General features: G+C 71.0%; 38 protein-coding genes, 1 tRNA gene and 3 pseudogenes (1 of these 42 only partly in view). 16 read left to right on the top strand and 26 right to left on the bottom strand.

The window, feature by feature from the left end:
• Together ABD369_RS13325 and ABD369_RS13320 are read left to right on the top strand one after the other, a co-directional pair.
• On the top strand, positions 1 to 883 hold an 883-nt coding region (locus ABD369_RS13325), incomplete at its 5' end, for a group II intron maturase-specific domain-containing protein (RefSeq protein WP_344636552.1).
• Positions 880 to 1,646 (top strand): annotated as a pseudogene (locus ABD369_RS13320) (IS982 family transposase); the annotation flags it as partial. The gene ABD369_RS13325 and the pseudogene ABD369_RS13320, both read left to right, overlap by 4 nt.
• Here the strand turns inward: ABD369_RS13320 and ABD369_RS13315 are convergent.
• Together ABD369_RS13315 and ABD369_RS13310 are read right to left on the bottom strand one after the other, a co-directional pair.
• Entirely contained in the window at positions 1,644 to 2,600 is a 957-nt protein-coding gene (locus ABD369_RS13315) for a hypothetical protein (RefSeq protein WP_344636551.1), read from the bottom strand. The pseudogene ABD369_RS13320 and the gene ABD369_RS13315 overlap by 3 nt on opposite strands.
• Positions 2,597 to 4,009, bottom strand: coding sequence for a phenylacetate--CoA ligase family protein (locus ABD369_RS13310; protein ID WP_344636550.1), 1,413 nt, complete (start codon positions 4,007 to 4,009; stop codon positions 2,597 to 2,599). The genes ABD369_RS13315 and ABD369_RS13310 overlap by 4 nt, the downstream gene beginning before the upstream one ends.
• Positions 4,010 to 4,859: 850 nt before the next feature.
• Here ABD369_RS13310 and ABD369_RS13305 point away from each other — a divergent pair.
• From ABD369_RS13305 to ABD369_RS13300, 4 genes and pseudogenes are all read left to right on the top strand, one after another.
• Positions 4,860 to 5,654, top strand: coding sequence for a helix-turn-helix domain-containing protein (locus ABD369_RS13305; RefSeq protein ID WP_344636549.1), 795 nt, complete (start codon positions 4,860 to 4,862; stop codon positions 5,652 to 5,654).
• A 267-nt stretch (positions 5,655 to 5,921) separates the two neighbouring features.
• A pseudogene (locus ABD369_RS41125) lies at positions 5,922 to 6,052 on the top strand (SDR family NAD(P)-dependent oxidoreductase); the annotation flags it as partial.
• Positions 6,053 to 6,352: 300 nt separating this feature from the next.
• Positions 6,353 to 7,057: pseudogene (locus ABD369_RS41120) on the top strand (reverse transcriptase domain-containing protein); the annotation flags it as partial.
• A 47-nt stretch (positions 7,058 to 7,104) separates the two neighbouring features.
• Positions 7,105 to 7,695 carry a group II intron maturase-specific domain-containing protein gene (locus tag ABD369_RS13300; protein WP_344636548.1) on the top strand — a complete coding sequence of 197 codons (591 nt, stop codon included), beginning with the start codon at positions 7,105 to 7,107 and terminating at the stop codon, positions 7,693 to 7,695.
• Between the two features lie 100 nt (positions 7,696 to 7,795).
• Here ABD369_RS13300 and ABD369_RS13295 read toward each other — a convergent pair whose 3' ends face one another.
• Positions 7,796 to 8,293: an adenosine-specific kinase gene (locus tag ABD369_RS13295; RefSeq protein WP_344636547.1), complete on the bottom strand. Its 498-nt coding sequence runs from the start codon at positions 8,291 to 8,293 to the stop codon at positions 7,796 to 7,798.
• A gap of 107 nt (positions 8,294 to 8,400) precedes the next feature.
• Complete coding sequence (locus ABD369_RS13290; protein WP_344636546.1) at positions 8,401 to 8,751, bottom strand: hypothetical protein; 351 nt, start codon at positions 8,749 to 8,751, stop codon at positions 8,401 to 8,403.
• A gap of 225 nt (positions 8,752 to 8,976) precedes the next feature.
• Here ABD369_RS13290 and ABD369_RS13285 point away from each other — a divergent pair, with 225 nt between their 5' ends.
• Positions 8,977 to 10,551 (top strand): purple acid phosphatase family protein, encoded by a 1,575-nt coding sequence (locus tag ABD369_RS13285; protein ID WP_344636545.1) that lies wholly within the window; start codon positions 8,977 to 8,979, stop codon positions 10,549 to 10,551.
• Between the two features lie 9 nt (positions 10,552 to 10,560).
• Here ABD369_RS13285 and ABD369_RS13280 read toward each other — a convergent pair whose 3' ends face one another.
• Positions 10,561 to 12,306, bottom strand: coding sequence for a translocation/assembly module TamB domain-containing protein (locus ABD369_RS13280; protein ID WP_344636544.1), 1,746 nt, complete (start codon positions 12,304 to 12,306; stop codon positions 10,561 to 10,563).
• 56 nt (positions 12,307 to 12,362) lie between these two features.
• On the bottom strand, positions 12,363 to 12,878 hold the full coding sequence (locus ABD369_RS13275) for a GNAT family N-acetyltransferase (RefSeq protein WP_344636543.1): 516 nt from the start codon (positions 12,876 to 12,878) through the stop codon (positions 12,363 to 12,365).
• Positions 12,879 to 13,133: 255 nt separating this feature from the next.
• Here ABD369_RS13275 and ABD369_RS13270 point away from each other — a divergent pair, with 255 nt between their 5' ends.
• Positions 13,134 to 13,805, top strand: a complete 672-nt coding sequence (locus ABD369_RS13270; RefSeq protein ID WP_344636542.1) for a hypothetical protein — start codon at positions 13,134 to 13,136, stop codon at positions 13,803 to 13,805.
• 64 nt (positions 13,806 to 13,869) lie between these two features.
• Here the strand turns inward: ABD369_RS13270 and ABD369_RS13265 are convergent, their stop codons facing one another.
• The 4 genes from ABD369_RS13265 to ABD369_RS13250 form a co-directional block, all read right to left on the bottom strand.
• A complete protein-coding gene (locus ABD369_RS13265; RefSeq protein WP_344636541.1) occupies positions 13,870 to 15,696 on the bottom strand; it encodes a bifunctional metallophosphatase/5'-nucleotidase in 1,827 nt (608 codons plus the stop codon).
• A 202-nt stretch (positions 15,697 to 15,898) separates the two neighbouring features.
• The gene (locus tag ABD369_RS13260) at positions 15,899 to 17,179 is read right to left on the bottom strand and encodes a substrate-binding domain-containing protein (RefSeq protein WP_344636540.1); all 1,281 of its coding nucleotides are present in this window, start codon (positions 17,177 to 17,179) and stop codon (positions 15,899 to 15,901) included.
• Positions 17,180 to 17,190: 11 nt separating this feature from the next.
• Positions 17,191 to 17,676, bottom strand: a complete 486-nt coding sequence (locus tag ABD369_RS13255) for a hypothetical protein (RefSeq protein WP_344636539.1) — start codon at positions 17,674 to 17,676, stop codon at positions 17,191 to 17,193.
• Positions 17,643 to 18,272: a hypothetical protein gene (locus tag ABD369_RS13250; protein WP_344636538.1), complete on the bottom strand. Its 630-nt coding sequence runs from the start codon at positions 18,270 to 18,272 to the stop codon at positions 17,643 to 17,645. The genes ABD369_RS13255 and ABD369_RS13250 overlap by 34 nt, the downstream gene beginning before the upstream one ends.
• Before the next feature lie 284 nt (positions 18,273 to 18,556).
• On the opposite strand from ABD369_RS13250, the gene pyk reads away from it, so the two are divergent.
• The gene (pyk, locus tag ABD369_RS13245; protein ID WP_344636537.1) at positions 18,557 to 19,987 is read left to right on the top strand and encodes a pyruvate kinase; all 1,431 of its coding nucleotides are present in this window, start codon (positions 18,557 to 18,559) and stop codon (positions 19,985 to 19,987) included.
• 49 nt (positions 19,988 to 20,036) lie between these two features.
• Here pyk and ABD369_RS13240 read toward each other — a convergent pair whose 3' ends face one another.
• Positions 20,037 to 20,798: a transcriptional regulator gene (locus ABD369_RS13240; RefSeq protein ID WP_344636536.1), complete on the bottom strand. Its 762-nt coding sequence runs from the start codon at positions 20,796 to 20,798 to the stop codon at positions 20,037 to 20,039.
• A 120-nt stretch (positions 20,799 to 20,918) separates the two neighbouring features.
• Positions 20,919 to 20,992 (bottom strand) — tRNA-Leu (locus tag ABD369_RS13235).
• A gap of 99 nt (positions 20,993 to 21,091) precedes the next feature.
• Here ABD369_RS13235 and ABD369_RS13230 point away from each other — a divergent pair.
• The gene (locus ABD369_RS13230) at positions 21,092 to 21,751 is read left to right on the top strand and encodes an ANTAR domain-containing response regulator (protein ID WP_344636535.1); all 660 of its coding nucleotides are present in this window, start codon (positions 21,092 to 21,094) and stop codon (positions 21,749 to 21,751) included.
• A gap of 55 nt (positions 21,752 to 21,806) precedes the next feature.
• Here the strand turns inward: ABD369_RS13230 and ABD369_RS13225 are convergent, their stop codons facing one another.
• The 6 genes from ABD369_RS13225 to ABD369_RS13200 all read right to left on the bottom strand — a co-directional run bounded on the left by ABD369_RS13225 (position 21,807) and on the right by ABD369_RS13200 (position 28,652).
• A complete protein-coding gene (locus ABD369_RS13225; protein WP_344636534.1) occupies positions 21,807 to 22,523 on the bottom strand; it encodes an ABC transporter ATP-binding protein in 717 nt (238 codons plus the stop codon).
• Positions 22,520 to 23,356, bottom strand: a complete 837-nt coding sequence (locus tag ABD369_RS13220; protein WP_344636533.1) for an ABC transporter ATP-binding protein — start codon at positions 23,354 to 23,356, stop codon at positions 22,520 to 22,522. The genes ABD369_RS13225 and ABD369_RS13220 overlap by 4 nt, the downstream gene beginning before the upstream one ends.
• Positions 23,353 to 25,104 (bottom strand): branched-chain amino acid ABC transporter permease, encoded by a 1,752-nt coding sequence (locus ABD369_RS13215; protein WP_344636562.1) that lies wholly within the window; start codon positions 25,102 to 25,104, stop codon positions 23,353 to 23,355. The genes ABD369_RS13220 and ABD369_RS13215 overlap by 4 nt, the downstream gene beginning before the upstream one ends.
• A 53-nt stretch (positions 25,105 to 25,157) precedes the next feature.
• Complete coding sequence (locus tag ABD369_RS13210) at positions 25,158 to 26,087, bottom strand: branched-chain amino acid ABC transporter permease (RefSeq protein WP_344636532.1); 930 nt, start codon at positions 26,085 to 26,087, stop codon at positions 25,158 to 25,160.
• A gap of 100 nt (positions 26,088 to 26,187) precedes the next feature.
• Entirely contained in the window at positions 26,188 to 27,417 is a 1,230-nt protein-coding gene (locus tag ABD369_RS13205) for a branched-chain amino acid ABC transporter substrate-binding protein (protein ID WP_344636531.1), read from the bottom strand.
• Positions 27,418 to 28,199: 782 nt separating this feature from the next.
• A complete protein-coding gene (locus ABD369_RS13200) occupies positions 28,200 to 28,652 on the bottom strand; it encodes a PaaI family thioesterase (RefSeq protein WP_344636530.1) in 453 nt (150 codons plus the stop codon).
• 240 nt (positions 28,653 to 28,892) lie between these two features.
• On the opposite strand from ABD369_RS13200, the gene polA reads away from it, so the two are divergent.
• The 3 genes from polA (at position 28,893) to ABD369_RS13185 (ending at position 33,039) form a co-directional block, all read left to right on the top strand.
• A complete protein-coding gene (polA, locus tag ABD369_RS13195) occupies positions 28,893 to 31,571 on the top strand; it encodes a DNA polymerase I (RefSeq protein WP_344636561.1) in 2,679 nt (892 codons plus the stop codon).
• A 100-nt stretch (positions 31,572 to 31,671) separates the two neighbouring features.
• Positions 31,672 to 32,319: a hypothetical protein gene (locus ABD369_RS13190; RefSeq protein WP_344636529.1), complete on the top strand. Its 648-nt coding sequence runs from the start codon at positions 31,672 to 31,674 to the stop codon at positions 32,317 to 32,319.
• Positions 32,320 to 32,502: 183 nt separating this feature from the next.
• Positions 32,503 to 33,039, top strand: a complete 537-nt coding sequence (locus tag ABD369_RS13185; protein ID WP_344636528.1) for a hypothetical protein — start codon at positions 32,503 to 32,505, stop codon at positions 33,037 to 33,039.
• Positions 33,040 to 33,409: 370 nt separating this feature from the next.
• Here ABD369_RS13185 and ABD369_RS13180 read toward each other — a convergent pair whose 3' ends face one another.
• The 4 genes from ABD369_RS13180 to ABD369_RS13165 all read right to left on the bottom strand — a co-directional run bounded on the left by ABD369_RS13180 (position 33,410) and on the right by ABD369_RS13165 (position 41,405).
• Entirely contained in the window at positions 33,410 to 34,564 is a 1,155-nt protein-coding gene (locus ABD369_RS13180) for a glycosyltransferase family 4 protein (protein WP_344636527.1), read from the bottom strand.
• A gap of 603 nt (positions 34,565 to 35,167) precedes the next feature.
• Positions 35,168 to 37,774: an ATP-dependent helicase HrpB gene (gene hrpB / locus ABD369_RS13175; protein WP_344636526.1), complete on the bottom strand. Its 2,607-nt coding sequence runs from the start codon at positions 37,772 to 37,774 to the stop codon at positions 35,168 to 35,170.
• Positions 37,775 to 38,037: 263 nt separating this feature from the next.
• Positions 38,038 to 40,440, bottom strand: coding sequence for an ArnT family glycosyltransferase (locus tag ABD369_RS13170; protein WP_344636525.1), 2,403 nt, complete (start codon positions 40,438 to 40,440; stop codon positions 38,038 to 38,040).
• 125 nt (positions 40,441 to 40,565) lie between these two features.
• Positions 40,566 to 41,405, bottom strand: a complete 840-nt coding sequence (locus ABD369_RS13165; RefSeq protein ID WP_425557605.1) for a class I SAM-dependent methyltransferase — start codon at positions 41,403 to 41,405, stop codon at positions 40,566 to 40,568.
• A 527-nt stretch (positions 41,406 to 41,932) separates the two neighbouring features.
• Between ABD369_RS13165 and rpsA the strand changes: the two genes are divergently transcribed.
• Together rpsA and ABD369_RS13155 are read left to right on the top strand one after the other, a co-directional pair.
• On the top strand, positions 41,933 to 43,420 hold the full coding sequence (rpsA, locus tag ABD369_RS13160; RefSeq protein ID WP_344636524.1) for a 30S ribosomal protein S1: 1,488 nt from the start codon (positions 41,933 to 41,935) through the stop codon (positions 43,418 to 43,420).
• Between the two features lie 205 nt (positions 43,421 to 43,625).
• Positions 43,626 to 45,887: an MMPL family transporter gene (locus ABD369_RS13155; protein WP_344636523.1), complete on the top strand. Its 2,262-nt coding sequence runs from the start codon at positions 43,626 to 43,628 to the stop codon at positions 45,885 to 45,887.
• Here ABD369_RS13155 and ABD369_RS13150 read toward each other — a convergent pair.
• Both ABD369_RS13150 and ABD369_RS13145 read right to left on the bottom strand, forming a co-directional pair.
• Complete coding sequence (locus tag ABD369_RS13150) at positions 45,877 to 46,029, bottom strand: hypothetical protein (protein WP_344636522.1); 153 nt, start codon at positions 46,027 to 46,029, stop codon at positions 45,877 to 45,879. The genes ABD369_RS13155 and ABD369_RS13150 overlap by 11 nt on opposite strands.
• A gap of 233 nt (positions 46,030 to 46,262) precedes the next feature.
• On the bottom strand, positions 46,263 to 46,697 hold the full coding sequence (locus ABD369_RS13145; RefSeq protein WP_344636521.1) for a MarR family winged helix-turn-helix transcriptional regulator: 435 nt from the start codon (positions 46,695 to 46,697) through the stop codon (positions 46,263 to 46,265).
• A gap of 70 nt (positions 46,698 to 46,767) precedes the next feature.
• Here ABD369_RS13145 and ABD369_RS13140 point away from each other — a divergent pair, with 70 nt between their 5' ends.
• Positions 46,768 to 47,409 carry an MBL fold metallo-hydrolase gene (locus ABD369_RS13140; protein WP_344636520.1) on the top strand — a complete coding sequence of 214 codons (642 nt, stop codon included), beginning with the start codon at positions 46,768 to 46,770 and terminating at the stop codon, positions 47,407 to 47,409.
• A gap of 320 nt (positions 47,410 to 47,729) precedes the next feature.
• Here ABD369_RS13140 and ABD369_RS41115 read toward each other — a convergent pair whose 3' ends face one another.
• Together ABD369_RS41115 and ABD369_RS13130 are read right to left on the bottom strand one after the other, a co-directional pair.
• Positions 47,730 to 47,900, bottom strand: coding sequence for a double zinc ribbon domain-containing protein (locus ABD369_RS41115; protein ID WP_425557604.1), 171 nt, complete (start codon positions 47,898 to 47,900; stop codon positions 47,730 to 47,732).
• A 555-nt stretch (positions 47,901 to 48,455) separates the two neighbouring features.
• Positions 48,456 to 49,514 carry the 3' portion of a transglycosylase domain-containing protein gene (locus ABD369_RS13130; protein ID WP_344636518.1) on the bottom strand. It continues 1,263 nt past the right edge of the window, so only the last 1,059 of its 2,322 coding nucleotides appear in the window; its start codon lies off the right edge, out of view — the gene reads right to left on this strand; it ends in the stop codon at positions 48,456 to 48,458.

Below are 49,514 nucleotides of genomic sequence, written 5' to 3'. Positions count from 1 at the left end.
AACCGAGCGAGAGCACCCCGCCACACACCGGGAAAGACCGTCAAACGCGCCGAGACGCTCGACCAGCACTACGGCCGCACAGGTTAAAGATCAAGCTAAATCCAAGCGCAAGAAGGACGGCCTCGGCAACTGGCGAATCATCCGCTACGCGGATGATTTCGTCCTGGTGGTCTCAGGAAACCGCCACCACGCCGAGAGCCTGCGCGAGGAGGTGGCAGCCGTACTCGCCCCGTTGGGGCTGCAGCTGGCACCGGAGAAGACCCGGGTAGTCCACATCGACGAGGGCTTCGACTTCCTCGGACACAACATCCGCCGCCAACGGAAGCGAGGAACCACAAAGCACTACGTCTACACCAAACCGTCCAAGAAGGCCATCGCGTCGATCAAGGACACGGTACGGGAGCAGACGTACAGATCGACCCGCCACATGGAGCTGGACGAGCTGCTTCGCAGCGTCAACCGGAGCCTGGCGGGATGGGCGAACTTCTTCCGACACGGGGTGTCAAAGGCGATCTTCACCGCGGTCGACTCCCACGCGTGGGGCCGGCTGATGCGGTGGATCCGCGCCAAGTACACAGGGAAACACCGGCTCGGGATGAAGGAACTCCGCAACCGCTTCTGTGACAAGGGGTGGCGGTTCGCCCACAACGGGGTCGTGTTCACCGGCGCATCCAGTGTCGCAGTGGAACGCTACCGCTACCGCGGAAGCGACATCCCGACCCCGTGGACCCCGAAGCAACAGCAGGCGGCTGACCAACGGTCAAGACACGTGGAGCGCCCGGTGCGGAGCAATTCGCACGCCGGGTGCGGGAGGGGGCCCGAGGGAGACGACCGACGGAGACGTCGGCACCGCGCCCACGGGCCTACCTCACCGACGAGATAGGAGGAACGCGATGGCTGGGCCGCCCGCCTCTGCTCAGCGACTCCGAACTCGTCTGCCTCGCAGTGGCCCAGGCCCTGCTCGGCTACCACTCCGAGGCCCGCTGGCTGCGCTACGCCCACAAGCACCTGTCCGGCATGTTCCCCTACCTGCCCCAGAGGGCGGGCTACAACAAGCGGCTCCGCTCAGCTCTGCCGCTGGTCAAGCGCGTGATCCGGGAGCTGGCCCGGGACAGCGACTTCTGGACGGACACGGTGTGGATCACCGACTCCACGCCGGTGCCGTGCGGCATGTCACGCCCGACCGTTCAACGCTCCGACCTTTGGCCGGCTGGGCCGGCTATGGCTACTGCGCCTCCCACCCCCGCTTCTTCTGGGGCCTGCGTCTGTACCTGGTGTGCACGCCGACCGGCATGCCGATCCTGTGGGCGCTGGCCAACCCGACGCTGGACGAGCGGGAGGTGCTGGGCGCGATGCTCGAAGTCGATGCGGAGCTCGTCGCCCGCCGCGGGGGCCTCGTGCTCATCTCCGACAAGGGCTTCGCCTCGAAGGCTTTAGAGCGGGAACTCGCCGAGCTGGGCATCGAGTTGCTGCGGCCGTCGTTCAAGCGCGAGAAGCAGCGGTTCGGCGAGCCGATGCTCAAGCAGGTCCGCCAGCTCATCGAGTCGGTCAACGACACCCTCAAAGGGCAGCTCGACCTGGAACAACACGGCGGGCGGACCTTCGAGGGCGTCGCGATCCGGGTGGCCCAGCGGATCCTGGCGCTAGGGGGTGAAGCCCTCGCTCCGCCCCACCGGGCCGTGCTCACCGAGGGCCACCAGGTCCCGTGACCTGCGGGCCGGCCGCCGCCCCGGGGTTCCGATCCGGTCGCGGCGGAACACGAGTTCGGCCATCCGCCGCTCGGGGCCCCGGCGGCGCAGGAGCAGGTGGCCGGCGAAGGCCGCCGGGCCGAAGAACACCTGGGCCGGGATCAGCGCCGCGGGGTGCCCGGTGACCGCGCCGACGATGTGCAGGGTGGCCACCGGGGCCACGGCGCCGAAGAGCACGACCAGCACGATCCCGGTGCGCAGCCCCGCCTTTCCGTAGGCCTTGTAGGCGGCGGTGGTGAAGAGGGCGTAGGCCAGCAGGTCGCCCATGCCGAGCACGGCGCCGAGGTCCTCCCCGATGCGCAGCCCGGCCGCGGGGGCGAAGGGGTAGCCCTGGATCGCGTCGGACAGTTCCTCGGTCAGAGGGACGACCCAGGCGAAGAACGCGTCGTAGGCGGTGAGCGCGAGCAGGAACCACGCGACGTTCTTCAGCCGCATCCCGCCCTGGACGTTGATGTTGGTGGCGGAGACGACGACCAGGCCGACGACGCAGCTGTTGGCGATCCAGTACGGCGCGGCGGTGTCGCCGAAGGCGAGGTGGGCGCCGAACACGGCCGCGATCAGCGCGGCGATCAGCGCCCAGCGCAGCCGTCCGTCACCGATGACGGGCTGGTAGCCGACGGACAGCCCGCCCGCGAAGGCCACCGCGAGCACCACCGGCAGGACCGTACCGGGCAGCGCCAGGTAGAGGTACGGCAGTGCCAGGACGAAGCCCATCATCAGGATGATGTCGGCGCCGTTGAAGACGCCGATCGGCGGCCGGGGGGTGCGGACGGTGCGGAAGTAGCCGACGGCGCCGACGCACACCGCGAGGGCCAGGGTGCAGCTGACCGCGAGCTGGAAGAAGACCGTCATGCGTGGCTCCGGGTGAAGGTGTGCTCCAGCAGGTCGCAGCGGAGCGGGAAGCGCAGCGCCGCTTCCGCGTCGTCCAGCGGCAGGACGGTGACGTCGGCGTCGATGCCCTCGGCCCGCAGCCGTTCGGTCACGTCGGCCGTGCCGAGTTCCTTGGAGGCGACCTCCACCTGCAGCCGGCCCCGGGCGGTGACCTCGGCCCGGTGGCGCAGCGGCCACGGCAGGCCGGGGGTGCCGTCCAGCGCCTCCACGATGTCGCGCGGGGTGACGATGGCGTCGGCGGTGCGGTAGAGCTGTCCGGCCTTGCCGAGGATGTGGGAGACCGCGGGGACCGAGGCGAGTTCACAGGAGGGCTCGCCGTCCAGGGTGCGGACCACGTCACCGGTGTTGTACCGCAGGACGGGCATGCATTCCCGGTAGGGGAAGTACGGGGTGACCGTCAGCTCGCCGAGGCGGCCGGGCCCGGCGGGCTCGCCCGTCTCCAGGTCGAGGACCTCCGTGTACCCCATGTTGGGGTCGATGTGCAGGTGATGGTGGGTACAGGTACGGCCGCTGACGGGCAGCAGCTCGGTCATTCCGAAGGAGTCGCCGATGGTGCGTGCGCCGAAGGTCTCGCGGAAGGCGGCCGCCAGGTTGCGTGACAGCATCTCCCCTCCCGCGTAGACCGCGCGCAGCCCGAAGTCGTGCGGCCCGTATCCGCGTTCGCGGGCGGCGCTCACCATGCGGGCGAGGTAGCTGGGGTTTCCGGTGAGCACCGTCGGCTGGGGGCCGGAGCGGCCGAGCAGGTGCTCGACGGACTCCTCGGGGGGGACCTGTCCCACGACGTGACAGGCGGCGTTGGCGAGGCGGCACACCTCGACGTCCTCTTGTACGGCGGCGGTCGCCCGCGAGCTGAGGTTGATCTGCATCCGGTCGCCGGGGCCGAGGTCGCCGCGGAGCACCAGGGACAGCGCGATCAGGGCGGGCCACAGCTCCATCTCGTAGCGGGAGAGCCAGATCTGGACCGGCGCGCCGGTGGTGCCGGTGGTCTGCGTCACCAGGTACGGGGCGCTGCAGAGGAAGTCGGCGGGGCGGGCAATCAGGTCGGCCTTGCGGGTCACCGGGATGCGGGTGAGCGTCTCGGTCGTGATCCCGGCCGGGTCCACGCCGGCGAGCCGTTCCCGGTAGAAGGGCGAGCGGGTGGCGAGCCTGCGCACGGTGCGCTGGAGCGCCCGGTTCTGCAGGTCTCGGCGCTCGGCCGGATCGGTGAACGGTCCGTCGGCCAGTTCGTCGACGTCATCGCCGAGCGAGCCGAACTCCTCCAGTGTGACGAGCGCGTCGGCGACCAGCCGTTCCACGGCCCGTACGTTCAGCCGCCGGCCGAACACCATCGCCGTGGCCACCCGTACCTGCCGGACAGCGGTCTCCAGCACTGATGCCTCCTTCGCACCTCGAACAGGACGAAGGGGTGGGGGCGGCTCGCCGCCCCCACCCCCGGGATTTACGTCAGCTGGCCGAACAAGCGCCGAAGAAGACCGCCGTCAGCGCACCCATGACGTACTTGAACTGCTTGGCGCTCGTCTTGATGGAACTCATATGTGCCTCCTCGTTTGCTGTGGGTGGACGGCCGCCTAACCTCCGCAGGAGCTCCGGCGTTCCGTCCCTTGACTAGGAGACACAGTGGCGCGATCACCGCGAGCGGGCAACGATCGGGTCCATTCAACGGACCGGTGACTGAGGAGAACCAGGTCAACTGGCGTTGAAGGCCGTGCAGGGCCACCAAGGCGGCGGTGAAGGCTGTGCGTTGGTGAAGGTGCGGCGGCTCTCAATCGTGCACTCGTGAAGGTGCGGCAAACATACGGCCGTGGATAGCCTTCTGGAGCACTGGGGGTGACGCTCGCCTGAGCCGCTGAGGCTTTCTCGACAAAACCGCCGGACCACCCACGCCCGCGCCGCCCGAAGTACTGCCGTGCGACGGCGGTGTTCCTCGCGGTGACAGCGTCGAACAGTGAGGCGCGCAGCGTGGCGGCGGTGTCGAAGTCGAGGTCGCTGGCCCGGGGCGATCACGCGTACGCCGTCGTGCGCGCCGACGGTGGTGACGGTCAGGGGCGCCTGCCCGCAGCCGCCGGCCGCGGGGCGTTCCGTCCCTTGACGAGAAAACACAGTGGCGCGATTCAACGACCGGTGACTGAGGGGAACCATTCCGAAACCCCAACTGTCCTGGTCCAAACGGGGAATTGTGGGGCCGTCCGATCGACGGCCCGGCATGAGAGGGGGACCCTCATGGCGAGATCCGGCGCTGAGGGACGCGGCGTGCTGGAAGGCGCGTTCGCACTCATGGAGGTACTCGCGCACGACGACGAGGTGGGGCTGACCCGGCTGGCGAGTGACGCCGCGCTGCCGAAGGCCACCGCCCACCGGCTGCTCGGGCAGCTAGTCTCATTGGGCGCGGTGCAGAGTCATGAAGGCCGCTACCGGCTGGGCCCGCGGACGTTCCGGCTCGGGCAGGCCTGGCATCCGGCGCGCGCGCTGCGCGCCGCATCGGCCCAGCCGTTACGGGAACTCGCGGCGGTCAGCGGCGGGGCGAGCCTGAGCCTGTCGGTGCCCGAAGCGGGACACATCATCGTCGTCGGGGGCATGCGGGGCGAGGTGGACGAGGTCTTCCCGCTGCGCTCCGGGGTCGTTCTGCCGCCCGGCAGTGCGGCCGAACTAGTCCTGGCGGCGGCCGCCCCGGTGCCGGAGCGGCCGGCGGGGTGGACGGAGGCCTCCTGGGCGCGCGAGGTCGCCGGGGTCCGGGAGCGGGGGCTCGCGTTCGACTACGAGCAGTGCGTGGATTCGCTGTCGTGCGTGGCGGCTCCGGTGCGCTCTGCGTCCGGCCAGGTAGTGGCCGCCGTCGCGGTGACCGCCCTGGACGCGAAGCTGATCCCCCTGCTGTCCGACACCGTGAGCCGCGCGGCGTCGATGATCAGCGGGAGGCTGGCCCGCCTGCCGGAGCCCGCGCCCAAGCCCCGCAGGGCCGGGCCGGCCCCGAAGCGGGCCGTGAAGGGTTTCGCCGCCGCGGCCGACCCGAGCCGCTGAGCCGGCGGCTGTCGCCCGGGGCTCGCGGGCGGGCTTCACCCCACCGCTACGGCGGAAGGGAGATGAAGGTCTTCCGCTCCCATTCGGTACAGCTCAGAGCCTCGTGGTTCGCACTCGGTCTTCACGTACTGTGCGATCAAGAGGGTGTTCAGGTCGGTCGTCACAAACTGATCTTGGGCACCTTCGTTCCTTTGGCGGGGCGGAACTTCGAATCTACTCGGGATAGGTCCCGGATTCGGCCGGGGCAACACGAGAGGAGCAGTGATCGTGGGGGAACTGGACGGCAGGACCGCGCTGGTGACGGGCGGCTCGCGCGGGATCGGGCGGGCGGTCGCCCTGCGGTGGCCGCCGCGGGGGCGCTCGTCGCCGTCCACTACGGAAGCAACGAGACAGCCGCTGGATGACGAGCCGCACCAGCCAGCGTCGGTCGACCTCGCGGCGGCGCTGGGCGCGCATCGCCGTCCCGTCGTCTGCACCGGGCAGTCAGCTTGACATCGTGTGGGTGATCAGCCCGATGTCGCGTTCTGGCTCGCCTATAACCGGCGGAACCGGGAAGTGGCGGGCTGCCGAGAGGCAGTCGGAGGGGGTCGTAGTAGTGCCGATCGGCGGGACAACACAACCCGTCAGGAGCGAAGGGCCCCTGCTTCATCGATGCGTGACACGAACAAGGAGGGGCCCGGGTGAGTGTCGGAACGGCTATGTCCGCCCGCCGGGAGGACACAGGCCGCGGTGAGCGGCGTCCTCTGGACAAGGTCCGAGCCTTGCAGTGGACGCTCTACCGCTGTGCCGAGCAAGAACCCGAGCGCCGGTTCCATGCCCTGTACGGCCACGTCCACCGCATGGACGTCTTGTGGCGGGCATGGTCCAGCGTGAGCACGAACCGGGGCGCCCCCGGGGTGGACGGCGTGAGCGTCGACCAGGTGGCGGCCTCGGGGGTGGATGAGTTCCTCCAGGATCTGTCGGATCGACTGCGGACGCATACGTATCGTCCGTCGGTGCTGCGGCGGGTCCAGATTCCCAAGCCGGGGCGGCCGGGGGAGTTACGGCCGCTGTCGATCCCCACTGTGGCGGACCGGGTGGTGATGACGGCCGCGAAACTGGTTCTCGAACCGGTCTTCGAGGCTCATTTCACCGACGCGAGCTACGGCTTCCGGCCCAAGAGGTCCGCGATCGACGCGTGCGAGGCTGTGCGCGTCGCGGCGAACCAGCGGCAGGAGTGGGTGTTCGAGGCTGATATCCGGGACTGCTTCGGGACGATTGATCACGATGCACTCGTCGCTCAGGTGGCGAGGCGCGTGGTGGACCGTCAGATGCTGAAGCTGATCCGGGCGTGGCTGCGGATGGGAGTGCTGGAGGGTGGGGTGACCTCCCCGACTGGGGCGGGAACCCCGCAGGGCTCACCGATTTCCCCGTTGCTGGCCAACGTGGCCCTGCATGTCCTTGATGAGGCGTGGCAGACACGCGGCGGGCGGTTGGGGTGTTGGTGCGCTACTGCGATGACTTCGTGGTCCTGTCGCCGACCAGGCAGCGTGCCGAGCAGGCGCGTGAGCTGGCGGCCGAGGTGTTGGGCGGGCTCGGGATGCGGTTGCATCCGGAGAAGTCCGGCATCGTCTGCCTCACCCGGGGTGGGCAGGGTTTCGAGTTCCTCGGATTCCACCACCGGAAGGTGGAGTCGTGGAAGTGGCGGGGCAGGTTCTACCTGCAACGCTGGCCCTCGCCACGGGCGTTGGGGGTGCTGCGGGACAAGATTCGCGCGGCCACCTCAAGGTCCCGGAGCGAGCGGCCGGTGGCCGATGTGGTCGCCGATCTCAACCCGGTCCTGCGTGGCTGGGCAGCGTACTTCCGCAACGGCAACAGCGGGCGGAAGTTCAACGCGGTCGACGGCTACGTCCACGAGCGGCTGGCAATCTTCGCCAGCCGGAAACACGGACTCGCGAGCCGGAACTGGACCACCCGTTACACCTACGGGTGGATCAGTCGGCTCGGGGTCTACCGCCTGACCGGGAACGTGCGCGGGGCGACGGCGCATGCCAGCTGGTGAACGATGTCGGAAAGCCGTGTGCGGGAGAACCGCATGCACGGTTTGAAGCGGCGGGGACTGGAAACGGAGCATCAGCCACCGCGCCAGTCCCCGACCCTACTCAGAGTTTGTAGCCGATGCGGCGCAGCAGTCCGTGCCGGTCGGCCGCGTCAGCGTCGGTCTCGACCCCGACCGGCGGTACTCCGTCGATGACGCCGATCACGCCGCGGCCCCGCTCGGTGGCCGCGAGCAGGATGTCGACGGGGTTGGCTGTCGCACAGAAGATGCCGCAGACCTCGGGCACGGCCTTGACGGAGTTGAGGACGTTGACCGGGTAGCCCTCGCGCAGCATGATCACGAAGGAGTGCCCGGCGCCGATCGCCCGGGCCCCGGCGACCGCCACCCGTACCAGTTCGTCGTCGTTGCCGGACCTGCGGACCAGGCAGGCGCCGGAGGCCTCGCAGAAGGCGATGCCGAAGCGGAGGTGCGGGCTCACCCCGACCAGTGCCTCGTGCAGGTCCTCCACGGTCTTGATGAAATGCGCCTGACCGACGATCACATTGACGTCGTCCGGTTTCTCGATGTGCACCACATCGAAGGACAATCCGGCAGCGGCCACCGGGGCACCTCCCGCACTCGCTCTGTACTCGGACGATTGACGGCATGCCGATCATGGCGAGGCCGGGGTGCCGCGTCCAGGTGGCGCGCTCAGGGGCGGGCGAGGGGTCACCGGATCCGCCGGATGCACCAGCCGAGGCCGGCCGCGACGGTGAGCACCCCGTACCAGGCCCGGGCGGCGGCCCGGTACACCAGGCCGGCCGACCGGTACCACGCCTCGCCCGCCCAGCCGAGGACCAGGTACCAGGCGATGCCGAACGGCATGGCCATCCAGAACCACGACGGCGGCGCGAACTCGCCCGGCCGCCGGGAGCCTTCGCGCGCCCACCGCCGGCAGCGCTCGGCACCCTCACGGCGCCACCGGGCGCACCGGCGGGCGCCCGCCTCGGCCTGCCGGGTGCGGGTCTCGACGAAGCGGGCGCGCCACTGTCCGCGCCGGGTACTGCCGGAGTACGGCATCCTGCCTCCCACCGGGCCGGTCCGTTCGTCCGGCCTCGGCGTCAGGCCAGGTCAGCACTGTTCGGCGGCGCCGGTCAACGGGGCTCGCCGCGCACCGGGCCGACGGAGCCGTCCGGCGACCGGAGCGCCTCCCGGGAGCGGCCGAGCGCTCCCGCGCCCTGGGCGCGCTGCTGTTCATGTCGGGGATCCGGCGGCGTTCACCTTCCGGGCGCAGGCTGACCGGTCATGAGTTCAGTGAAGAGTGTCAGCCGGCGTGGTCTTCTAGCGGGTGCCACCGGGGTCGGCCTCGGTGGTGCGGTGGCGCTCGGCGGTGGGACGGCGGCCGCCGAGCCCGCCGCGCCGGGTCCGCTGCTGTGGTCGCGGCCGGGGCGGCTGGGCGCGCCCCGGGTGTCCGGTCTGCACCTGCAGTTCGGGTCGGACGCCTCCCGGGAGGTGGTGGTCTCCTGGCACACCACGGCCTCGGTGGCCCGCCCCAGGGTGCTCCTCGGTACGGCGCACGGCGGCTTCGGCCGGACCGAGCAGGCTCGGACCACCACCTACCGGGACGCCAAGTCGGGTACCGAGGTGCAGGTCCACCACGCCAGGATCGGCGGGCTGCAGCCGGACACCGACTACGTCTACGCGGCCCTGCACGACGGCGCGGCACCGGAGCTGGGCACGGTGCGGACCGCACCGCGCGGCCGGGGCGCCTTCACCTTCACCAGCTTCGGGGACCAGGGCACGCCGACGCTGGGCCGGCAGACCGCAGGCGGCTGGGTCAACGACAACCTCGGCAGCCCGGCGGCCGGTGACACCACGGCCGGCGTCGAGCGGATCGCGCCGCTGTTCCACCTGGTCAACGGCGACCTCTGCTACGCCAACCTGTCGGGCGACCGGGTGCGCACCTGGTCGGACTGGTTCGAGAACAACTCCCGTTCCGCCCGCCACCGTCCGTGGATGCCCGCCGCCGGGAACCACGAGAACGAGCTCGGCAACGGCTCGATCGGGTACGGCGCCTACCAGGCGTACTTCAGCCTCCCCGAGGCCGGCGCGGACGAGCAACTGCGTGGCCTGTGGTACGCGTTCACCGCCGGCTCGGTCCGGGTGATCAGCCTCAACAACGACGACGTCGCCTACCAGGACGGCGGCAACTCCTATGTGCACGGCTACTCCGGCGGAGCCCAGCAGCGGTGGCTGGAAGCCCAGTTGGCGGCGGCGAACGCGGACCCGCAGATCGACTGGATCGTGGTCTGCATGCACCAGGTGGTGATTTCCACGGCCGACAAGTTCAACGGCGCCGACCTCGGGATCCGGGAGACCTGGGTGCCGCTGTTCGACAAGTACGGGGTGGACCTGGTGGTCTGCGGCCACGAGCACCACTACGAGCGCTCCCAGCCGATCCGGGGTCAGCAGCCCACCGACACCCGCACCCCGATCCCGGTCGCCACCGACACCGAGGTGATCGACACCAGCAAGGGCACCGTCCACATGGTGATCGGCGGCGGCGGCACCTCGGCGCCCTCCAACCAGCTGCTCTACAGCCCCGCCCGCTGCCGGGTGATCACCGGGGTCGGCCCGGTGGACTCCGCCACCGGCAAGCGGCCGCCGAAGTACGTGATCGAGGACGCTCCCTGGTCAGCCTTCCGCGACGCCGACCACTCCTACGGCTTCGCCGCCTTCGAGGTCGACCCCGGCGTCCGGGGCGGCAACACCTCGATCGCCGTCACGTACTACGCGGTCACCGGGCCGTACGGCGAGCTGCTGCCGGTGGACCGGTTCCGGCTCACCCGTCCGCGCGGCCGGCGCGGGCACCGGGTGTAGCCGGCCGCGTCAGTTGCGGTTGAAGGTCCGGGCGGCGGCCGCGGCGATGGCGATGCCCAGGGTCCACCCGAGGACGGTCAGCACCACGGTGACCACCGCGGGGACGCCGTGGTACTGCCAGGCGTCCGACTGACCGAAGCGGACCACCGGGATCAGATGGTCGGCGGCGTACAGCACCGGGTTGAAGGTCGCGGCGCTGTCCGCACTGACGTGCTGCGGGTGCACCCGGCCGAAGTAGACGCTGCTCGCCACCAGCAGGCCGATCGCCCAGCCGAACGCCCGCAGCGGGCGGTAGCCGTAGCCGACCAGCAGGTCCAGCAGGTAGCCGGGGAGGCGGCGCGGGAAGGAGAGTTCGGCCCGTACCGCGCGCTGCCTGGCCAGCAGGACGGTCCTGGCCTCGCCGTCGTTGCCCAGCGAGCGGTAGTAGGCGGCCAGCTGCTCGTACGGCTGGGCGCGGAAACCGCCGGTCCGGGCGGGGTCGGACCGCCGGACCTGGCGCCTGATCACGTTCAGCCGGTCCGCCGCGTCGGCGTACCGGCTGAACGGGCCGTAGGCGAAGCCGTCCAGGTTCAGCCGGCCCGGCCAGGACTCGGCCGTGTCGCTGATGCCGCCCGCGGCGGACGCCGCGTAGAGGGTGAGCAGGGCCCTGGGACTGTCCATGCCCTCCAGGTCGAGGTGGCCGGTGACGCGGGCTCCGGTCAGCCGGATCTCGCCGTCGGTGTGGAATCCCTTGCCCAGGTGGAGGCTGCCCGCGACCTGCATCCGGTTGGCGCGCAGGGCCGGCCCGCCCGGGGTCGGGGTGAGCTGGGCGCCGCTGAAGGTCAGCCCGCTGCCGAAGTTCGCGCCCGGCAGGCGTACCGTGCCGATCGCCGTGAAGGGCTGCTTGCCCGCTCCGGTCTCGTGCGGGCTGAAGAAGGAGTAGCTGACCACGGTGAGCGAGTCGCCGTGCAGCGCGGAGTGGCCGCGGCCGTCCAGCCGGGCGCCGGTCAGGTACAGCGAACTGCCGATGTGCGCACCGGGTATCCGCAGCGCTCCCTCGGTCCGCAGCCGCTGGGCCATCAGGCTGCGCCCGACCCGCATACCGCCCGCGTTGAGTGACTCGCCGCCGGCCCCCCGGCCGACCAGCTCGGCGTCGATGAGGTTCACCCGGCCGTCGATCTGTGCGTTGATCAGGCTGAACGAGCCCTCCACCTTGGCCTTCTCGGCGAGCAGGCCGCCCTCGACGCGGATGCCGTCGGCGCGGACGGTGCGTGCGTCCTCCTCGCCCTCGCTCTCACCTGCGCCGGTCCCGGTGATACGGGTGTCGCTGAGGTCCAGGGTGCCGCGCACCTGCGCGCCGGCCGCGCTGAGCGTGGTGAGACGGGAACCGCTCAGGTCGATCGACTCCGTGACCGCGCCGTCGAACACGACCGGCCCCTCGAACCGGCAGCCCCGGAGCAGCAGCAGCGGCGCGACCTGCCCGTGGTCGAAGCGCAGCCCACCGGAGATCCGCGCCCCGGCGAGCCGCACCGCCGCCACCGCCCCCGCCACGGTCGGGCAGGCGCCCAGCAGCAGCGCCGCGATCACCTCACCGCGCACGGACCGCTCGGCCGGCCACCCGTCGGCCCCGGCCGGATCGTCCGCGCCGAAGTCGCCGGTACGCAGATCGACCAGCTCGCCGTGCGGGAAGGCCCGCCAGAGCCGGCGTTCGGTAGCGGTGAGCCTGCCGAGCCGGCTGGGTATCGCGGAGCTGCTGGTAACTGACGTGCGGCGCATGGCGGTTATCCTGCCGTACCCGGGACACCGGGCGCGCCCTTTCGGGAGACTGGCAGTCAGTTCGGATCGGTGAGCAGGAAGGCCTCCAGCTCGCTCCGGTACCAGCGGTCGGTACGGCCCAGCGGGGTCATGCCGAGGCGGCGGCAGACGGCCTGGGAACGGTGGTTGTCCGGGTGGGTCACCGCGTAGACCTCGGCCAGCCCGTCGGCGAAGCCCTTGGCCACGGCCGCGCGGGCGGCCTCGGTGGCGAAGCCGCTGCCCCAGGAGTCCGGGTGGAAGTGCCAGCCGACCTCCACCTCGCCGTCGCCGTCCGGGAACGGCACCAGCAGGACCGAACCCGCCACCACGCCGGTGTCCCGCCGCTCCACCGCCCAGACCCCGTACCGGGGATCCATCGAGCGCCCCTGGAACCGCTCGATCAGGGCATCCGCGTCCGCGAGTTGCGCCATCGTGCGGGTGCGGCCGAGCCAACGGGTCACCTCGGTGCGGGAGTACAGGTCGAAGGCCCGCTCCCGGTCCGTGGCCTGCCACTGGCGGACGGTCAGGCGCTCGGTGCTGAGGACAGCGGACATCAGGCATCCCGGTGCTCGTGGCCTAAGTGACGGTGCCTCAGCCTACTGGCCTGGGGTGTGGGCCGGTGTGGTGGCCGTCGTCGTCGGCGGTGCGGGTGCCACTTGCTCCGGATGGCGGGGAGGGGTCTACCGAAGGGGGTTCAGCCGTGTGCGCCGGGCGAGGCGGTGGGAAGCGGACTGGTAGAGGTGGTCACAAAGAGTCACTTTCGACAGAAAGTGATGATTTCTGCCTCTTCGTCCTCTGGAGGACCATCCATGTCCCTGTTCGCCAGGCTGCGCCCGCACCGAGCCCTCGGACTCACCCTCGCCCTCACCGCGCTCACCGTGGTCGGCGCAGGCACGGCGAACGCGGTTGCGCCGCAGTCCGTCGGCCACCAGGACACGACCAAGTTCAAGCTGTTCCCCAATGCCAAGTTCCTGCCGTGCCTGGCGGGCGACGGCCAGACACCGAAGGTGGAGGCCGAGGTCCGCCGCGGCGAGCTGAACGACAGCATGGAGATCGAGCTGCGCGGTTTCAAGCCCGACTTGGACTTCGACCTGTTCACCGTCCAGCGCAGCAACCAGCTGGCGAACGGCGATCCGGACCCGGACTTCCACGGGAGCTTCGGCCTGGCCTGGTACCAGACCGACCTCCACACCGACCACCAGGGCAAGGGCCGGGCCAGGATCCGGACCATCCTGCTCGACCAGATCTTCGGCTTCGACCCGGACGCCAATCTGGACCCCACCAACACCTTCCACGTCGGCTTCTGGTTCAACAAGCCCAGCGACGCTGCCGCGTGCGGCTTCACCGGCACCACGCCGTTCAACGGCGAGCACAACGCCGGGCCGCTCGCCTTCATCACGCGCCCGAACGCCGACACCGGCCTCGGCCCGCTCTGCACCAAGCCCGACACCTCCACGACGCCCGCCACTTGCGAGGCCTGAGGAAGCATCACAGCCGGTGCCCGGAACCACCCGAGGGTGGCACCGGACACCGGCCGGCGGAACCTCAGAACAGCGGGACGCCCGCGCGCACCAGACGCCAGTTGACCGCGGCGAACTGCGCCGGGTCGATCACGCCCTTGGCCTTCACCCACGCGATCATGGTGTTGCGGATCTCGTCCGAGTTCGTCCAGACCTGCTTGGCCGAGGCGACGTGCGGGAAGTTGCCGCCGCCGTTCGCCCGGTAGTTGTTCACCGCCAGCACGAACTGAGCCGCCGCGTCTATCGGCTTGCCGTCGAAGGACAGGCCGGTGATCCGCGAACCGACCGGCTTGCTGATGTCGATGTCGTACGAAACGCCGTACACCGAGTCGAAGTTGTAGTCCGGCGTGTCCTGCTGGTTGGTCAGCTTGTCCAGGTCGACCGGGTCGCCGGGGGCCAGCTGGGCGAAGAACTTCGCCGAGTACTCCAGGTAGTCCTTGATCTGGGCACCCGTCAGGATCCGGGCCTCCAGGGTGTTCTCGTAGATGTACAGACCCGCCGCGTCCCGCAGCTTCACCGTACCCGCCGGAATGTGCGCGGTCCGGTTGAACGGCGCCGCCTGCGCCAGCACCGGCAGGTTCGCGTACGAGGTCTTGGCCAGCGCCGCCTTCACCGCGTCCGCCTGCACCCGGCCGATCAGGTCGATGATCGGCACGTCCTTGAACCGGGCCTCGGAGATGGACAGATCGGCCTTGCAGGTGCCGATCACCTGGTTGACGTACGCCACCACCTTCTTGTGCTGGGCGCCGATCAGCTTGACGATCCGCGGGTCCTCCGGGACCGTGTTGGTGTTCAGCACCCGCGAGCTCACCTTGGTGACCTGCCAGTGACCCTTGCTGAACTCCACCTCGAAGTCGAAGCAGGACAGCCGCTGCGCCCAGCAGAGCGGCTCGGACAGCACCACGGTCTTGCCGGTCTTCTTGTTGACGATCAGCCGCTGCGCCACCTCCTTGTGGGTGTGACCCACCAGCACCGCGTCGATCCCCGGCACGGTCGCGGCCATCTCACCGGAGGCGTCCTCCGGCCAGGGCAGCTGGTCGCCGTAGGTGGTCGGCTCGTCGATGCCCGAGTGCGCGGCCACCACGACCACGTCCGCACCCGCCGCCTTCATCCGCGGCACGTACTTCGCGGCCATCTCCACGATGCCCGGGAAGACCATCTGGCCCGCGACGTTGGCCTTGTCCCAGACCGCGATACCCGGGTTGGTCAGACCCAGGATGCCCACCTTCAGCGGACGACCGCGGCCCAGGTACAGCTCCCGGATCACGTACGGCGGGAAGGCCGGCTTCTCGTTCTTGGCGTGCAGGGCGTTCGCACCGAGCAGCGGGAACTCCAGCTGCTCCTCGAAGGCCCGCACCGTCGGGATGCCGTAGTTGAACTCGTGGTTGCCGAGCGCGGCGGCGTCGTAGCCGATGGCGTTCATCGCCTCGGCCATCGGGTGCTTCGGCGGCTTCTTGCCGGTGATCGGCTCCACCCGGGCGTAGTAGTAGCTGAGCTGGGTGCCCTGGATGATGTCACCCGCGTCGATCAGCAGGGTGCGGTGGTGGCCCTTCTGCGTCCGGACCCGGTTGACCAGGGTGGAGATCTTGGCCAGGCCGACGTCGTTGTGCGCCGCGTCGTCGTACTCGGCGTCGGTGAAGTAGTCCCAGTTGAGCACCCGGCCGTGCATGTCACTGGTGCCCATCACGGTGAAGCTCTCCTTCACCGGGTGCTTCGCGAGCTCCGCGGCCGAGGGCTCCTCACTCGCCGCGGCGGCCGGGCTCGCGGCGGCGAGCGGAGCACCGCCGACCAGGGCCGCGCCGGCGGCGGTGGCGGCCGAGCGGGTGACGAAGTCACGACGATTCAGGGACATGGACGACTCCAACGTGGGGCGAACGGACCGTCAACTATGCGACGACGCGCGTAGAGAAACGCGCGTAGAAGTCTGCCGGGTAAACGGCCCGGCGAACAGACTTCCGACATGTCCAACAGGTGAGATATGCATTACTCCCGAGTAGCAGCCGGCTCAACGGCCCCTCCGGCCACCTCGGCCAGCAGCCGGCCCACCTCCGCCGTCAGCACCGCCGCCGGATCCGCCCCGAAGTTGGCGTCGGCGGGCAAGGCGGTTCCGGTGTTCCCGAGGCGAACGAGATCAGCGTCACCTCCTCCCGGTTCCTGAACCGCCGCACCGCCCGGGTGTCCTCCGCCCCCGTCAGCCGCGCCATGGCCCGCTTCAGCGCATCCAACCGGGCACCCGCCATCGACCCCGACGTGTCCAGCACGTACACCGTCCGGGACGGCCGGCGCAGCTCGTTCTGGTACGCCGCCAGCAGACCGTCCGCCACCGCCTTCGTACCCGGGAACGGCAACTCCCGCCGCCGGTCCGCCGGCAGTCCCGCCGCCGGGGACGCCTCCGCCGTCACCGGCCGGCGCAGCGCCGTCTGCGAGATCCGCTGCTGGACGTCCGGGCGCAGCAGGTACTTCGTCAACCGCTGGAACGAGTCCCGGGCCGGCCGACCCGCCGAGGACAGCAGCGACAGCGGATAGTCCGCCGACACCACACCGTCCACCGGCCGCACCACCGTCAGCCGTTCCTCGGCCGGCAGGGTCCTGTTCAGCTCCAGCAGCACCGACTCGTAGTTCACCAGTGCACCCACCCGGCTGCCCGAACCCGACCGGTACGCCTGCTGGTACGCCTGCGCCAGCCAGCCCGAGGACCCCGACGTCAGCTTCTGGCCCGAGAAGAACTGCCGCAACCGCGGCGCCGCCCCCGCCACATCGGCGTCGGTGAGCGCCGCCGAGGCACCCGAGAACGCCGAGGCCACCGCCACCAGCGCCGAGAACCCCGAATTCGACCGCGACGGATCCGCCATCCCGTACGTCAGCCTCCCCGACGCCGCCGCGTCACCGAGCTGACGCCAGGTCACCTGCGAACCGTCGCCCCAGCCCAGCTCGCCCAGCATCCCGCTGCGCACGCCCACCGCGACCGGCGAGACCATCACCGGAGTCTCCGAGACCAGCTTGGACCTGCCGGTGCCGTCCAGCCGCAGGTAGTGGTCGGACGGGAACCAGACCGCGTCGTACTTGCCGTCCGCCTTGCCCGAGGAGACGGTGTCGGCACCGTCCAGCGAACCCGTCCAGGCGAACTGGACGGTGACCCCGGTGGCCTTCCTGGCCTCCTCCAGCACCGGGGCCATGTCCTGGAGTTCGCTGCCCGCGAGCACGCGCAGCACGCCGTCCTCGGGAGTGGGCGACAGATCCTCCTGCTTGGGCTTCGGATCGCCGGAGCAGCCGGCCAGCAGCAGCGCCAGTGCCGCGGCGGCGGTCAGGCCCCGCCCGAACGCTCGTGCTCTCATCAGCACTTCCCTCACCGGCCCTTGGCCGCATCGATCAGTTTGGACAGCATGCCGACCGCCGGGACGGGCGCCTGCCGGATCCCGGCCGCCGACAGGTCGGGGGCGAAGACGGCCGGGCTCTGCCGGCCGGACAGCGCGCCGGTGAAGGCGCCCGGGTCGGCCTGCGGGCGGAAGCCGTAGCTGGCCTCCAGCGAGCGGAGCCTTTCGTCGTCGCGCAGCAGCCGGGCGAGCCGGTCCCCGTCCGGGGTCAGGCCGATCACCGTGTGGTCACTCGAAACGGTGGTATCCGGATAGAGCACCACCAGGTCGCCCGTCGAACGCCCCTGCGCCACCAGCGCGGCCACCTGGGACTCGTACACCAGCACCAGCGGGTCGCCGATCCCGGACAGGAAGTCCCGGTACGGCCCGTCGCTGCTGGTCTTCTGGTCGCCCTGCATCTGCGTCAGCGTCCGCACCAGCGGCGTCACCCTGGCGAGCGCCGCGTCGTCGGCGACCACCGTGCCGCCGTTCTCCAGGTAGGAGGCGGCGGCCAGGTGCAGCGCGCCCGAGGAGGAGGTGGAGGGGTCGGTGGTCCTGATGTACCTCGCGCCGTGAGGTCGGGGTGGCTCTTGGCGTCCTTGAGGTCCTGCCAGTTCCGGCCCGCCTTGACCGCCTGCAGGTAGTCGGACATGTGGAACGTCCACAGGCCCGAACTCCCCTTCTCGGCGAGGCCGTTCCTGGCCAGCAGCTCGGCCACCGGGGAGTGTGCCACGATGACCAGCGGCGAGTAGAACGGCCGTACCGGCTCGGTGGAGATCTGCCGCTGCTTCCTGATCTCCTCGGCCGGCGGAAGGCTGGCCGGGAAGGCGAACCCGTAGCCGTCCAGGCTGGTGCTGGCCATCGACCACGAGCCGGTGGTCTCCACGGCGACCCGGAAGCCCTTGGCCTTCAGCTCGTCGGTGACCGCCTGGTCGTTGAAGAAGTCCAGCTTCTCGGACCCGATCAGCCCGCGGACCGTCACCGTCCGGTCCGTGTCGCCCCGTTCATGGAGTATCGCGAAGGCAACCCCGGCCAGCAGCAGCAAGGACGCCAGCACGCCCCCGGCACGTCTCATCGCCAACCCTCCCTCTGGGCCCGGCCGTTCCGGATCCCCCCGGACCACCGAGGTTCCCGCCGCAGCCGGAGCGCGACCCGGCCGGACGGTGAATCGGAGGTGAACAGACGTTCACGGAACCGCATCGGCGGGTGAGGGTTCGGTGCTCAACTCCCGTTCGATTCCAGAGACATCACGATGCATCAGATCTCTTCAAGAGTTAACCGAATCGTTCGCCAACTGCCATGCGGCAGGCGTGTCGGAACGTCGTTGTTACGCGTCGGTAATGCCTACGCTCTTGACTCATGCGCCGAGCAAAAATCGTCTGCACCCTCGGGCCCGCCACCGACTCGTACGACCAGATCAAGGCCCTGGTCGAAGCCGGTATGGACATCGCCCGGTTCAACCTCAGCCACGGCACCCAGCTGGAGCACGAAGAGCGCTACCGCCGGGTCCGCAAAGCCTCCGACGAGACGGGACGCAGCATCGGCGTCCTGGCCGACCTCCAAGGCCCGAAGATCCGGCTCGACACCTTCGCCGAAGGACCCGTACTCCTTGAACGCGGCGACGAGTTCACCATCTCCGTCGAGGACGGGGTGGTCGGCGACCGCGAGATCTGCGGCACCACCTACAAGGGTCTCGCCGCCGACGTCTCCCGCGGTGAACGCATCCTGGTGGACGACGGCCGGGTCTGCCTGGAAGTCACCCACGTGGACGGCCCGCGCGTCCACTGCATCGTCATCGAAGGCGGCCTGGTCTCCGACCACAAGGGCCTCAACCTGCCCTCGGTCGCCGTCTCCGTGCCCGCGCTCAGCGACAAGGACGTCGCCGACCTGCGCTGGGCCCTGCGGACCGGCGCCGACCTGATCGCGCTCTCCTTCGTCCGCACCGGCCACGACATCGAGGACGTCCACCGCATCATGGCCGAGGAAGGCCGCTTCCTCCCCGTCATCGCCAAGATCGAGAAGCCGCAGGCCGTCGAGAACCTCGACGCCATCGTGGACGCCTTCGACGGCATCATGGTCGCCCGCGGCGACCTCGGCGTCGAGATGCCACTGGAACAGGTGCCCATCGTCCAGAAGCGCGCCATCAAGCTCGCCAAGCGCAACGCCAAGCCGGTCATCGTCGCCACCCAGATGCTCGACTCGATGATCCACGCCTCCCGGCCCACCCGCGCCGAAGCCTCCGACGTCGCCAACGCGGTCATCGACGGCACGGACGCGGTGATGCTCTCCGGCGAGACCTCGGTCGGCAAGTACCCCGTCGAGACCGTCAAGACCATGGGCCGGATCCTCGAAGCCGTCGAGAGCGAAGTCCTCGCCGCCGGGCTGCCCCCGCTCAGCGAACGCGGCAAGCCCCGCACCCAGGGCGGAGCCGTCGCCCGCGCCGCCGCCGAGATCGGCGACTTCCTCGGTGCCAAGTACCTCATCGCCTTCACCCAGAGCGGCGACACCGCCCGCAGGCTCACCCGCTACCGCTCGCCCATCCCCGTCCTCGCCTTCACCTACGAACCGGCCGTCCGCAGCCAACTCGCCCTCACCTGGGGCGTGGAGACCTTCCTCGGCCCCTTCGTCCCGACCACCGACGAGATGGTCGCCCAGGTCGACGCCCAACTCCTCAGCCTCGGCCGCTGCCAGCGCGGCGACATCGTCGTCATCACCGCCGGCTCACCCCCCGGCCTGGCAGGCTCCACCAACCTTGTGCGGGTCCACCACGTGGGGGAACTGGACAACTGAGAGGGGACGCCGAGGCCACGGCGCCGCTCCTCCGGGGGCTGCGCCGTGGTCAGTACTTGGGGCCGATGTGCTCGTCCATCAGCGCGACGGAGTCGCGGCGGGCGATGGAGACGTTCACCGCGCCGCTCGGGCGCTTGACGGCCTTCCAGTGCACGCCGACGGCATCGAGGGTGTCGGTGAAGATGCGGACGATGTCGGTCGAGGTGTTGGTGAAGAAGTAGCGCGGGTACTCGTAGCGCCTGGTCTCGCCACCGACCGTCCTGGTGGTCCAGTTGATGATCCGGCATCCGTCGGAGTGGATCAGACCGCGCAGCAACTCCCAGGGGCGGGTATCCATGATGCGTTGCTGCCATGGCGCCAGGGCGATGCGGCGCAGGTGCTTGGGTCCAGGGCCGTGCTGGGGGAACAGACAGGGCCAGTGCTTGCTGGTGCTGACGACGCTCGTGCAGCCCGGAGCCTGGACCCGGCTGACGCTGTTGTACGGCATGACCGAGGCGATGGCCCGCGCGCACTCCTCGATCAGACCGGGCCAGACGTTGCCGCAGGCTATTCGGAGTGCGTGGACGCCCCGGCGGCCCTCGCTGATGCAGCCGTCACCGAGGTAGAGGCCGAGCAGGTAGGCGTAGTCGGCTCGGGGAACCTTGCCGCCTTTGACCGGGCACTCGGCGGTCATGCGGGGGCTCGGGGTGATTCGGGCGGTCCACTCGCGGATCGCGAACCGTGAGATTCCCGTCGAGCGGCTGACTTCGCTGAAGGTCAGACCTGAGCGGTGCAGTGCCACCGCGTGTTCGCGTGTCACCTGGTCGTACATGTAGGCGAGATTCGGTGGTCCTGCGGCCGCGCACACCCAAACCGCTAAGACCTTCACCTGAAATGGCGAAGATCGCCAACCGTTAGGTTAGCCTAAGTGGCTTTTGAATCGAAGGAAAAGTACCCCGGGTGGGATTCGAACCCACGCTGTCGGCGGTTTGAGCGCCGTGCCTCTCACCACTGGGCTACCGGGGCATCCACAGATTCGAAGGCTGCCCCCGACCCTGCGTGAACTCAAACATACCGTGTCTAGGTAGGCTCGTGCACGCAGTCCCCGCCGGAACGAGGAGCCACGTGAGCACCGCCGACGAGCAGCCCCAGGCGCTTGAGACCGACTCGCCCCAGATCACCCGAATTGTGATCGCCGAGGACGAGACGCTGATCCGCCTCGACCTCAAGGAGATGTTGGAGGAGGAGGGCTACACCGTCGTCGGCGAGGCCGGGGACGGGGAGACGGCGGTACGGCTGGTCGAGGAGCTGAAGCCGGACCTGGCGATCCTCGATGTGAAGATGCCGGTCCTGGACGGGCTGTCGGCGGCCGAGCGGATCCACCAGAAGCACCTGGCCCCGGTGCTGATGCTGACCGCGTTCTCGCAGCGCGAGCTGGTCGACCGGGCCCGTGACGCGGGTGCGATGGCCTACATCGTGAAGCCGTTCAGCAAGAGCGACCTGGTCCCCGCGATCGAGATGGCGGTGTCCCGGCACACCGAGATGCGGGCGCTGGAGAAGGAGATCGCCGACCTCAGCCAGCGGCTGGAGACCCGCAAGCTGGTGGACCGGGCGAAGAGCGTGCTGCAGACCAAGTTCGGGCTGAACGAGCCGGCCGCGTTCCGCTGGATCCAGAAGACCTCGATGGACCGCCGGATGACCATGGCCGCGGTGGCCGAGGCCGTGATCGAGGAGGGGCAGGCCCAGGACCGCAAGAAGGCCGAGGAGGCCCAGTCCGAGGGCTGAGCCGGATCTGGCGAGGGCCCGGCCGTCGAGCAACGGCCGGGCCCTTCGCGCACGTTCAGTCCTCGCCCAGGTACGCCTTGCGGACGGACTCGTCGTGCAGCAGGTCGGCGCCCGTTCCGGTGAGCACGATCCGGCCGGTCTCCATCACGTAGCCGTGGTCGGAGAGCGAGAGCGCGGCCTGGGCGTTCTGCTCGACCAGCAGGATGGTGGTCCCGGCGGCCTTGAGCTCGACGATGGTGGCCGTGATCTTCTGCATCATCAGTGGGGACAGGCCCATCGAGGGCTCGTCCAGCATCAGCAGTTTGGGGCGGGACATCAGCGCCCGCCCCATCGCGAGCATCTGCTGCTCACCGCCCGAGAGGGTCCCGGCGGCCTGCCGGCGCCGTTCGCCGAGGATCGGGAAGAGGGTGTAGGCGCGTTCCACGTCCTCGGTGACGCCGGCCGGGTCGCGGCGCAGGAACGCGCCGAGCAGCAGGTTCTCCTCGATGGTCATCCGGGGGAAGATGTGGCGTCCCTCGGGGGAGTGGGCCAGGCCGAGCGAGACGATCCGGTGGGCGGGGACGGCGTGCAGGGCCTGCCCGTCGAAGGTGATGCTGCCGCCGGTCGGTCTGAGCAGGCCGGAGATGGTGCGCAGGGTGGTGGTCTTGCCGGCGCCGTTGGTGCCGATGAGGGTGGTGACCTCGCCCTGGTTGGCGGTGAAGCTGATCCCCTTGACGGCCTCGATCTTCCCGTAGGCGACGCGGAGGTCCTCGACCTCGAGCAGTGCGGTCACTGGTCTGCCTCCGTGGGGTCGGTGCCGGTGACCGGGGCGGCGCCGGTCGCCTGGTCGGGGCCGGTCTCGGCGAGTGGTGCGCCGAGGTAGGCGGTGATGACCCGTTCGTCGTTCTGGACGGTCTCCCGGTCGCCTTCGACGATCTTCTGGCCCTGGACCAGGACGGCGGTGCGGGTGCAGAGGTTGAAGATGAAGCGCATGTCGTGCTCGATGACCAGGACGGCGACGCCCTTGTCGCGGATCGCGAAGACCAGTTCCTCGGCGGCGCGGGTCTCCTGGGGGTTCATGCCGGCGGTGGGTTCGTCCAGCAGCAGCAGTCCGGGGTCGCTGGCCATGGCCCGGGCGATCTCCAGTTTGCGCTGCTCGCCGTAGGGGAGGTTGCGGGAGAGGTGGTCGGCCTTGGCGGCGAGGCCGGTGAACTCCAGGAGTTCCATGGCCTTTTCGCGGCTCTCGGCCTCGGCGCGGCGGTAGCCGGGGCCGCGCAGGATGGCGGAGAGGAGTCCTTCCCTGGTGCGGGTGTGCCGGCCGACCAGGACGTTCTCCAGCACGGTCATGTTGGCGAACAGCCGGATGTTCTGGAAGGTGCGGGCGATTCCGGCCTGGGTGACCAGGTGGGGTTTGGGCGGCAGGACGCTGCCCCGGAAGGTGACGGTGCCCTCGGTCGGGACGTACAGGCCGGTGAGGCAGTTGAAGAAGGTGGTCTTTCCCGCGCCGTTGGGGCCGATCAGGCCGATGATCTCGCCCTGGCCGACGGTGAGGGAGACGTCGTTGACGGCGGTGAGGCCGCCGAATCGCATGGTGACGCCGCTGACGTCGAGAAGGGTGTCGGTCATCGTGCCTCTGCCTTGGTGGGGGCGGTCTCGGTGGCGGCCGCCTGGGCGGGGATGTCGGCCTCGTGGAACTCGAGTTGCCGCCGCCGGTTGGCGATCAGGCCTTCCGGGCGGACCCGCATCAGGACGATCAGCGCGATGCCGAAGGCGAGCAGTTGGTAGTCGGAGAGGAACTCCAGCTTCTTCGGGATGAGGAAGAGCAGGGTGGCGCCGAGCAGTGGTCCGCTGATGGTGCCCATGCCGCCGAGGATGACGGCGGCCAGCAGGAAGGCGGAGTTGGGCGGCAGGGCTTCGGCGAAGGTGTACTGGTCGGGGGTGACGGTGTAGCTGACGTGGGCCTGGACGGTGCCGGCGAGTCCGGCGAGGCAGGCGCCGAGGGCGAAGGCGAGCAGTTTGAGCCGGAAGCCGTTGATGCCCATGGCTTCGGCGGCGGTCTCGTCCTCGCGGATGGCGATCCAGGCGCGGCCGATCCGGGAGTTGCCCACCCGGGCGAAGACCAGTACGACGAGGGCGGTGACCAGCAGCATCAGCAGGTAGTAGTTGGAGAAGCGGCCGAGTTGGACGCCGCCGACGGTGTGGGTGGCGCCGAAGTCGAAGCCGAGGATGTCCAGGTCGGGGATGCGCGGGATGCCGTTGGAGCCGTTGGTGACTTTGGGGCCGGTGGTGCCGTTGAGGTTGTTCATGGTGATGCGGAAGATCTCGCCGAAGCCCAGGGTCACGATGGCGAGGTAGTCGCCGCGCAGGCGCAGGGTGGGGGCGCCGATCACCACGCCGAACACGACGGAGACCGCCGCGCCGGTCAGCATGGCCGCCCAGAAGGGGAACCGGACGTGGATGGGGGAGGCGGGCGAGCCGGAGACCAGGGCGGCGGCGTAGGCACCGACGCCGAGGAAGGCGACGTAGCCGAGGTCGAGCAGTCCGGCGAGGCCGACCACGATGTTGAGGCCGAGGGCGACGGTGGCGAAGATCAGGATGTTGGCGGCGACCGAGGTGTACTGGTCGCTGGTCTGGGTGAACGGGAAGCCGGCGGCGGCGGCGAAGGCGGCGCCGGTGGTGACGGGGCGGTGTTTGAGGGTGAGGGCGCGCAGCCGGGCGATGAGGCCGGACTTGGTGAGTGCGGTGACGGTGAAGCCGGTCAGTAGCAGGTAGCCGGTGAAGAGTTCGCCGTAGTCGGTGTCGATGCCGTAGGTGATCGCGACCAGGCCGGCGGCGAAGGCCGCGATGATGAGCAGCACCTCGATCCAGGAGGGGAGTTCGCGGGGGGCCGGGAGCGGGCGGTCGATGGTGGCGAGGCGCAGTGGGAGGTGGCGGGTGATGCCCCGGCCGGTGCCGTGCGGGTGGCGGTCCAGCGGGAGGCCGAGGGCGCCGAGCAGGGCGAGCAGGGCGGTGGCGCCGGCGATCCAGCCGCCGGGTTCCAGGTTGGCCAGTCCGCCGAGTTCGGCGGAGATGGCGATCAGGGTGAACCAGGTGGTGGCGGTGGTGCCGAGGGCGGCGTAGAGGATGCCGTTGTTGCTGTCGCCGGGGTTGAGCCAGCGCAGTCCGGGCAGGCCGCGGGTGCCGACGGCGTGGGCGAGGGTGAGGAGGAGGGTGACCAGTCCGCCGGTGAGGGTGAGCCATTGGAGGCCGCCGGGGTAGCCGGTGACGGTGAGGTCGCCGGGGAAGTCGGGGGTCCAGGTCCAGGAGAGGAAGGCGGAGGCGATGGCGCCGGCGGATCCGGCGAGGGTGAGGATGCGGGCGGGGCCGGCGGACATCGGGAGGACCGGGGTGGTCGTGGTGCCGGTCGGCTCGGTGCTGCTCATGGTGGTCACGCCCTGTCCGCGACGCGCTCGCCGAGCAGCCCCTGGGGCCGGACGAGCAGCACGACGATGAGGAGTACGAAGGCCCAGACGTCCTTCCAGGCGCCGCCGCCGAACAGGTGCATTCCGGGCAGGTGTTGGATGTAGGCGGTGGCGAGTCCTTCGGCGAGGCCGAGGACGATGCCGCCGACCATGGCGCCGTAGATGTTGCCGATGCCGCCGAGGACGGCGGCGGTGAAGGCCTTGAGGCCGAGGATGAAGCCCATCCGGAAGTCGACCTGGCCGGTGCGCAGTCCGTAGGCGACGGCGGCGACGGCGGCGAAGGCGGCGCCGATGGCGAAGGCCATGACGATGATCCGGTCGGTGTCGATGCCCATCAGCTTGGCGGTGTCCGGGTCCTGGCTGGTGGCCTGCATGGCGCGGCCGGAGCGGGTGCGGGTGACGAACCAGCCGAGGATGAGCATGCAGATCGGGGCGGCGGCGATCAGGAAGAGGTCGCTGCGCTGGATGGTGGTGCCGAGGATCTGGAGCGGGTCGCCGGGGATCCTGGGGAAGACCCGGGCCTTCTTGGCGTTGGGGTAGAAGGAGAAGACGAGTTGCTGGAGGACGATGGACAGTCCGATGGCGGTGATCAGCGGGGCGAGCCTGGGGGCGCCGCGCAGGGGCCGGTAGGCGAAGCGTTCGGCGGCGACGGCGACCAGGGTGGAGACGAGGATCCCGGCGAGGAGCATGAGCGGGATGGCGAGCCAGAGGGTGGTGCCGCCGGGCAGGGCGAGGTAGGCGGTGAGGGCGCCGAAGCCGCCGACCATGAAGATCTCGCCGTGGGCGAAGTTGATGAGCTGGACGATGCCGTAAACCATCGTGTAGCCGATCGCGACGAGTCCGTAGAGGGCTCCCAGGATCAGGCCGTTGGCCAGCTGCTGCGGTAGTTCGTGCACCGCTCGGCCTCCGTAGTGCGTGGTGAGCGCGGGCTGGGTGTGGCCGCGCGGGGGCGGATCGGCGCCCCCCGCGCGGGTGGTTCGGGGCCTGGTTTCCCGGTCAGTCGGTGAAGGTGCCGGAGGTCTCCACCGCCCACTTGCCGCCGTCGACCTTGTAGACGGTGAGCTGCTTGTTGGTGGTGTCGCCGTACTCGTCGAAGGAGACCTTGCCGGTGACCCCGTTGAAGCTGACCTTCTGGACGGCGTCGACGACCTTGGCGCGGGCGTCGTCGGGCAGCTTGCCGTTGTTGGCGGCGGCGACGGCCTTGACGCCCTGGATGATGGCCCAGGCGCTGTCGTAGGAGTAGCCGCCGTAGGTCTCGTACGGGTCCTTGTAGCCGGCGGCGGCGTAGCCGGCGACGAACTTGGCGGCGGAGGGCAGCTTTCCGACGGAGAGGCCGACGGCGGTGGCCAGGTCGCCCTGGCTCTTGGGGTTGAGCTTGATGTACTCGGCGCTCTGCATGCCGTCGCCGCCCATCAGCGGGACGGCGATGCCGGCGTTCTTGAGCTGGAGCGAGAGCGGGCCGGCGGCCGGGTACTCGCCGCCGTAGTAGACGGCGTCGGCGCCGGAGCTCTTGACCTTGGTGACGATGGCGCTGAAGTCGCGGTCGTCGGGGTTGACGTGCTCCTCGCCGACGATGGTGCCGCCGAGTTTGGTGAACTCGCCCTTGAAGGTCGCGGCGAGGCCGGCGCCGTAGGTCTTCTGGTCGTCGATCAGGAAGACCTTGCTCTTCTTGGCGTCGTTGTACAGGTAGCGGGCGGCGAACGGGCCCTGGACTGCGTCGGTGGTGGCGGTGCGGAAGTAGCTCTTGAACGGGCGGACCTTGGTGCCGCTGGCCCACTTCTCGCCCTGGGTGAGTGCGACGCCGGTGTTGGCGGGGGAGATCTCGGCCAGGTTGGCGTCGTTGAAGATCTGCTGCATCGACTGCGCGACGCTGGAGTTGAGCGGTCCGACGATGCCCAGGACCTTCTTGTCGGCGACCAGCTGGGTGGCGTTCTGCTGGCCGGGTGCGGGTTTGCCGGTGTCGTCCAGGGCCTCGATCTCGAACTTGACGCCGGGGACCTCGTTGGTGCTGTTGGCGGTCTTGATCGCGAGGTCGACGGAGTTCTTGATGCCGAGGCCGAGGGCGGAGAGGTCGCCGGTGAGCGGGGCGTCGACGCCGATGACGACGGTGGTGCCGCTTGCGGCGCTGCCCGAGCCGCCCTTGTCGTGGTTCCGTGAGCCGCAGGCCGTGACGGTGAGTGCTCCCACGACTGCGATGCTCACGACGAGCGTTGAACGATGACGCACGAGGGTTCCCTTTCTGCGGAGGGCACCCGCCCGAACGTGCGGCGGGGGCGTCAGGGCGCGCACTGAGGCCAGGCCCGATCCGTCGGCGCGGTGACTGGGCGTGACTCTAGAACGCGTTCGACAGCTCGGGCAGGGGGCCGGACAGGCTGTGATTCTCTTGTTATCGGAATCCGCCGTGGCGTTCCGGCATTTCGATCTTTCCCATTTGACGGGATGCCGCTGGTCGGGGTGCGGGGAGCGGCCGCCATCACGGCCCGCGGCCCGAAGACCGTTGGGTGGTGCTGGAGTTCGGAATGCGGACAGCGGACTCCGGTTCGCCGTAACCGGTCGGCCGTGTCCGAATATCGGAGTGCGGGCAGGCCGAATTGCGGAACTCGGGGTCGTTTGCGGCGGGGGTGCAACAGGAAAACCGGGGCAAAGTCCGGATTTCACGTTCATTACTCAGCGTTATATCGAAGGATGTGCGTCCGGATCGACATGGAGATCTGACGGCACGTCAAGTTGCCTGAACGGCCTGGTCGAAGCCCCCCTCGCGGCCCTTGGTTCAGGCGGAGGCTGCCCGGCTGGTACGCGACTCAAACGGCGGTGCGGCCCGGGACTTTTGGGGCGTGCGGAACGCACGAGGCGGTCGGGGCTGGGGAGTTGGGGCCATCGGGGCCGGGCCGGTTGCAGGGGTGGGGTTCTTCGCCCGGTCGGCCGCGGGGGAGGGGTGGAGCCCGGTGGGGGTGGTGCGGGACGGCGAAGGGGCGCGGTTTCCCGCGCCCCCGTCGGCCGGGGGTCGCTCAGAGATCCCTGAGCATGCAGGTGAGCCGGCAGCTGGTGATCCGCTTGCCGGTGTCGTCCGTGATGGCGATCTCGTAGGTCGCGGCGGTGCGGCCCTTGAAGACGGCGGTGGCCACGCCGGTCACCAGGCCCGAGGTGGCCGAGCGGTGGTGGGTGGCGTTGAGGTCGACGCCGACCGCGTAGCGGCCGGGGCCGGCGTGCAGCATGGCGCCGATCGAGCCGAGCGTCTCGGCCAGCGCGGCCGAGGCGCCGCCGTGCAGCAGCCCGTACGGCTGCTGGTTGCCCTCGACCGGCATGGTGCCGACCACCCGGTCGCCGGACGCCTCCACGATCCGGATGCCGAGGCGGTCGCCGAGGTGGCCGCCGGTGAAGGTGGACGCGTCGACGCCCAGCTTCGCGAAGTGGTCGAGGACGTCCTGCGGGACTTTGAGAACCGGTGCCGCGTCGGTCATGGTGCTCCTGCCGTTCGAGGTTCACATCGTTGTGCGTCGTGGGCGCTGCTGACTGTGATCGTACGACCGGCACGGCCGTGCGGGGGCGGGCTGCCGGTGCGCGTGCTCGCGGGCGTTGTCGGCGGCGGGCCATAGGATCGGTGGGGAGAAGTGGAACCGGCAGGAACGGACGTTGACGTGGCTACGCAGAGTGCAGGCAAGAGTGCGTCGGGTGGCGCTGCGGGGTCCCGCCCCCGGCTGATGCTGCTCGACGGGCATTCGATGGCGTACCGGGCGTGGTTCGCCCTGCCCGTGGAGAACTTCAACACCTCCACCGGCCAGTCCACCAACGCGGTGTACGGCTTCGCCTCGATGCTCGCCAACACCGTGCGGGACGAGCAGCCGACCCACCTCGCGGTCGCCTTCGACCTCTCCCGGAACACCTTCCGCTCCCAGGAGTTCCCCGACTACAAGGCCAACCGGGCCAAGACGCCGGACGAGTTCAGGAGCCAGATCGGCCTGATCCACGAACTGCTCGACGCCATGAAGATCTCCCGGATGTCGGTGGAGGGCTTCGAGGCGGACGACATCATCGCCACCCTGGCCACCGCCGCCGCGGCCGAGGGCTTCGAGGTGCTGATCGTCACCGGCGACCGGGACTCGCTCCAGCTGGTCAGCGAGCACGTCACCGTGCTGTACCCGACCAAGGGCGTCTCCGAGCTCACCCGCTACACCCCGGAGAAGGTGGCCGAGAAGTACGGCGTGCGGCCCGACCAGTACCCGGACCTGGCCGCGCTGCGCGGCGACCCGTCCGACAACCTGCCCGGCATCCCCGGCGTCGGTGAGAAGACCGCCGCGAAGTGGGTCAACCAGTTCGGCTCCTTCGACGAGTTGGTCGCCCGCGCCGACGAGGTCAAGGGCAAGATCGGCGAGAAGCTGCGCGAGCACCTCGACTCGGTCAAGCGCAACCGGATCCTCACCGAGCTGGTCCGGGACGTCGAACTCCCGCTCGGCGTCGCCGACCTGGCGCGTACGCCGTTCGACAAGGCGGCGGTCGGCCAGATCCTGGAGGCGTTGGAGTTCCGCAACCCGAACTTCCGCGACCGCGTCCACGGCGTCGACCCGGGCGGCGCCGAGGAGGCCGCCGAGCTCGCCGCCGCCCCCGCTGTCGCCGTCGAGGGCGAACTGCTCACCGAGCCGGGCTCCCTGGCCGCCTGGCTGGCGGCGCACGGGGAGAGCCGGATCGCCGTCGCCGCCGACTACGAGTGGGCGCTCGGCACCGGCAGGGTGCAGGAGATCGCGCTGGCGGCCGGAGAGGAAGTGGCCTGGTTCGACCCGGCCGAGCTCACCGAGGCCGACGAGCGCGCCTTCGCCGGCTGGCTCGCCGACGCCACCCGCCCCAAGGCCCTGCACATCGCCAAGCAGGTGATGCGCGCCTTCGCCGAGCACGGCTGGCAGATCGCCGGGGTGGCCGCCGACACCGCGCTCGCCGCCTACCTCGACAAGCCGGGCCGCCGCACCTTCACCCTCGACGTGCTCGCCGAGGAGTACCTGGCCCGCTCGCTCGCGCCCGCCGCCGCGGCGGAGAGCGGCCAGCTCTCCTTCGACACCCCCGAGCACGACCCCACCGCCGGTGCCCAGGCGCTGATGACCCAGGCCCGCGCCGTGCTGGACCTCGCGGTGTACTTCGACACCAGGCTCGCCCAGGTCGGTGCCGACAAGCTGATGCACGAGATGGAGCTGCCCATCGCCGAGCTGCTGGCCCGGATGGAGCGCACCGGTATCGCCGCCGACCGCGCATGGTTGACCACCATCGAGTCCCAGTTCGCCACCGAGATCCAGCGCTGTGTGGAGGAGGCGCACGCCGCGGCCGGGCACCCGTTCAACCTCGGCTCGCCCAAGCAGCTCCAGGAGATCCTCTTCGGCGAGCTGGGCCTGCCCAAGACCAAGAAGATCAAGACTGGCTACACCACCGACGCCGACGCGCTGACCTGGCTGGCCACCCAGACCACCAACGAGCTACCGGTCATCCTGCTGCGCCACCGCGACCAGGCCAAGCTGCGCACCACGGTGGAGGGCCTCCTCAAGACGGTCTCCCCGCAGGGCCGGATCCACACCACCTTCAACCAGATGGTCGCCGCCACCGGCCGCCTCTCCTCGCAGGACCCGAACCTGCAGAACATCCCGGTCCGCACCGAGGAGGGCCGGATGATCCGCCGCGCCTTCGTGGTCGGCGAGGGCTACGAGGCGCTGCTCACCGCCGACTACTCGCAGATCGAGCTGCGCATCATGGCCCACCTCTCCGAGGACGAGGCCCTGATCGAGGCCTTCGCCAGCGGCGAGGACCTGCACACCACGGTCGCCTCCCAGGTCTTCGAGGTCGCCCCCGGCGCGGTGGACGCCGAGATGCGCCGCAAGATCAAGGCGATGTCGTACGGACTCGCGTACGGGCTGTCCGCGTACGGGCTCTCCCAGCAGCTCGGCATCAAGCCCGCCGAGGCCCAGGGCCTGATGGACACCTACTTCGAGCGCTTCGGCGGTGTCCGCGACTACCTGCGCCGGGTGGTGGAGGAGGCCCGCGCCACCGGTTACACCGAGACCCTGCTCGGCCGCCGCCGCTACCTGCCCGACCTCACCAGCGACAACCGCCAGCGCCGCGAGATGGCCGAGCGGATGGCCCTCAACGCCCCGATCCAGGGCTCGGCCGCCGACATCGTCAAGATCGCGATGCTCCGGGTCGACGAGCAGCTGCGCCAGGCCGGGCTGCGCACCCGGATGCTGCTCCAGGTGCACGACGAGATCGTGCTGGAGCTGGCCCCGGGCGAGCACGAGCAGGCCGAGAAGATCGTCCGCGAGCAGATGGCGGGGGCGTACCCGCTGCGCGCCCCGCTCGACGTCTCGGTCGGCGTCGGCGCCAACTGGGAGACGGCGGCGCACTGATCCCCGCTCGGCGGCGGGCGGCCGGCGCTGGCCGTCCGCCGTCCGACGGTGTGTCAGCACTCCCCTTGCGTGGCGGTTCCCCGGCGGGGACGCTGGGGGTATGGGTGCTGACAGCATGCTGGAGCGCGGCCCCGATTCGACCGCCCTGGTGTTCCGCAGCGGCGGCGGTACGCGGGGCTTCGCGCGCCAGCAGGTGCTGCGCAGCGGTGGGCCGGCGCTGCTGAGTCTGCTGCTGCTGGTCCCGGCCGTGGTGCCGGTGGCCGCGGTGCTGCTGGCGCTCGGGACCGGCAGAACGCTCGCGCTGTCGATCGCCGCCGTGCCGGTGGCCGCCGGAGTGGCGGTCGTATGGGTGCGCACCGCGCGGGAGGTGCTGCGGCAGCTCCGCCGAGTGGAGTTCGCCCCGGCCGAGGCCCCCTCCGCAGTGCGGTTCGTGCGCGCGGGCGAGCCCGGCGGCTGGCTGCCGATCGCCGAGTTGGAGCGGATCCTGCTGGTTCAGTGGACCGTCCTGCCGTACCCCGGTGACCGGCGGCCTGCCGGCGGTTTCTTCACCGTCCGGCTGGTCATGCGGTACGGAGTGGAGAACCCGCATCTGGTCCGGCACCGGCCGGACTCGCGGCGTCTGGCCAGGACGCTGAAGGATCTCCTCGCCGGGAGTGGTGTCCCGGTGGAGCTGGAGATCCGGCAGCTGGTGCGCCGACGGCCGCGGCCGCGCGGCTGGGTCGGGGGCGGCTCGACCTCGGCTGTGTGAGGAGTCGCCGGTTCGTCCCTGCGGCCCGGTTCGACTACCAACGCTTGGTGAAAGCATTCCTGATCGATCATCAGATATTCACTGTGCGAGATCTACTCGCATAGACCCGGTTCTGCTGTCATGGGTTCGGCCCTGTGTTTGAAAGGGCCCCATCAATCGACTCCCTCCCCACAGGAGACCCCCATGTCCAGCGCCCGGAGACTGCCCGCGCTCGCCCTCGCCCTCGCGACCACCGGCCTGGTGTTCGGCGCCGGTGCCGCCGACGCCGCGGCCCGGCCCGTCACCCCCACCTGCAGCCAGGCCCAGCTGCCGCTCCCCGACTCGCGGTGCCAGCCCGGAGCCGTCAACCCGGCCGTCACCCAGGCCAACATCGACTCCACCATCTGCACTCCCGGCTACACCGCCACGGTCCGCCCGCCGACCTCGTACACCAACCCGCTGAAGATCAAGCAGATCACCCAGTACGGCTTCCAGGACACCAACACCTCCGACTACGAGGAGGACCACCTGATAGCCCTGGAGATCGGCGGCAACCCCACCAGCCCGCAGAACCTGTGGCCCGAGCCCCGCTACGCGGTCAACGGCAAGACGGCCGGCAACAAGGACACCGTGGAGAACAAGCTCCACAAGGCGGTCTGCGCGCACCAGGTCGGGCTGGTGGCCGCCCAGCGTGCCATCGCCACCAACTGGACCACCGCGCTGTCGGTCCTCGGCCTGTAGTGACGCGGCGCCGACCGACACCGATCGGTGCGGGCCGGCGTTGACCGGTGCGCACCGGCAGTGACCCGACGGGTCGGTGGTGACCGGCGCGGGCCGGCGCTGACCCGACAGGACCGGCACCGGCCTGCGCCGCCGCCCCCGGAGCGCGGGTGCGGCGGCGCGGGTGCGGTCCTGGGTGCGTGCGCCGGTAGCGGGATGGTCACTGTGGTCGGGGCTCCGGTCATCGAAGGGCGCCCGAACCGCCCCGCCGGTTGCGGTGGTTGGCGGCGCAGAGGTGGTCGGCCGATCGCCCCCTGCGGCGCGGTGCCTCACGCCTCGCGGCGCTGCCTGCCGCAGAGCGCCCGAACCGGACGGCCGCGCGGGTTCCCGCTCACCGCTCCCGGTGCACGGCGGTGAGGCTGTGTTCGGGCGAGAGCAGCTCGATCAGATGGCGGGCGGAGGCGTCCCACGACCAGGACTGCTGGACCCAGCTGCGGCCCCGGGCGCCGATCGCCGCGCGCTCGGGGTCGAGCAGCAGCTCGGTCAGCGCCCGGGCGACGGCCGCCGGATCCGACCCGTCCACCACCCGGCCGGTCCGGCCGTCGAGCACGGTGTCGGGAGCGCCGCCCGAGTCGCCCACGACCACCGGCAGACCGCTCGCGGCGGCCTCCAGGAAGACGATCCCCAGGCCCTCGGCCTCCAGGCCGCCTTTCCGGGTGCGGCACGGCATGGCGAAGACGTCGGCGGCGGCGTAGTACGGCGGTGTCTCGGCGTGCGACCTGCCGCCGGCGAAGTGCACCGATCCGGGCGTGGTGTGACGCTGCGCGAGTTTGCGCAGCCGCGCCTCGTCGGGACCCTGGCCGACCACGAGCAGGACGGCGTCCGGTACGGCGCGCCGGACCAGCGGAAGTGCCCGGATCAGCACGTCCTGGCCCTTGCGGGGCACCAGGCGGGCCACGCACAGGATCACCGGCCTTTCCTGCAGGCCGAGTCGGGTTCGGAGGGCGAGGCCGGCACCGGCGTCCGGCCGGTACACCTCGGCGTCGACGCCCGGCACCAAGCGGCTGAGTCGGGCCCGGGGGCCGAGAGCGGGCTCGATCCGGCGGCGGGTGTACTGGCCGAGGTAGGTGACGGCGTCGACACCGTCGCCGATCCGCCGCATCAGCCGGCGGGCGCCGGGTGTCCTGGCCCACCAGATCTCGTGGCCGTGCGTGGTGGCCACGGTGCGTCGGACACCGCTGCGGTGCAGGGCCGGTGCCATCAGGGCGAGCGGTGCGGCAGCGCCGAACCAGACCCGGTCGCAGCCGTGGACCTGGGCGATCTCGACCGCGCGCCGGGTCACCCGCCCGGTCGGCAGCAGCATCCGGGCGGGGTCCCGGATGACCGGGAACGGGAGGGTCGCGTCGAAGACTGCGCCGCCCGGCTCGTGCGAGGTGTAGACGACGACCTCGTCGGCCGGCATGCGGGTGGCCATGGCGTGCACGAAGGTCTCGATGCCGCCCTGCCGGGGCGGGAAGTCGTTGGTGATGACGAGGGTGGAGCCCATGGCGGGGTGTCAGGCCCTTCGGGTGGTGGGAGACGGACGGGCACCTGGAAACGGCCAGGCGGTGGGAGTGGGTGGGCGCCCGGGAAGCGGCCGGGCGGGTGGGTGCGGCGGCCAGGAGGTGAAGAGGTGGTTGCGGCGGTCGTCGGGGACCTTCCGCACCGGCTCCCGACTCCGTCGGAGTGCGGCGCGTGCGGACGCCGGGAGTTGACGCTAGGCGTGGCCGCTGTCGGTCGCGTCAGCCCTCGCATTGACATCGGGTCAATCGCTGGGGCCACCCGGCCGCGACGTCATCCCGGCGATGTACGGCCGAGGGCTCCTGGACGCACAACTGACACCGGGTCAGTCGTGTGTGGAGTGCGAGGATGCCCGATCGCTCCCACGACTTGTGCGTGGGGCGGGGTGTCGCCGGCGCCGTGGCGCCGGTTCGTTGACTTCGATCACCTGGTCAACGGTGCCGTGAGCCGCCCGGGTGGCGCATCGGACCGTCGGTGGCAATGACGGCAGCACCGACAGCCCGTGGGTTTACACCCACGGGCTGATGTCCGCTCGAGCAAGCAGCCCTGTCGGTCGCGCAGTTGGCCGGTGCTCCCCGGCGTACCGCCGTTACCGCTCGCTCGGGTTCTCCGGCCAGGCGTGGCGGGGGTAGCGGCCGCGCAGTTCGGCGCGGACGGCGCGGTAGCCCTCGCGCCAGAACGAGGCGAGGTCGCCGGTGACGGCGGCCGGGCGGCCGGCCGGAGAGAGCAGGTGGACCGTCAGCGGCACCCGGCCGTCGACCAGTGCGGGTGCGGCCTGCCAGCCGAAGAACTCCTGCAACTTCGCTGCCAGCACCGGGCGTTCGGTCGAGTAGTCCACCCTGATCCGGGCACCGCTCGGCACGGTGATCCGCTCGGGCGCCAGTTCGTCCAGCCGCCCGGCCTCTCCGGTGGCCCAGGGGAGCAGCCGCTGGAGTGCGGTGGCGGTGTCGATCCGTTCCAGGTCGACCCGGCGGCGGGCGCGGGAGAGCTCGGGCTCCAGCCAGTCCTCGGCAGCCGCCAGCAGTCCCTGGTCGCTGACGTCCGGCCAGGGCGCGCCGAGCACGCGGTGCAGCAGGGCCAGCCGCTGTCGCAGCGCCACCGCCTTGGGCGACCAGTTGAGCAGTGCGCCCACCCCCTCGCGGGTCAGCCCCTCCAGCAGGGCCGTCCGTAGCAGCCCGGGGTCCGGATCCGGCAGCGGCAGAGCGGTGAGCTCGATCGCCCCCAACTCCTCGACCCGGCGTGCGGCGACGTCCCCGCGCCGTCCGCCCGGCGGCACCACCCAGCGCACCTCGGTGCGCTCCGACAGCAGTGAGGCACCGGCCAGCCGGGCCGTCCCCTCGTCCAGTACCACCGCGCGCTGGACCCGCGCCGAGGGGGAGCCCGCCGGTCGGTCCGCGACCGCCACCGCCAGCCAGCCCGCCCCGGCGAGCGCCGAACCGGCCGCGGTCTCGGCCGCCGTGCCGGAGGCCATCAGGTACGGGCCGTCCGCGGACCGCGCCCGCGCGATCCGCTCGGGGTGCGCGAGCGCGACCACCAGCCCGGCGGTGACGGCATCGGACGGCCCTGCGGCCCCGCTCCCGGAGCGGCCGGTGCCGGCGGGCGAGGCGGAGGCGTTCGTGGTGCCGGACGTGTCGGCGCTCTCCACGGGCCGGTCGGCGCTGTCCGGGAGCCGGTCGGCGGTGGGCGAGGCGGCGCGGTGCAGGCGGCGGACCTCCTGCTGCCACCGGGAGGCGTAGGCGTCCCCGGCTCCGCGCACCGTGCGCCAGACGGCCAGCAGGTCGTCGCCCAGTGCGCGCGGGGGCTCCTCGGAGAGCAGGGCGACCAGTTCGGCCGCGCGGCGTCCGCCGACCACACCGGTACCGTCCAACAGAGCGCGGCCGAGCCGGGGGTGCAGGCCGGTGCGGGCGATCCGGATCCCGCGTTCGGTGGCCCGCCCCTTGCCGTCCACCGCGCCGAGCGCGGACAGCGTCTGGCGCGCCGCGGCCAGCGCGCCGGCGGGCGGGGAGTCGGGTAGCGCGAGGCCGCGGGCGTCCGGATCGCCCCAGCAGGCGGCCTGCAGCGCGAACCCGGTCAGGTCGGCGAGCGCGATCTCGGGTGTGGGGAAGCGCGGCGCCCGCGCGTCCTCGACCTCCGCCCAGCAGCGGTAGACCGCGCCGGGAGCCTCGCGCCCGGCGCGCCCCGCGCGCTGCCGGCCCGCAGCCAGCGAGGCCCGTACGGTGACCAGGCCGGACAGTCCGCGCGCATGGTCGGTACGCGGCTCCCGCGCCAACCCGCAGTCGACCACCACCCGGACCCCAGGGACGGTCAGCGAGGACTCGGCGACCGAGGTGGCCAGAATGACCCGGCGCCGGTCGCCGACCGACAGCGCCGCGTCCTGCACCGACTGCGGCGCCTGCCCGTGCAACTGCACAAGCTCGGCATCGACCGTACCGGCGAGCATCCCGGCGACCCGGGCGATCTCGCCGACGCCGGGCAGGAAGCAGAGCAGGTCACCGGAGCGCTCGCCGAGCGCCCGGCGGACGGTCGCGGCGACATGGTCGAGCAGCGCCGGATCGGTACGGATCCCGTGCGGAGGGCGCACGGCACGCGGCGGGGGCGCCCAGACCACCTCGACGGGGTACGAGACGCCGTGCGCCTCCACCACCGGGGCGGGCCCTTCCTCACCGCCGAGCAACCCGGCCCAGGCGGCGGGGTCCGAGGTCGCCGAGGCGCAAACCAGCCGCAGTTCGGGGCGGAGCGCGGCCCGGACGTCCAGCAGGAAGGCGAGTGCGGTGTCCGCGTCCAGGTGCCGTTCGTGGCACTCGTCCAGGACGACCGTGTCCACACCGCCCAACTCGGGGTCGCGCTGGAGCCGTTGCAGCAGCACGCCGGTGGTGACCACCTCCACCACGGTGTCCGGGCCGGTCTTCCGCTCGCCCCGGACGGTGTACCCCACCCGGCGCCCCACGCTCTCGCCGAGCAGCCAGGCCATCCGGCGCGCCGCTGCCCGAACCGCCAGCCTGCGCGGCTCGGCCACCAGCACACGCCGCACCGGCTCGGGGGACTCCTCGACCAACCCGGCCAGGGCGAGCGGCACCAGGGTGGTCTTCCCGGTGCCGGGCGGTGCCGAGAGAACGGCGGTGCCGCGCGCCTCCAGGGCCTGCCGCAGTGGTGCGACGGCGGTGCGGACGGGGAGTTCGAGCCAGGCGGGGTTCACGTGCAGCAGTATGTGCGAAGTCCGGTGCGGGGTGTGCACGTGCAGCGGCGGGGGAGTCCGTGCGGGGTGTGCACGTGCAGCGGCAGGGGAGTCCGTGCGGGGTGTGCACGTGCAGTGGCGCGGGAGTTCGCGTGGGTAGGTCGCACGTGCGCGGCCTTCGGTGGACTGCCGCGTCAACCGGAAACGCCCGGGGCGCGGGAGCCGCACGAGCGAGGTACCGTACCTGGTTCCTCGCGCGGTTCCCGCGCCCCGGGGGAGACCCGTCAGCGAGCGGGTCGGCAGGTGTAGAGCTGCTGGGTCCCCTGAGCGGTGGCGCCGTACTCACCGGGGGACACCACGGTGCAGGCGGTGCGGACCCAGGACTGGATCTGCGCCGTCGCCGGGTTGGCCGAGCCGCCCACACCGCCCATGCCACCCATGCCGCCCTCGCCGGTGAGCAGGACGTATCGCAGCTGACCCGAGTCGACGAACTGCTGGAACTGCGACGGGCTCGGCGCCGGCGCCGATCCGCTGAAGCCTCCCATGGGCAGCACTTCGGCACCGGTGGCGAGGATGAACGGTGAGGCGCTGCTCCAGTTGGTGGTGGCGAGCAGGTAGCGGGCACCGTCCCGATGGGCCTGGAGGTAGTCGAACAGGGCCTGCTGCGGAGCGCTCAGGTGCTCCGAGGAACCGCCGAAGCCGCCACCGAACCCGCCGCCCTGGCCGCCGCCGAACCTGGCCTGCTCGGCCTGCATGAGCCGGGCGAACTCCGAGGACGTCGCCGAGCGCTGGTTGCCGCCGCCGTGGCCGCCGCCGACCGGGCCGACGGTGCCCATGCCCGAGTTGCCGTACTTCGAGTCCAGGACCGAGGATGCCCAGGCGCTCGGTGCTACCAGCACGGCCGCGATGCCCGTCAGCGCACCGGCCAGTGCGAGCCGCCGCCCGAAGAGCCCCGCGAACCGTTTGCCGCCACCCGTTCGGGCCAGTCCCAGCAGGACCAGGGCCAGCAGGCCCAGGGCAATCGCGGTCGGTGCCAGCCACGGCAGGAAGGTCGGGTACGTCCAGGCCAGGTAGGCGCACCAGGCGACCGTGCTCGCGATCGCCACCGGCAGCGCCCAGGCCCGGCGTCCGCCGTCGCGGAACGCCCGCCACATCAGCACCAGTCCGGTGCCGCTCAGCGCGGCGAGCGGAGCCGCGATCACACCCATGTAGTAGCTGTGGCCGCCGACGCTGCCCGCGCTGAAGACCAGGAAGAAGACCGTCAGCCAGGTCCCCCACAGCACGAACCCGGCCCGCCGTACGTCAGTGCGCGGCGCGCGTCGCCGCCAGACCAGGCCGCAGACCAGCGAGACCAGTGCCAGCGGATAGAACCAGCCGGTCTGCGGTGCGAACTGCGAGTTGAACATCTTGGTCCAGCCGCCGTCGCTCATGCCGCCCCCGCCACCACCGCCTGCCGCGGCCCAGAACGCCCCGGCGTCCGCCCCGGCGCCGGCCATGCCGGTCGCACCGGCCCCGCCGCCACCCTGGGCCTCCGTCCGCCAACCGCCGTGGCCCGCCGCCCCGGCGTCACCGGGAGCACCCGGCATACCCGGCGCATCCGAGGCACCCGGCATGCCCGAGGCACCCGCAGCACCCGAGTGACCGGCGCCGAAGCCCGCCCCGAACCCCGCGCCACCCGCGCCGGAGCCGGCCTGACCACCGCCGTGACCACCAGCGCCACGGCCGCCCGCGCCGTAGCCACCACCGTGGCCGCCGCCCCCGTGGTTGCCGCCGCCCCCGCCGCCGCGGACCGCCTGGACGCTTCCGGTCTGCGAAGCCGAAAGGCCCACCGACGAGAAGCGGTTCAGGAAGTTGTACCCGACCACCATGCTGAAGGCCGAGTTGTCGGTCGTGCCGTCGACGAACGGACGGTCCTTGGCCGGAGTGAGCGTGACGGCCAGCATCCAGGAGGCCGAGACCGCGACCGTCACCAGACCCGCCAGCGCCACATGGCCGAACCGCCGCCGCAGCGTGACCGGCGCCGAGACCAGGTACACCGCGGCCAGTGCGGGCAGCACCGCCCACGCCTCCAGCATCTTGGTCTGGAACGCCAGCCCGACCCAGACTCCGGCGAGCAGCAGCGGCCGCAGCCGGCCCGACTGCGCGGCCCGCTGCGCCGCGTCGGCCGCCAGCAGGAGCAGCAGCGTGAACGCGGCGTCCTCGACCGCCGTACGGAACAGTCCGGCGGCCACCGGAGTCAGGGTGAAGGCGGCGGCCGCGAGCAACCCGGCGTTGGCCCCGGCCCACCGCCGCACCACCCGGTACATCACCAGCACGGCCAGCACGCCCTCGATCGCCTGCGGCAGGGTGAGCGCCCACGGGTGGAACCCGAAGAGCCGCGCGCACAGCGCCTGCGGCCAGAGGAAGCCGGGCAGCTTGTCGAGCGTGATGGTGTTCGCCGGGTCGAACGAGCCGAAGAGGAACGCCTTCCAGCTCTCGGTCATGCTGCGCACGGCGTCGGCGTAGAAGGCGTGGTACTGGCTGTGGTTGATGTTCCAGGCGTACAGCACCGCGGCGACGGCCGCGATCCCCAGCAGCGCGGGCCGGGCGTATCCGGGCTGGCCGTCAGGGGACTTCCACGGGACCCTGCGGCCGCCCGGCGGGGCGGCCACGGTCCGGAGAGGTGCGGTGAGCAGATCGGTAGCCATACGCGGCACGATCTGCTGCCCGCATGAGAGTTTCCTTGGAGAGTCCTCCAGGTTTGGTCATGTTTCTCTCCAGAGCGTCTCTTCGCGGGGCGCGCCCCTTCGGACGCGCTCGGCCCCGCCGGCCCTCAGTCCCGCTGAGCGACGAAGATCGCGGTCCCGGGGATCAGCCGGCCGCGCAGCGGGCTCCAGCCGCCCCACTCCTGTTCGTGTCCGTCCGGCCACTCGGGTTCGACGAGGTCGAGCAGGCGGAAGCCGGCGCCGGTGAGTTCGCGGACCCGGTCGCCCAGGGTGCGGTGGTGCTCGACGTAGGTGGCGTGGCCGTGCTCGTCCTGCTCGACGTAGGGCGTGCGGTCGAAGTACGAGGCGGTGGCGGTGAGCCCCTCGACGCCGGGTTCGTCGGGGAAGGCCCAGCGGATCGGATGGGTGACCGAGAAGACCCAGCGCGCGCCGGGCCGCAGCACCCGGTGCACCTCGCGCATCAGCGCGGCGGTGTCGGCGCTGAACGGCACCGCCCCGTACGCCGAGCAGACCAGGTCGAACGAGCCGTCGGCGAACGGGAGCACGGCCGCGTCGGCCTGGAGCACCGCGACCGGCTCGCCGCCGGCCTCCAGGTCGATCCGGCGGGAGTGCTGGAGCTGCCGGTAGGAGATGTCGAGGGCGACGGGGATCGCACCCTGGGCGGCCAGCCAGCGGGAGCACTGGGCTGCGCCCGCGCCGAGCTCCAGCACCTTCGCGCCCTTGAGCGAGTCCGGGGATCCGAGCAGTCGGGCGTCGGCCTCGTCGAGTCCTTCGGGGCACCAGGTGAAGCGGGCGTCGCCGAGGAACTCGCCGTGCTCGTCCTGGTACTCGTCGGCGTTGCGGTCCCACCAGTGGCGGCTGGCCCGGCTGCTCTCGGCGGGCGCGGCCTCGCGGCGGACGGCCTCGCTGTCGTCGTCCTCGGACAGCTGGTCCCCGAGGGCGGCCAGGGCGCTGAGATCGGTGGGGTCCGGAAGATCGGGGGTGGTGGACAAAGTGTGAAACCCGTCGCGTAGGGTGGAGGCTGCGGAAGCGCTACTGCAACGAGCCGGCCCGGTCGAACGGGGCGGATCGGGCGGTGGCATCCGGGGACCGGAGCGGGCCCTGCGGCTGCCTCCCGCGCTGGTGATCACCTCAGGGTACCGAACTCGAAGGTACTAAGGTGATCATGGGCGCAGGGTGCGCAGATGGAGGATATGGCCTTATCTGTCCCGGCCTTTACCGTCTCGCCTTCTCTGGCGTTGACCGTGCCCGGCTGTCCCCGTATGCTACAAGTTGCGCTGCGGGCCTGCGCGCCTCGGACGGAGCAGGTCGCGCTCGCATCTGTCGAAGACCCCACGGTCGCAAGACGGACCCCTTCTGGAGAATTTCAGCGGGTGGGCCGTGTTCTTGGCTGTCCGGCTTTCGGTGGGAGCGATACGGGCCCTCCGCGTGGCATTACCTACGACTTCATGTCCGTACCGGAGCCCCTTTCCTAATGACGAGCCCCACCGACACCATCAGCACCACCCCGCAGGTCGCGGTCAACGACATCGGCGACGCGGACGCGTTCCTTGCCGCGATCGACGAGACCATCAAGTACTTCAACGATGGCGACATCGTCGAGGGCGTCATCGTGAAGGTCGACCGTGACGAGGTGCTCCTCGACATCGGTTACAAGACCGAGGGCGTCATCCCTTCCCGCGAGCTCTCGATCAAGCACGACGTTGACCCGCACGAGGTCGTCTCCGTCGGTGACAACATCGAGGCCCTGGTTCTCCAGAAGGAGGACAAGGAGGGTCGTCTCATCCTGTCCAAGAAGCGCGCTCAGTACGAGCGTGCCTGGGGCACGATCGAGAAGATCAAGGAAGAGGACGGCATCGTCACCGGTACCGTCATCGAGGTCGTCAAGGGTGGTCTCATCCTCGACATCGGCCTCCGTGGCTTCCTCCCGGCCTCGCTGGTCGAGATGCGCCGCGTCCGCGACCTCCAGCCCTACGTGGGCAAGGAGCTCGAGGCCAAGATCATCGAGCTGGACAAGAACCGCAACAACGTGGTCCTGTCCCGCCGTGCCTGGCTGGAGCAGACCCAGAGCGAGGTCCGCCAGACCTTCCTCACCACCCTGCAGAAGGGTCAGGTGCGCTCCGGTGTCGTCTCCTCGATCGTCAACTTCGGTGCGTTCGTGGACCTGGGCGGCGTCGACGGTCTGGTTCACGTCTCCGAGCTGTCCTGGAAGCACATCGACCACCCGTCCGAGGTTGTCGAGGTCGGCCAGGAGGTCACCGTCGAGGTTCTCGACGTCGACATGGACCGCGAGCGTGTCTCCCTGTCGCTGAAGGCGACCCAGGAGGACCCGTGGCAGCAGTTCGCCCGTACCCACCAGATCGGCCAGGTCGTTCCGGGTAAGGTCACCAAGCTGGTTCCGTTCGGTGCGTTCGTCCGCGTCGACGAGGGCATCGAGGGTCTGGTCCACATCTCCGAGCTGGCCGAGCGCCACGTCGAGATCCCGGAGCAGGTCGTCCAGGTCGGCGACGAGATCTTCGTCAAGGTCATCGACATCGACCTCGAGCGTCGTCGCATCAGCCTGTCGCTGAAGCAGGCCAACGAGGCCTTCGGCCCCGACGCTGCCGCGGTCGAGTTCGACCCGACCCTGTACGGCATGGCCGCGTCCTACGACGACCAGGGCAACTACATCTACCCGGAGGGCTTCGACCCCGAGGCGAACGACTGGCTGCCCGGCTACGAGAAGCAGCGTGAGGAGTGGGAGCGCCAGTACGCCGAGGCGCAGGCCCGCTTCGAGCAGCACCAGGCTCAGGTCATCAAGAGCCGTGAGGCCGACGCCGCCGCTGCCGCCGAGGCCGGCGAGGAGGCCCCGGTCGCCGGTGGTGGCTCGTACTCCTCCAGCAGCGACGAGGGCTCCGGCGCGCTCGCCTCGGACGAGGCGCTCGCCGCTCTGCGCGAGAAGCTGGCCGGCGGCCAGAGCTGAGCTCACGCTCGGCGCTGACCGGCGCTGGTAACTGACAGAACCCCCACCCGGGGCTCCGGGTGGGGGTTCTGTCGTATCCGGACGCCGGCCGGCGGCTGCCGAGCGGGTGCCCGGTTCCGGTGTGAGATGAAGCTCATCGTCCACCTATAGGAGGTTTGGGCGACTCCACTTATTTTTGGGTGAACTGCCCGAAAGGTTCTCGCACATGCGCCACCCGCTCGCTGCAGCTGTCGAACCCGCCGCCGCTCCCGTCCAGGTCGACGGGAGGCTCGCGGCCCTCGGCCGGTTCTGCCACCGGCGGCGGCGTTCGGTGCTGGGCTTCTGGCTCCTGGTGCTCGTGCTCGGGGTGTTGATCGGCGGACGGGTCTTCGAGGGCTCGGTGGCCGGTACCGCGGCAGGCGGTTCGGAGTCCGCCAGGGGCGAGGCCCTGGTCGCCGCCGTCGACTCCGCCAAGGGCACCGTCACCGCCGTGGTGGACGGCGCACCCGTGGCCGACCCGGCGGTACGCGCCGCAGTGACCGCAGCCACCGACCGGATCGGCAGGCTGCCCGGCGTGGTCTCGGCCGTCGACACCTACCGTGCGGGCCCGGCGCTCACCGCCACCGACGGCCGGGCGAGCCTGGTCGCGGTGCGGATGGCCGAGGGCTCGACCGACGCCCAACTGTCGGCCGTGACCCGGCAGCTGCAGTCGATCAGGGCGGACGGCGTGCACACCACGGTCGGCGGGGACCTGGTGCTGCAGCGCGAGGTCAAGGACCAGACCGCCAGCGACACCCGTTTCGGTGAACTGGTCACCCTGCCGCTGACGCTGATCGTGATGGTCCTGGTCTTCGGCGGGCTGGCCGCGGCCGGGCTGCCGGTGATCGGCGCGGTCGCCTCGGTGGGCGGGGCGCTGCTGGCCATGTTCGGGTTCAGCCGGATCATGGACATCGACACCAGCGTGCTGCCGATCGCCACCGTGCTGGGACTGGGGCTGTCGATCGACTACGCGCTGCTGATGGTCAACCGCTTCCGTGAGGAGCGCGGCTGCGGTGCCGCGATCGCCTACGCGGTCGAGCGCACTGCGGCCACCGCGGGCCGGACGGTCGCCTTCTCCGGGCTGACCGTGGCCGTCGCGCTGGCCGGACTCTTCGTCTTCACCAGTCCGGTCTTCCGTGCCGTCGCGGCGGCCGGGGTCAGCGTGGTGATCATCGCCGTCGCCGCTGCGCTGACCCTGGTCCCCGCACTGCTCGGCTTCGTCGGCCACCGGGTCAAGGCACCCACCACGCCGGTTCCGGACGAGGGCTTCTTCACCCGTACGGTCCGCCGGGTGCAGCGGCGGCCGGTGCCGGTGGTGCTCGGCTGCGTCGCGCTGCTGCTGGCCGCCGGCGCGCCCTTCCTGGGCTCGCAGTGGCGCAGCTCGGGAGCGGCCGTGCTGCCCACCTCCTCCGCGGGACGCCAGGTCACCGAGGCCATCTCGGAGCGCTTCCCGCAGCAGGCCCCGGCCCCGGTCACAGTCGTGGTCGAGGCCGACCGGAACACCGCGCAGGCGTACGCGGAGGACGTGGCGGCCAAGCTGCCCGGGGTCAGCGGGATCCGGTCGGTCGCTCCGGTCGCCGACCGGGTGAGCACGGTCGAGGTGCTGGTGAACGGCGCGCCGCAGGGCGCCGAGGCGAAGCGCGTGGTGGGCGAACTGCGGGCCGACCGCGGCGGGCTCACCACCTATGTCACCGGCGACGCGGCCTCGGTGGCCGACTTCCAGCACGAGATCGCCACCCGGGGCCCCTGGGCGCTCGGGCTGGTCGCGGCCGGGACGCTGGTGCTGCTCTTCCTGATGACCGGCTCGGTGGTGATGCCGGTCAAGGCGCTGCTGATGAACGTGCTCTCGCTGGGCGCTTCGCTCGGCTCGCTCACCCTGGTCTTCCAGCACGGCTACTTCAGCGGGCTGCTCGGATTCAGTCCGACGGGTGGCCTGGAGACCTTCATACCGGTGCTGGTCTTCGCCTTCGCCTTCGGCCTCTCGATGGACTACGAGGTCTTCCTGCTTGCGCGGATCAAGGAACTCCGGGACCAGGGCCACGGCTGTGCCCGCTCGGTGGAGCTCGGTCTTCAGCGGAGCGGTCGGATCATCACCTCGGCGGCGTTGCTGATGGTGATTGTCTTCGCCGGGTTCGCGGCGGGCCAGATGCTCATGGTCAAGGAGATGGGCATCGCGCTGGCGGTGGCGGTCGCGGTGGACGCCACACTGGTCCGGTGCCTGCTGGTACCGGCCGCGATGACGCTGTTCGGCGAGTTCAACTGGTGGGCCCCGGGCCCGCTGCGGCGGCTGCACCGGAGGATCGGGCTCAGGGAGCATGTGGTGCTGCCGCCGATTCCCGCCGCGCCGGCCGCCGTGGCCGTCGCACTGCCGGGGCGGCGAGCGGAGGCCGGACGGGACGTGGAACGGGCCCTGGAGCGCGACGCGGAGCGCGCCGGGGTCAGCCGCTGACGCAGGAGTTGCCGAAGCCCGGGGCGATGGCGTCCACGGCGCTGCAGGCGGCGGCGCTGCCCGCGCCGGCGAACAGCAGGCCGCACAGGGCGGCGGCGAGCAGGACGTTCCGGGGGGACAGGGTCTTGTGGGCGGCGCTCACGGTGGGCTTCCCTCCGGGGCGGTACGGATCGCCCTGCTCGACGCCGCAGACCCGGGGAGGGCATGGGCACTCACCCGCCCGGTGGATTCTCCGGTGACGTGAGCCGGTGCCGTGGAGCCGGGCCGGGGCGGTGTGCCTACGTGCAGCCCGGCTCGCGCATTGCCCGCCCCTGGGGAGCCGTCCGGCTGACGGTGCGGCGGCGGCCCCACAGTCCTCCGGTGCAGCGAGGGTTTTCAGGCCAGCCGATGGAGCAGGGCGACGGTGTCGCGGAGCCGGCGCTGTTCGTCCGGGGTGAGCCGCTCGCTGATGGCTGCGGCGATCCGACCCTCGCGGCGGGTGCGCTGGGCGTACAGGGCGGCCGTGCCCGCGTCGGTGGCGGCGATCAGCACCTTGCGGCCGTCGGTGGCGTGCCGCTGCTGCTCCACCAGTCCCGCCTCGGTGAGCAGCGTGACCGTACGGGCCATCGACTGGTGCCGGACCCGCTGCAGTTCGGCAAGTTGGCTGGTGGTGCGCGGCCCCTCCCGGACCAGCCAGCCGAGTACGGCGGCCTGGTTCTGTGGCAGCTCGTCGTCCACCCGGAGCCGACGAACCAGGGCACCGATGGCCAGTCGCAGCTCGGCGGCGATCTCGAACGGGTCGACGGGGTCTGCGTGCTCCTGTGGCTCCATGGGGTCAGCTTATCCGGCCGTTCGGCTTAATTTGCAGCGAAACTGTACAGCCTTGCTGTACAGTTTTGGCATGCGACTTACCAAGTTCGGGCATGCCTGCGTACGCATCGAGCACACGGACGCCACCGTCGTCATCGACCCCGGGATGTTCACCGCACCGGAGGCGATCGAAGGCGCTGACGCCGTACTGATCACTCACGAGCACTTCGACCACTTCGTCGAGGACCGGCTGCGGGCCGCCGCCGAGGCCAACCCGGGGCTGCGGATCTGGACCAACCGCACGGTGGCCGACCAGCTCTCGGGGCTCGGCGGCAGGGTCACGGTGGTGGGTGCGGGCGACGCCTTCGACATCAACGGGCTCGGCGTGAGCGTGCACGGTGAGTGGCATGCCGTGATCCACCCCGACATCCCGCGGGTGCGCAACATCGGATTCCTGCTGGACGGCCGGGTCTTCCACCCGGGTGATGCGCTCACCCTGCTGGATCAGCCGGTGGAGACGCTGCTGCTGCCGATCGCAGCGCCGTGGTCCAAGGCCGCCGAGCTGATCGACTACGTCCGTGAGTTCAAGCCCCGGCGGGCACTCGCGGTGCACGAGGCCGTACTGAGCGAGGTGGGTCAGATGGTGTACGGCCGCCTGCTGGGCGAGGGCGGGCCGGGTACGGGTGCCGAGCTGCGCCAACTGGCGGCGGGCGAGCAGGTCGACCTCGGCTGAGCCGCACCTGTCCCGGGCAGCCGGGCGGGAGCGATTCTGCGTCGGATCCGCTCTGCGGCAGATCAAATCCGCGCCGGTGCTGCCCGGTGAACGGGCTGGTCAGGCCACGAGCTGCTCCGACAACGACCTGCTCCGGCCGCGAGCCGTTCCGGCCCCGGGTGACTCCGGCTGCGAGCCGCTCCGACCGCGAGTTGTTCTGCTCCCGAGCCGTTCCGGCCGGGACGAGCGCGGTATGCGACCGGGGCCCAACGGGAACTGCTCTGCACCGGACCGGGTCCGGTGCAGAGCAGTTCCATGTCAGGGCGGAGTGAGGCCGAGCGTCAGCGCCGAGCCCCGCAGCTCGGGCAGAAGGCGGCGCCGTCCGGCACCGGCTTGTTGCAGACACCGCAGTCGTTCTGGACGGCCAGCCGGTGACCGCAGCCTGGGCAGAACGGGGTCCCGTGGGTCTCGGTCCGGCACTGCGGGCAGACCAGCTGGCGCGGCGTGTCCACGTCGAAGGACTGGCCGGCCTGCTGCCCCTGCTCGTAGGCCCGCTGGGAGACCAAGTCGTTGAGCCCGCGCCGCTGGGCGGCGACCGCCTCGGCGGCGGTGTCGGGGGCGCAGTTCTGGCAGAGCCCCTGCTCCGGGTTCCAGCACCGGCCGCAGACGTAGTCGGTGCACCGCGCGCAGCGGTTGAAGTGCTGCTGGGCGTTGCCTATCGCGCGCTCGAAGGCGCTGTCCCGGCCGCTGCCCCAATTGGCGCCGGCCAGCCCGTCGGCGGCGTTGCTGATCCCGTTGGTGGCGTTGCCGCCGATCAGCCCGTAGACGGCGTTGATGCCCTTGTTGACCCAGCCGGCCACCTGCCCGGTCCGGAACGGCTCGAACGGGGAACGCCAATTGTCGTGGCAGCGCTGACACGAGAACTCGAACTGGAAACCCGCTCCCGTGCCGTGCTGTTCGCACAGGTCGCGGTAGTTGTTACTGAAGTAGATCTCGCTGCTCAAGCTATTCCCACCCTTTGCTCATGAAGTCGCGGCACAGCGTGGCACATGTGTGTCCATCAGCGGTCACTGCCGCCCCTGGCCCTGCGGCTGCGCGGGCCGGTTGGGGTTGCCCGGAGCGCCCGCGCCACCCGCACCGCCCGCACCGCCCGCGCCACCCGCACCGCCCGCGCCACCCGCACCGCCCGCGCCACCTGCGTCACCCGTGGCGGTCGGCGAGCCAGGATCGGTGCCGGGGTCGGAACCGGGATCGGATCCCGCGCCGGTGCCGGGGTCGGTGCCGGGGTCGGATCCCGCGCCGGTGCCGGGGTCGGTGCCGGGGTCGGATCCCGCGCCGGTGCCGGGCAGTTGGACCGAGTTGAAGCTGCTGGGCGGGACGTTCGCGAGGGCGTCCTCCATGGCCGCGTTCCAGATCGGGCCCGCCACCGTGCCACCGAAGACGTTGGTCAGCCGCTCGCCGTGCATCCGCTGGCCCTCCAGCGGGCGCGGGTTGAGGGTGTCACCGACCACGGTGGCGCCGGCCAGCTCGGGGGTGTAGCCGACGAACCACACCTGCTTGCTGTCGTTGGTGGTACCGGTCTTGCCCGCGTTGTCCCGGTCGTTGAGGCCGACCGTCTTGCCGGTGCCGTCCTGGACGACGCCCTTGAGCATGCTGGTGATGCTGTCCGCTGTGTCCGCGGACATCGCCTGGGTGCAACTGGTCTGCGGCACGCTCAGGTTCTTGCCGCCGGGCGCGGTGACCGAGGTGATCGCACTCGGCGCGCAGTAGGTGCCGTGCGCGGCGAAGGCGGCGTACACCTCGGCCATCTCCAGCGGGGTCAGGTCATTGCTGCCGAGCACCATCGACGGCACGACGGCGAGGTTCTCACCACCGGCCTGCTGGGTGATGCCGAGCTTGTTGGCCATCCGGGCGACGTTGCACAGCCCGGCGTCGTGCTCCAGGTTGGCGAAGTAGGTGTTGACCGACTGGGCCATCGCATCCGGCATGGAGAAGTTCCCGGCCAGCGTGGTGGCGTCGTTGTGCACGTCGCCGGTGTTCTTGTAGACCCTGCCCGAGCAGTCCGTCATCGTGGGCCACGGGATGCTGTAGGGCGTGTTGTAGGAGGTGCTCATGCCGTAGCCGGC

This window comes from Kitasatospora cystarginea (assembly GCF_039533515.1).
Lineage (GTDB): Bacteria > Actinomycetota > Actinomycetes > Streptomycetales > Streptomycetaceae > Kitasatospora > Kitasatospora cystarginea.
This window is presented reverse-complemented; position numbering and strand designations above follow the sequence as displayed.

Coding starts and splice junctions, on each gene's coding strand:
- ABD369_RS13315 (WP_344636551.1), bottom strand. CDS start 2,600: ATGACGGTCTTCTTCCAGCTCGCGGTCAGCTGCACCCTGGCCCTCGCG.
- ABD369_RS13305 (WP_344636549.1), top strand. CDS start 4,860: ATGGCGAGATCCGGCGCTGAGGGACGCGGCGTGCTGGAAGGCGCGTTC.
- ABD369_RS13290 (WP_344636546.1), bottom strand. CDS start 8,751: ATGCCGTACTCCGGCAGTACCCGGCGCGGACAGTGGCGCGCCCGCTTC.
- ABD369_RS13285 (WP_344636545.1), top strand. CDS start 8,977: ATGAGTTCAGTGAAGAGTGTCAGCCGGCGTGGTCTTCTAGCGGGTGCC.
- ABD369_RS13280 (WP_344636544.1), bottom strand. CDS start 12,306: ATGCGCCGCACGTCAGTTACCAGCAGCTCCGCGATACCCAGCCGGCTC.
- ABD369_RS13275 (WP_344636543.1), bottom strand. CDS start 12,878: ATGTCCGCTGTCCTCAGCACCGAGCGCCTGACCGTCCGCCAGTGGCAG.
- ABD369_RS13270 (WP_344636542.1), top strand. CDS start 13,134: ATGTCCCTGTTCGCCAGGCTGCGCCCGCACCGAGCCCTCGGACTCACC.
- ABD369_RS13265 (WP_344636541.1), bottom strand. CDS start 15,696: ATGTCCCTGAATCGTCGTGACTTCGTCACCCGCTCGGCCGCCACCGCC.
- ABD369_RS13260 (WP_344636540.1), bottom strand. CDS start 17,179: ATGAGAGCACGAGCGTTCGGGCGGGGCCTGACCGCCGCCGCGGCACTG.
- ABD369_RS13250 (WP_344636538.1), bottom strand. CDS start 18,272: ATGAGACGTGCCGGGGGCGTGCTGGCGTCCTTGCTGCTGCTGGCCGGG.
- pyk (WP_344636537.1), top strand. CDS start 18,557: ATGCGCCGAGCAAAAATCGTCTGCACCCTCGGGCCCGCCACCGACTCG.
- ABD369_RS13240 (WP_344636536.1), bottom strand. CDS start 20,798: ATGTACGACCAGGTGACACGCGAACACGCGGTGGCACTGCACCGCTCA.
- ABD369_RS13220 (WP_344636533.1), bottom strand. CDS start 23,356: ATGACCGACACCCTTCTCGACGTCAGCGGCGTCACCATGCGATTCGGC.
- ABD369_RS13215 (WP_344636562.1), bottom strand. CDS start 25,104: ATGTCCGCCGGCCCCGCCCGCATCCTCACCCTCGCCGGATCCGCCGGC.
- ABD369_RS13200 (WP_344636530.1), bottom strand. CDS start 28,652: ATGACCGACGCGGCACCGGTTCTCAAAGTCCCGCAGGACGTCCTCGAC.
- polA (WP_344636561.1), top strand. CDS start 28,893: ATGCTGCTCGACGGGCATTCGATGGCGTACCGGGCGTGGTTCGCCCTG.
- ABD369_RS13190 (WP_344636529.1), top strand. CDS start 31,672: ATGGGTGCTGACAGCATGCTGGAGCGCGGCCCCGATTCGACCGCCCTG.
- ABD369_RS13185 (WP_344636528.1), top strand. CDS start 32,503: ATGTCCAGCGCCCGGAGACTGCCCGCGCTCGCCCTCGCCCTCGCGACC.
- ABD369_RS13180 (WP_344636527.1), bottom strand. CDS start 34,564: ATGGGCTCCACCCTCGTCATCACCAACGACTTCCCGCCCCGGCAGGGC.
- ABD369_RS13170 (WP_344636525.1), bottom strand. CDS start 40,440: ATGGCTACCGATCTGCTCACCGCACCTCTCCGGACCGTGGCCGCCCCG.
- rpsA (WP_344636524.1), top strand. CDS start 41,933: ATGACGAGCCCCACCGACACCATCAGCACCACCCCGCAGGTCGCGGTC.
- ABD369_RS13155 (WP_344636523.1), top strand. CDS start 43,626: ATGCGCCACCCGCTCGCTGCAGCTGTCGAACCCGCCGCCGCTCCCGTC.
- ABD369_RS13145 (WP_344636521.1), bottom strand. CDS start 46,697: ATGGAGCCACAGGAGCACGCAGACCCCGTCGACCCGTTCGAGATCGCC.
- ABD369_RS13140 (WP_344636520.1), top strand. CDS start 46,768: ATGCGACTTACCAAGTTCGGGCATGCCTGCGTACGCATCGAGCACACG.